Genomic DNA, 56,049 nt, shown 5'->3' on the forward strand with positions numbered 1-56,049 from the left:
ACGCATGCCCGCCTCGTCCTGCTGCAGCGGCTCGAGGGTCGCGAGCTGGGACGAGAGCAGCGTCGGCGGCATGAAGTGGTCGGTGCGCGCGCCCATCCGGTCGGCGATGAGCGTCGGAGCGCCGTCGAGCTCGGCGAAGAGCGCGCCAGGCGCCTCCGCCCGGATGAGGTCGCGGTAACGGCGCTTGAGCGCGGAGCAGGCGACGACGATCCCCTCGGGGCCCGACTGCGCGAGGGTGCGGCCGACCGAGGCCAGCCAGGGCGCGCGGTCCTCGTCGGTGAGCGGGATGCCGGAGGCCATCTTCGCGACGTTGGCGGCGGGGTGGAGGTCGTCGCCGTCCACGAACGGCGTGCCCAGCCGTTCGGCGAGCAGCCTCCCGACGGTGCTCTTGCCCGAACCGGACACCCCCATGACGACGATCAGCGGACGCTCCACCGGACCTCCCTCTTCCACCCGGTCAAGTATGCCGTGGACCGCATGGCGTCATCTTCGGCAGCGCTTCACACGGTGCCGCTAGGGTGAGAGGCACCCCGTCCAGCACGAAGGAGCAGCACGTGTCACAGGAAGCAACGGCCAACATCGGAGTCGTCGGTCTGGCGGTGATGGGGTCGAACCTGGCCCGCAACCTCGCCTCCCGGGAGGGCAATACGGTCGCCGTGTACAACCGCACGTATGCCCGCACCGAGGAGCTGGTGAACGCGCATCCGGAGGCCGGGTTCGTGGCGTCGGAGTCGATCGATGACTTCGTGGCGTCGCTGGCGACGCCGCGCACGGCGATCATCATGGTCCAGGCCGGGCGTGGTACGGATGCGGTGATCGATCAGCTGGTGGAGCGGTTCGAGCCGGGTGACATCATCGTCGACGGCGGCAACGCGAACTTCCACGACACCATCGCCCGGGAGAAGCGGGTCGCCGAGACCGGCATCCACTTCGTCGGCGCCGGCATCTCCGGCGGTGAGGAGGGCGCGCTCAAGGGCCCGTCGATCATGCCCGGCGGCAGTGCCGAGTCGTACGAGACGCTCGGCCCGATCCTCGCCTCGATCGCCGCCGTCGCCGAGGGCGAGCCGTGTGTGACCCACGTCGGCACCGACGGTGCCGGGCACTTCGTGAAGATGATCCACAACGGCATCGAGTACGCCGACATGCAGCTCATCGCCGAGGCGTACGACCTGCTCCGCACCGTCGGCGGCCTCGAACCCGCTGCGATCGCGGACGTGTTCGCGGAGTGGAACAACGGCTACCTGGAGTCGTACCTGATCGAGATCACCGCGGAGGTGCTCCGCCAGGTCGACGCCGAGACCGGGAACCCGTTCGTCGACATCGTCCTCGACCAGGCCGGGTCGAAGGGCACCGGCGTCTGGACCGTGCAGAACGCGCTCGACCTGGGCGTCCCGGTCGGCGGCATCGCGGAGGCCGTGTTCGCCCGCGCCGTATCCTCCAAGCCGAACCAGCGCGCCGCCGTGCAGGCGACCATCCAGTCGCGTCCCGACGTGCAGAAGGCGTCGGACGTGGCCGCTTTCGCCGACGACGTCTCGAAGGCGCTTTACGCGTCGAAGGTCGTCGCGTACGCGCAGGGCTTCGACGCCATCATCGCCGGCGCCGAGAAGTACGGCTGGGACATCCACAAGGACAAGATCGCGAAGATCTGGCGCGGCGGCTGCATCATCCGCGCCCAGTTCCTCAACCGCATCGCCGACGCCTACGACGAGAACCCGGACATCGCCACCCTGCTGGAGGCGCCGTACTTCGCCGACGCCGTCCGCGAGGGCGAGGCCGCCTGGCGGCGGATCGTCGCCACCGCCGCCCTCTCCGGTGTGCCGGTCCCGGGGTTCGGCGCAGCGCTGTCCTACTACGACTCGCTCGCGGTCAAGCGCCTCCCCGCCGCTCTCGTCCAGGGACAGCGCGACTTCTTCGGCGCCCACACCTACAAGCGCGTGGACAAGGACGGCGTCTTCCACACCCTCTGGAGCGGCGACCGCACCGAGATCGAGACGGAGCCCTCGACCCACTAGCCCCGGCCGCTAGCCGCCGAGCACAGGAAAAATGCCCTGGATCTGCTGGATCCGGGGCATTTTTCCTGTACTCGCGGGCTACGGCGTTGCAGACTCGGAGGGTGACGTTCGACGACCACCCCGAGCTGGCGGAGTACGAGCCGCTCGGTGAGCGGCCGCTGCGGGGGCGCTCCATGACCATCGCGACCCGTGTCTTCGTCGTCGTCGCGCTGGTGGCGCTCGTGCTGCCCGGGGTGCTGCTGACGATCAGCATCCAGACGAGCACCGCCGGGTACACCTGCGACGTCTACGCCCGCCACTACGAGCCCGACTCGGTCGGGTCGTCGGCCCGGTTCGAGCTGATGGGGCCGGTCGGACCCGGGTGGCAGTGCTACGCGCTCAACACCGAGGGCGACGCGACCTGGGTCGCTCCCCTCGGACTCATCCCCTCGACCCCGCACGCCCTGCGCTGAGCGCGGTCAGGCGGCGCCGTCGAACATGGAGGTGACCGAGCCGTCGGTGAAGACCTCGCGGATCGCGTCCGCGAGCAGCGGCGCGATCGGCAGCACGGTGAGGCGGTCCCAGCGCTTGTGCTCCGGAAGCGGGAGGGTGTCGGTCACGACCACGCGGTCGATCACGTCGCTCTGCAGCAGCTCGACCGCCGGGTCGCTGAACACCGCGTGCGTGGCGGCGACGACGACGCCGGTGGCGCCGGCCTCCTTGAGCGCCTCAGCGGCCTTCACGATCGTGCGGCCGGTGTCGATCAGGTCGTCGACCAGGAGGCAGACGCGGCCCTTCACGTCGCCGACGATCTCGTGCACCGAGACCTGATTCGGCACCAGCGGGTCGCGGCGCTTGTGGATGATCGCGAGCGGGGCTCCCAGCTTGTCGCTCCAGATGTCGGCGACGCGGACGCGGCCCATGTCGGGCGAGACGACCGTCAGGGTCGACGCATCGAGCTCGCGGCGCATGTGGTCGAGCAGCACGGGCATGGCGAACAGGTGGTCCACCGGGCCGTCGAAGAAGCCCTGGATCTGCGCCGCGTGCAGGTCGACCGACATGATGCGGTCGGCGCCGGCGGCCTTGAACAGGTCGGCGACGAGCCGGGCCGAGATCGGCTCGCGGCCGCGGCCCTTCTTGTCCTGGCGGGCGTACGGGTAGAAGGGCGCGACCACGGTGATCCGCTTGGCCGACGCACGCTTCAGCGCATCCACCATGATGAGCTGCTCCATGAGCCACTCGTTGATCGGCGACGTATGCGACTGGATGACGAACGCGTCAGAACCGCGCACGCTCTCGTCGAAGCGGGCGTAGATCTCGCCGTTGGCGAAGGTGCGGGCGTCGGTCGGAACCAGCTCGCTGCCGAGGGACTCGGCGATCTGGCGGGCCAGCTCGGGATGCGCGCGCCCCGAGATCAGAACGAGTCGTTTCTGGCCGGTCGCGGTGATCCCTGACACTTACTCTCCACTCTCGTCGCGGCCGGCGTCCGCTGCGCGGGCCGCCTGCGCGGCCTTGTCGGCGTCGGTGCCCGGCCGCTTCTCGGCGACCCAGCCTTCGATGTTCCGTTGCGGCGCGACGGTGATGGCGAGGGATCCGGCAGGCACGTCCTTCCGGACCACCGTTCCCGCCCCGGTGTACGCTCCGTCACCCATCCTAACCGGCGCGACGAAGACCGTGTTCGTGGCCGCTCGCACGTGGGAGCCGATGGTCGTCCGGTGCTTGTTCACGCCGTCGTAGTTGGCCGTGATGACGCCGGCGCCGAGGTTCGACTGCTCCCCCACCTCCGCGTCGCCGACGTAGTTGAAGTGAGCGAGCTTGGTGCCGGCGCCGATGGTCGCGTTCTTGGTCTCGGAGAACGTGCCGATCTTGCCGTTCTCGCCGAGCACCGTTCCCGGACGGAGGTACGAGAACGGTCCGACGGTCGCTCCGGCACCGATCACGGCGAGCGTGGCGTCCGTGCGCTTGACCGTCGCGCCCTCGCCGACCTCGCAGTCGAGGAGCGTGGTGTCCGGCCCGATGATCGCGCCGGTCTCGACCAGGGTCGCGCCGCGGATCTGGGTCCCGGGGAGGATCGTGACGTCGGGCGCGAGCTTCGCCTTCACGTCGATCCAGGTCGTCGCCGGGTCCTGGACGGTGACGCCGGCGAGCTGCCAGGTGCGGACGATCAGCGCGTTCAGCTTGGCGGCCGCGTCGCTCAGCTGGGCGCGGTCGTTGATGCCCTCGACCAGCCACGACTCGGACACGGGCAGGGCGTCGACGTCGAAGCCGGCCTCGCGGAGCAGCCCGATGACGTCGGTGAGGTACTTCTCGCCCTGGGCGTTGTCGGTGGTCACGGCGGCGAGCCGGTCGCGCAGCTGCGACAGGCCGAAGAGGTAGATGCCGGCGTTGATCTCGCCGATCGCGCGCTCCTCCTCGCTCGCGTCCTTGTGCTCGACGATGCGGTCGAGGCGGCCCTCCGGGGTCCGCACGATGCGCCCGTAACCGGTCGCGTCGGCGGGGAAGGTCGACAGGATGGTCGCTGCCGCGCTGCCGGAGCGGTGCGTCGCGATCAGCTCGCGCAGCGTGCCGGCGTCGAGCAGCGGCACGTCGCCGTTGACGACGAGGACGTCGCCCTCGAAGTCCGCGGGCAGCGCGGCGATCGCCTGCTCGACCGCACGGCCGGTGCCGGGGACCTCGTCCTGGTCGACGATCACGGCCTCCGGCATGTCGACGCCGATCACGTCGGCGAGCCGGTCGCGCTCGTGCCGCACCACGGCGATGACGTGCGCCGCGTCGAGCTCCTTCGCGGTCGCGAGCACGTGCGAGACGATGGGGATGCCGCCGAGCGGGTGCAGCAGCTTGGGGGTGGCGGACTTCATCCGCGTCCCCTGCCCTGCCGCGAGCACCACGATGGCGAGATTCTGGTCGGTCATGTCCCTCCCGGGGTCGGTGTGGCGGGCCTGCCGCTCCGCCTCCAGGACTCGAACCTGGACCTCACAGCTCCAAAGGCTGTCGTGCTGCCATTACACCAAGGCGGACCGCGCGGATCGCGCGTATGACAGTCTGCCAGACCGCCACTCGGCCCTCCCGCATCAGCGCTCGCTCCGGCAATAGCATGGGGGGATGCCGGATGCACAGGAGGTCGCGGGCGCCCGCGACGAGGTCGACCGCATCGTCGGCGCCTGGCGCAGGGAGCGGCCCGATCTCGACTTCTCGCCGCTGCAGGTGCTCTCGCGCGTCGACCGCCTCTCGCGCCACCTCGACCGCGCCCGCCGCGGCGCCTTCGAGCGCTCCGACCTCGACTCGTGGGAGTTCGACGTGCTCTCGGCGCTGCGCCGCGCCGGCACGCCCTACCAGCTCAGCCCGAAGGCGCTGCTGCAGCAGACGCTCGTCTCGAGCGGCACCATGACCAACCGCATCGACCGCCTGGTCGCGCGTGGCCTGGTCGAGCGTCGCACCGACCCGAACGACGGCCGCGGCATCCTGGTGCAGATGACCGCGCAGGGGCTCAGCCGGGTCGACGCGGCGATCACCCGGCTGGTGGATGCCGAGGCCGACCTCCTGGAGGCGCTGTCCGGGGCCGAGCAGGAGCGCATCGCGGCGCTGCTGCGCAAGCTGAGCCTGGGGTTCGACGTCGAGCACTGACGGGGACCGCACCACGGGCTCCCAGGAGACCGTTATCCCGCTCTCATAAAATCGGGGCGATATGAAGCTCTCCCGTCTCCAGCGCCTTCCCGCCCGGGCCAAACGCGCAGCCCGCTACGAGATCCACGCGCACTGGAGGCGGCAGCCGCTCGTCCTCGGCTCGGTGCTGTACGAGTCCTTCTCGGGCAACGGCATGCTGGACAACCCGGAGGCGCTGTTCCGCGAGCTGCTCGCGGCGGAGGACCTCCAGCACCTCACCCACATCTGGGCGCTCTCGGACCTCAAGCAGTACCGGGCGGCCGTCGAGGAGTTCGCCGGGCATCCGCGCGTCTCGTTCGTGCGCTACGGCTCGGCGGCGTACTACCGCGCGCTGGCGACGAGCCAGTACCTCGTCAACAACGCGACGTTCCCGCCGGACTTCTCCAAGCGTCCCGGCCAGGTGTACCTGAACACCTGGCACGGCACCCCGCTCAAGCGGATGGGCTACGACATCGAGGGCGGCGCGCTCGCGACCGCGAACATCATCCGCAACTTCGTGCAGGCCGACTACCTGCTCGCGGCCAACCCGTTCATGTCCGAGCAGATGTATCAGACGGCGTACAAGCTGACCGGCGTGTACCGCGGCACCCTCATCGAGGAGGGCTACCCGCGCATCGACCGCCAGCTGGTCGACGACCGAGGTCGCGCGGACGCGCGGCGCAGGCTGACCGAGGCCGGCATCCCTCTCGGCGACCGCAAGATCGTGCTCTACGCCCCCACGTGGAAGGGCGCCACCTTCGGCCGCCCCACCGACGACCTCGACGAGCTGCTCGACCACATCGCCCGCATCGAGGAGCGCATCGACACCAGCCGGTACGCGGTGCTGCTCAAGACGCATCAGACCGTCGCGAGGCTGGCGGTCGACCGGCCGGAGCTGCGACGCCTCCTCGTCCCGAACGAGATCCCGACCAACCTCGTGCTGGGCGCCTCCGACCTGCTGATCTCGGACTACTCGAGCATCTTCTTCGACTTCCTGCAGACCGGGCGGCCGATCCTCTTCTTCACGCCCGACCTCGCCGACTACGCCGGCACCCGCGGCCTGTACTTCGAGCCGGAGGAGTGGCCCGGGCCGACCTTCGCCTCCGCCCTCGAGCTCGGCGACGCCATCGCGGCGATCGCCGCCGACGACGACCGCGTGCCGGAGAGCCACCGCGACCGCTACCTCTCGATGCAGCGCCGGTTCACCCCGTACGAGGACGGCGCCGCCTCCGCACGCGTGGTCGACATCGTGTTCCGGGGTGTGCGCGACGGCTACCGGCTGCGCTCCGACCTCGCCGAGGACGGCCGCGAGAAGATCCTGCTCTACCTGGGCGGGATGCGGCCGAACGGGATCACGACCTCCGCCCTCAACCTGCTGAACAACCTCGACCACGACCGCTACGACGTGTCGGCGTTCTTCGCCCAGAGCCGCTCGCGCGCGAGCCTCGCCAAGCAGGAGCTGATCAACCCGGCCGTGCGGCAGTTCCCGCGCGTCGGCGGCATGAACGGCGCGAAGCTGCGGCACCTCGCCCGGCACCTCGACTTCCGGCGCGGCCGCATCGCGCAGCACGCCGACGTGCCGGCGCAGAACCGGCTCTGGGACGACGAGTGGTACCGCTGCTTCGGCGAGAGCCGGTTCGACTACGTGGTCGACTTCTCCGGGTACGGCCCGTTCTGGGCGACCCTGCTGCTCCACTCCCCCGCCGCCCAGCGCGCGATCTGGCTGCACAACGACCTCGCCTCCGACGCGCACCGCGAGGTCAACGGCCAGAAGCGGATGCTGCACAGCCTCACCCAGCTGTTCACGCTCTACGGGCAGTACGACCACCTGGTGTCCGTCTCCCCGACCCTCGCCGAGATCAACCGCACGTCGCTCGCCGAGTACGCCGCCCCCGAGAAGTTCGTGTCGGCGCTCAACACGGTCGACGCCGAGCACATCGTCGAGAACGCGGCGGGCGACCTCCACGAGCTGACCTTCGACGAGGAGACCGGCGCCGTGCCGGACTGGGCCGAGGCGCTCATGGCCGACGACGACATCGAGACCTTCGTCAATGTCGGCCGCCTGTCACCGGAGAAGAACCAGGCGCGCCTCATCCGCGCCTTCGCGTCGGTGCACGCCGAGAACCCCGCAACGCGTCTGGTGATCGTCGGCTCCGGTCCGCTCGCGGACGACCTGGAGGCGCTGGTCGCCGAGCTGGGCCTCCAGGGCTCCGTCTTCCTCACCGGCATGCAGCGCAACCCGCACGCGATCATGGCGCACGCCGACTGCTTCGTGCTCTCGAGCGACTACGAGGGCCAGCCGATGGTGCTGCTGGAGGCGCTGGTGCTCGGGCTGCCGATCGTCACGGTCGAGTTCGCCTCCGCCAAGAACGCCCTGCCCGCGGGCAGCGGCCTCGTTGTTCCGCAGACGGACGAGGGCGTGGCGGACGGCATGCGCGCGTACCTCCGCGGCGAGGTGCCGGAGAGCCGCTTCGACCCGGTCGCGTACAACCGCAAGGCGGTCGGCGAGTTCTACCGGGCGATCGGGGCGGTGCGGGAGCCGGTTCAGCAGTAGGCCGGCGGCGTCAAGCCCGGGCGATGAGGGCGGCGGTGTCGACGCCGGCCGGGAGCTCGCCGTAGAGCGCGCCGCGGTCGGGGCTGAGACGCCCGGCGACGAACGCGTCGGCGACCGCGGGAGGCGCGGTCCGGATCAGCAGGGAGGCCTGCAGCGCCACCGCGAGCGCGGCCACCAGCGAGCGAGCGTGGGCCTGGGCGAGTGCGCCGTCGACCTCCGCCGCCTCCCGCAGCCGGATGCGCAGCCGGTCGTGGTGGGCGTCGAAGGCCGCGTGGACGCCGCGTGCAGCCGCCAGCTCGCTGTCGAACGCCTCGCGGGGAGCCGCCTCGCGGCCGAGCGCGCGCAGCACGTCGAGCGCGATCACATTCCCTGAGCCCTCCCAGATCGCCATGACCGGCTGCTCCCGATACCGCCGGGCCAGCGGGAAGGCCTCGGTGTAGCCGTTGCCGCCCAGGCATTCGAGGGCTTCGGCCGCGTGCCCGGGGCCGCGCTTGCACACCCAGTACTTGCCGACGGCGGTGGCGAGCCGGCGGAAGGCGACCTCCTGCTCGGAGGCGTCGGCGTCGTGGGCGCGGGCGAGCCGGAGGGCGAGCGCTGTGGCGGCCTCCGACTCCAGCGCCAGGTCGGCGAGCACCGCGGTCATCGCCGGCTGGTCCACCAGGCGGGCGCCGAACGCCGACCGGTGGCGGACGTGCCAGGCCGCCTCCGCCACGCCCTGCCGCATCCCGGCAGCGCTGCCGAGCACGCAGTCGAGGCGCGTGCGGCTCACCATCTCGATGATCGTGCGGACGCCGCGGCCCTCTTCCCCCAGCAGGAAGCCGACGGTCCCGTCGAACTCCACCTCGCTCGACGCGTTGGAGCGGTTGCCGAGCTTGTCCTTGAGGCGCTGGACCAGGAACACGTTGCGGGTGCCGTCCTCCAGCACGCGCGGGACGAGGAAGCAACTCAGCCCTGCCGACGTCTGCGCAAGGACCAGGAACGCATCCGACATGGGCGCCGAGCAGAACCACTTGTGGCCCGTGAGCAGCCAGCGTCCCGCGCCGTCCGCGAGCGCGCGCGTGGTGTTCGCGCGCACGTCGGAGCCTCCCTGCTTCTCGGTCATCGCCATCCCGAACAGCGCGGACGCCTTGCCCGCGGCGAGCCGGCCGTCGTACTCGCGGCTGAGCAGCCGCGGCATCCACTCGGCGGCGAGGTCGGCGTCGGCGGCCAGCGCGGGCACGGCCGCATGCGTCATCGAAACCGGGCAGGCGTGCCCCGGCTCGACCTGCGCGAACAGCATGAACGTCGCTGCGCGCGCGACCGCGGCGCCCGGCCGCGGGTCGTCGAAGGCCGAGGTGTGCGCGCCGACGGCGACGGCGGAGGCGAGGATGCGGTGGTAGCTCTCGTCGTACTCCACTTCGTCGAGGCGGTTCCCCCAGCGGTCGAAGGCACGGAGCTGCGGTTCGCGCACATTCGCACGCTCGGCGTCGGCCTGGAACTCCGCAGACCCGACGTGCCGCCCGACGGCGCCGAGCTCGCCGAGCGCCCAGTCGGCGTCGTAGCGCGCGACCGCCTCGCGCAGCGGCACGTCGGCGGCGAACTCGTCCACGTCGACGCGCGGCGGAGGTTGGTTCACGACGTCGTGAGTGCTCATGGCGGTGGAGTCTAGTGGGAGAGACCGCCCGTCGCCCGGCTCACCCCTCCAGCCGCTCCGACAGCTCCAGCCAGGTCGTCTCGAGGTCGGCGATCTCGCCCTCGAGGCCGCGCAGCTGTTCGGTCAGGTCGCCGAGGCCGACGTAGTCGCTCTGGTCGTGGTCGGCGAGGGCCTGGTGGGTGGCGGCGACCTCGTCGGCGAGGCGGGAGAGGCGGCGGTCGATCGCGGCGAGCTCCTTCTCGGCGGCGCGCAGGGCGGCGCCGGTGAGGGCCGGCGCGGCACCGGGAGCGGAGGCGGCGACCGTCGACGCACCCGCGCCTCCGCGCACCGCCGACGCCGCCGACGCGGAGGGCGCCTGGCCCTTGCGCAGCCGCAGGTACTCGTCGATGCCGCCGGGGAGGTGCCGCAGCCGGCCGTCCATCACGGCGTACTGCTGGTCGGTGACGCGCTCGACGAGGTAGCGGTCGTGCGACACCACGAGCAGGGTGCCCGGCCAGGAGTCGAGGAGGTCCTCCATCGCGGCGAGCATGTCGGTGTCGAGGTCGTTGGTCGGCTCGTCGAGGATGAGCACGTTGGGCTCGTCGAGCAGGATGAGCAGGAGCTGGAGGCGGCGCTTCTGGCCGCCGGAGAGGTCCTTCACCGGCGTGGAGAGCTGCGCGTTGGTGAAGCCGAGACGCTCCAGCATCTGGCCGGGCGACACCTCCTTGCCGCCCGCGAGGTAGGTCGTGCGCTTCTCGGCGACGACCGCGCTGACCCGCATGTCGGCCAGCTCGTCGAGCTCGGCGAGCTGCTGGGTGAGGGTCGCGATCTTCACGGTCTTGCCGCGCTTGACCGTCCCGGCGCTCGGCTGGACCGTGCCGGCGACCAGGCCGAGGAGGGTCGACTTGCCGGCGCCGTTCACGCCGAGGATGCCGGTGCGCTCGCCCGGCGCGATGCGCCACTCCACGCCCTGCAGCACGGTCTTCGGCGGGTACTCGACGGCGACGTCGATCAGGTCGACCACGTCCTTGCCGAGGCGGGCGGTCGCCATGCGGGTCAGCTCGACGGCGTCGCGCGGGGCGGGCTCGTCGGCGATCAGCGTGGCCGCCGCGTCCATCCGGAACTTGGGCTTGGAGGTGCGGGCCGGGGCGCCGCGCCGCAGCCAGGCCAGCTCCTTGCGCATGAGGTTCTGCCGCTTCGTCTCGGCGACGGCCGCCATGCGGTCGCGCTCGACGCGCTGCAGCACATAGGCCGCGTAGCCGCCCTCGAACGGCTCGACGATGCCGTCGTGCACCTCCCACGTGCCGGTCGACACCTCGTCGAGGAACCAGCGGTCGTGCGTGACGACGACGAGCGCGCCCTGCCCGCTGGGCCAGCGGGTCTTGAGGTGCGCGGCGAGCCAGGCCACGCCCTCGATGTCGAGGTGGTTCGTCGGCTCGTCGAGGAACAGGACGTCGTGATCGTGCACCAGGAGGGCCGCGAGCGCCACGCGGCGGCGCTGGCCACCCGAGAGCTCGCCGATCGTCGCCTCCCAGCGGATGTCGGCCACGAGGCCCGCGAGCACATCGCGCACGCGCGGGTCGCCCGCCCACAGGTGCTCCTCGCGGTCGCCCACGATGGCACGGCCCACGGTCGTCGACGCGTCGAGGTCGTCCCGCTGGTCGAGCACGCCGACGGACACGTCGCGTCGCCGCGTCACCCGCCCTGCGTCGGGCTCCAGCCTCCCGGAGAGCAGGGAGAGCAGCGTGGACTTGCCGTCGCCGTTGCGCCCGACGATGCCGATGCGGTCGCCCTCGGCGAGCCCGAGCGTGACGGACTCGAAGACGACGCGGGTCGGGTATTCGAGGTGCAGGGATTCGGCGCCGAGGAGATGAGCCATGAGGATCTCCAGCCTACCGGGGCGGCGCCGGTGCGACGTGCGGTCACAGGGAGGCGTCCTGCCCGGTCTGAGCCTGTGGCGGCGGCGCCTGCCGCGACCATCATCGGCACCGACCAGCATCAGGAGGACCGGACGCGACCCCACGGCCGGCACGACGACGGCGGCCGGCCCGGAACCGGGCCGGCCGCCGTGCGTGCGCGCGACCGCCTACACCTGGATGGCCTTCAGCTCGGTGAACTCCTCCACCCCGGCGCGGCCGAGCTCGCGGCCGTTCCCGGACTGCTTGTACCCGCCGAACGGGGCGGCCGGATTGAAGTCGGCCCCGTTGAGGTAGACCTGGCCGACCTTCAGTTGCCGGGCGATGCGCATGGCGTGCGCGGGCTCGCCGAATACCGCCGCCGTGAGCCCGTAGACGGTGCCGTCGGCGATCGCCACCGCCTCCTCCTCGTCGGCGTAGGGGATGACCGAGAGGACCGGGCCGAAGATCTCCTCCTGCGCGATCGTGGAGTCGGGGTCGACGTCCGCGAAGATCGTCGGGCGGATGTACGCGCCGTGCTCGAGGCCGGGCACACGGCCGGGCCGCCGACGACCAGAGTGGCTCCGTCCGCGATCCCGCGCTCGATGTACGCGTTCACGCGCTGCCACTGCGCCTCCGACGCGAGGGGTCCGACGCGCACCGACTCGTCGCGCGGATCGCCGACGACGTAGGCCTCGGCTGCCGTCACGAGCTTCGCCACGACCTCCGCCTGCCGGTGCGCCGGGACCAGCAGCCGCGTCCACGCTCCGCAGGCCTGCCCGCTGTTGGTGAACACCGCGGCGAGGGTGTGCCCGACGGCGCTGTCCAGGTCCGCGTCGTCGAGCACGAGGTTCGCGGTCTTGCCACCCAGCTCCAGAGCGACCCGCTTGACGGTCTCGGCGGCGACCGCCGAGATCCGCTTGCCGGCGCGCGTCGACCCGGTGAACGAGATCATGTCTACGTCGGGGTGCGCGACGAGCGCTTCTCCGACGACAGGGCCGGTGCCGTAGACGACGTTGAAGACGCCGTCCGGGAACCCGGCGGCGGCCGTCGACTCGGCGAGGATGCGGATCGACAGCGGCGCGAGCTCCGACGGCTTGAGCACGATGGTGTTGCCGGCGAGCAGGGCGGGCGCCACCTTCGTCATCACCTGCTGCAGCGGGAAGTTCCAGGGGGTGATCGCGCCCACCACGCCCACGGGCTCGCGGACGATGGTCGAGTTGCCGACCTGCTCCGTCCACGCGACGGTGGGCTCGAGGTCCGCGGTCGCCGCCGTCACGAGCGCCGGGAAGCCGGCCTGGGCGGCGCGGGAGAGGGAGATGGGGGCGCCGATCTCGGCGGTGATCGCCCGCGCGATCTCCTCACGACGGTCGGTCAGCACGGCCGAGAGGCGGCGGAGGTTCTCGGCACGGTCGGCGGGCGCTGTCTCCGCCCAGCCGGGGAGAGCGGCGCGCGCAGCCTCGACCGCACGGTCGACATCGGAGGGCGTGCCTGCCGGCGCGGAGGCGACGATCGCACCGCTCGCGGGGTCGACGACGTCGAGCGCGCCACCGTCCGCGCGCACGACGGCACCGCCGATCCAGTGGCCGGCGATGCTGAGCTGATCTGTTGTGTTGGTCATGCCGCAACGATCTCTCCGCGCGACGGAGACAACCAGACCAGGAGCATCCGGGCATCGTCAACCAGGTACGGCGCATCCCCGGATCGTTCGACCATGGCGGGGGCCGCCCGCCACAGAGAGGATCGCATCGTGGACCGCACCCAGCTCGCCGACTTCCTGCGGACGCGCAGGAACGCCCTGCGCCCGGAGGACGTCGGACTCGCCTCCGGCACGAGACGACGCACCCCCGGCCTGCGCCGGGAGGAGGTCGCCGCACTCAGCGGGATCTCCGTCGACTACTACAACCGCATCGAGCAGCAGCGCGGGCCGGTGCCCTCGGAGCAGGTGCTCGCGGCGCTCGCGCGCGGGCTCCGGCTCACCCTGGAGGAGCGGGACCACCTGTTCCACCTCGCGGGGAGGCGCGTGGCCGGACGGGTGGCGCGCACCGACCATGTCAACGCCGGGCTGATGCGCGTGTTCGACCGGCTGCAGGACACTCCCGCCCAGGTCGTCAACACGCTCGGCGAGACGCTCATCCAAACACCGCCCGCGGTCGCCCTGCTCGGCGACGAGACGGCGTTCACGGGGCCGGCACGAAGCCGGGTCTTCCGCTGGTTCACGGATCCGGCGACGCGGCGCACGGCCCCGCCGGAGGATCATGCCCGCCACGGGCGCGCCCTGGTCGCCGGTCTCGCGGCGGCGGCCGCGGAGGGCGGTCCGCGCTCTCCTGCGGCGGCGCTGGTCGCGACGCTCCGCGCCGAGAGCGCGGAGTTCCGGGAGATCTGGGACGAGCATCCGGTCGCCGGACCGTACTGCGCACCGAAGCGCTTCCTCCATACCGACGTCGGCGAGCTGGAGCTCTACGGCCAGACCCTCCTCGACCCCGACCAGTCGCAGTCGCTGATGGTCTTCACCGCCGAGCCGGGCAGCGTCAGCGACGAGCGGCTCCGGCTGCTGTCTGTGCTGGGGCCGTTCGCACCGCGCACGGCCCCCTCCAACGGGTGATGCCGGTGCGCACCGCCTCCGTGCGATGATCCACTGAATCGGTCGCGCGACCCGAACCCGACTGCGGGGCCGTGAACGGGGGTAGTACGTGGTCGAGGGCGCCGCAGGGGCAGCGAGGCCGCTGTTCGGACGGGATCAGGCGCGGGAGACCATCCTTCTCGTCGCGCACCGCGCCGTCGACCGGGGCGGCGCCGTGCTGGTGACCGGGGAGGCCGGGCTCGGCAAGACCGCGCTCCTCGCCGACGTCGCCGAGCGGCTCGACGGTTGGACGCTGCTGCGCGTGCACGCCGACTCGTTCGAGTCCGACCTGGCGTACGCGACCGTCGAGACCCTCATCCGCGGCCTCAACGGCCTGCGCCGCGATCGCGCGCCGCGGCTGCCGCATCCCGAGCCCTCTGCGGACGCGCTCACGGTCGGACGGCTGCTGCTCGACGCCATCGACGCGATCGACGGGCCGGTGTGCCTGATCGTCGACGACGCGCAGTGGGTCGACGAGCCGTCGGCCCGCGCGCTGCGGTTCGTCGTGCGACGGCTGTCCGACCAGGGCTTCCTGTTCACCGCCGCCACGCGGCCGCAGCCGAACAGCGTCACAGCGCTCTTCGACGACGTCTCAGCGGCCACCGTGAACCACGCGCGCATCGACCTGGCGCCGCTCACGGTCGCCGACACCCAGGAGCTCGCCCAGCACCTCCTGGGACACGCCGTCTCGCGCAGGACCGCGACCAGGCTCACCGAGGCGACGCAGGGGTCGCCGCTGCTGCTCAGCGTGCTGCTGAAGCAGCTGCGCGAGACCTTCGCCCAGGCGCTGCACCCGGCCGGATGGGACCTCCCCGCCACCGCGATCACCCCGCTCGCGACCGCGATCGGCTCGGCGCTCGAGGGCGCGGAGCCGCCGGTGCGGGAGGCGGCGGAGACGGTCGCCGTGCTGCGGGACCCGCTCCCCCTCCCCGTGGTCGGCACGATCGCCGAGCGCCTCGGGACCACCGTCGACATCCCCGGCGCGGTCTCGCGCGGGCTCGTCCACGCCGGACAGCGCGACGGGGTCGTCTGGGTCGAGCCCGCGCACGCCCTGCTCGCGGACGCACTGACGGGCGGCATCCCGCTGGAACGCCGGGTCGCCCTCCACCGGATCGCCGCCGGGGTGCTCACCGGGCACCGCGCGCTGCGTCATCGGGTGGAGGCCGCCGACCGCACCGACCCCACGCTCGTCGACGAGCTGCTCGCTGCGGCGCTGACCTGCGCCGACCAGAACCAGCCGGAGCAGGCGTTCAGCTACGCCCGCTCCGCCGTGCACCTCGCCTCCGGCACCGAGCGCGAACGCGCGCTGATCGAGATCGGCCTGATCGCGATGCGGTTCCGGCTGCACGAGCGCATCTTCGAGCTGCGCGACGCGATCGAGGCGCTGCCGGCCTCCCCCTCCCGCGACGCCGTGCTGCTGGAGCTGCGGACGCTGACCGGCGACGTCCCGGGCGCCCTCGCGCTCGGTCTCGCGCTGGAGGCCGCCACCGACCGCGACCCCGACGCGCGGGTGATCCGCGTCCACGTCGCCGAGGCGCTCCCGAAGGTCTTCATGGCGATGGGCGACTTCGGCGGCGTGCTCGACCATCTGGAGCAGGCGCGGCGGCTGATCGCCGACTGCCCGGCTCCCGACGAGGTCGCCGACCCCGCGCTGCGCTGGATGGCGCACCCCGAGGAGCACCTCATGCGGCTGCTCGGCTGGGCGCTGAACTCGGCGGCGCATGCCAGACGGCCCGACCTGTTCCGCCCGCTCACCGCCGAGCTCGACAGCCTGCTGGACACGCACGAGTCGCCGGCGGCGGTCGACGCCCTGGTCTCCCGCTCGCGCGTCTTCATCCTCGACGGCCGCATCGAGCAGGCCCGCGCCGACCTCGCACGTGCGAACGCGCTCGTCCGGCGGTACCCCGGGAGCTGGACCGCCGGCTTCGCCCGCACGATCTACGCGCACATCCTCTTCCTCGTCGGAGAGTGGGAGGAGTCGGTCACCCTGGCCGACACCGCCGTCGCGCTCGCCCTCGACGAGACCGACCTGTCGTGCTGGCCGATCGCGCTGTGGACCTCCACCCTCGTCCGCGCCGGACGCGGCGAGGCGGAGGCCGTGGAGGAGCGGCTGCGAGCCGCCGCCCAGGCGCGCCCCGGCATCACCGGCTCGTACGACGGCGACCTCCCCTACCTCGCGCGCGCCGAGCTCGCCCGCGCCCTCGGCCGGCCCGGCGACCAGCTCGCCGCCGCCGAGGAGGCGGAGGCGGCGGCCAACCGCGGCTCCAACCTGGGCTGGCTCACCTACCGCGTCGACGCCCTCGCCGCCCTCGGGCGACCGGCGGAGGCGCGCGAGGCGTTCGACCGCTGCGCCGCGGCCGGCATGTGGCGCCCGTACTACGGCGGAGTGCGCTGGCTGGAGGGGCGCGTGCTGCAGGCGGAGGGCCGCCTCGACGAGGCGCGCGAGGCCTACCTGGCCGAGCTGGACGACCGGCCCGGGTGCGCCTTCCCGTTCCCCCGGGCAGTCGCCGCCCTCGACGCCGGGCTGCTGCTCGGCGGACTGGAGCCGGCCGAGGGCGCCTCGGCGTACGACCGCGCCCGCGCCGCCGAGCTGCTGGAGCAGGCGGCCGCGACCTTCCGCTCGCTCGGCGCCTCCGGCTACCTGATCCGCACCGCCCATGCCCTCGACCGGTTGCGCTCCGCGACGCCGGAGACCGCAGCGGAGACCGTCGCCGGAGCCACCGCCTCCGACCCGCTGGCGGCCCTGACCACCCGCGAGCGGCAGGTCGCGCACGCGCTCGCGGCCGGCATGACCAACAAGGAGATCGCCGAGCGGCTCTACGTGTCGGTCACGACGGTGAACTTCCACGTGCGCAACATCCTCGCCAAGCTCGGGCTGCGCTCGCGCCGCGACCTGCGGGGGCTCGGGCTGGGCCGGCGGGCGCCGAGGGGCGGACCCGTCAAGAGTTGACGGTTTTCCCCTGTGCGTTAGGGCGGCAGGCGTACCGCTCGCTAGCGTTGATGACACCTGGGATGCCCGGTCGCGCGGATGGAAACGCTTCCGAATCGACGAATCGTCTCAACCCGACATGCGCGCGATCCGGGCATCCGCGGGCAGCCCCCTGCACCTTCCTCCCGGCCCTGGGCGTCAATCGCCGAGGATGCGGGCGCCGTGCACCGGGCCGATCGCGCGCACCGCGGTGAGCCGGGCGGCGCTGAGCGCGATCTGCAGGTCGAGCGCCGAGTCGAGGTCGGCGGTCAGGAACGCGACCGTCGGTCCGGAGCCAGAGACCATGCCGGCGAGAGCGCCGTTCAGCTCCCCCAGCTCCAGCAGGTCGGCGATCTGCGGCGCGAGGTGGATGGCCGGGGCCTGGAGGTCGTTCGCCAGCGCGTCCGCGAGCATCTGCGGGTCGCCCGCCCGCAGCGCCTGCAGCACGGCGGAGTCGACGGTCGGCGACTGCTGCGCCGGCGCGATGTCGCGCGCGTGGCGCTCGCGGTGCCGGTCGAGCTCGCGGTACACCTCGGGCGTGCTGAGCTGCGTCTCGGGCAGCGCTAGCACCCAGTGGAACTGTCCCGTGGCGAGGGCGGGGCTGAGACGGTCGCCGCGGCCGGTTCCGACCGCGGTGCCGCCGACGAGGGCGAACGGCACGTCGGCGCCGAGCTGCGCGGCCAGCCCGTGCAGCTCCTCCCGCCCGATGTCGGTGCCCCAGAGCGCGTCGCAGGCAACCAGTGTGGCGGCGGCATCGGCCGAGCCTCCACCCATCCCGCCGGCGATCGGCACGTGCTTGTCGATCTCGAGCCGCACCCCGCCCGTATAGCCGGTGTGCTCGGCGAGGAGCCGCGCAGCCTTGATCGCGAGGTTGCTGTCGTCGGTCGGGAGCGCGCTCGTGTCGATCGTGCCGCCGAAGCTCACCGAGAAGTCGTCGGCCGGGTACGCGCGGACGTCCTCGTACAGCGAGACCGCCTGGTAGGCCGTCGCGACATCGTGGTAGCCGTCCTCCATGACGGCGCCGACACGCATGAAGACGTTGATCTTGCCCGGCGCGCGCACATGCACGACGTCCGCGTCCCACCCCGCATCGACCATGCTTCAAACCTACACAGTCGCGGCGGACCGGACGTGTCGCCGGGCGGTGGCCGTCACACGCGCGCGGCGGCGAGTCGCGCGAAGTCGTCGAGGGTCAGCTGCTCGCCGCGCAGCGACGGCTGCAGGCCGGCCGCCTCCAGCGCCTCCGCGGCCGCGGCCGGCTCGCCGTAAACGCGGGAGAGCGACTGCCGGAGGGTCTTGCGGCGCTGCTGGAACGCGGCGTCGACCAGTTCGAAGGTGCGGCGGCGCAGCTCCTCGTCTCCCGGAGGCTGATCGTGCCGCTCGAAGCCGACCAGCACCGAGTCGACGTTCGGCACCGGCCAGAAGATCTGCCGGCTGACGTTGCCCGCGGTGCGCCAGCGGCCGTACCAGGCGGCCTTGACGCTGGGCGCGCCGTAGACCTTGGAGCCGGGGTCAGCGGCGATCCGGTGGCCGACCTCCGCCTGCACCATCACGACGCCGGAGCGCAGCGACGGGAAGTGCTCCAGCAGGTGCAGCAGCACCGGCACGGAGACGTTGTACGGGAGGTTCGCCACGAGCCGGACGGGCTGCTCCGGCAGCTCGGTGACCGCAAGCGCGTCGCGGTGCACGACGGTGAGCCTCGACGCGGCGTCGGGAGCGAGCTGCGACACGGTCACCGGGAGCTGCTCCGCGAGGCGACCGTCGATCTCGACGGCGACGACACGAGCGCCCGCCTCCAGGAGGCCGAGGGTGAGCGAGCCGAGGCCGGGGCCGACCTCCACGACCACATCCCCCGCCTCCACCTCGGCCACGCGCACGATGCGGCGCACGGTGTTGGCGTCGATCACGAAGTTCTGGCCCAGCTTCTTCGTCGGCGTCACGCCGGTCAGCTCGGCCAGGTCGCGGATCTCGGCGGGGCCGAGCAGGCGCAGCTCGCTCACGCGATGATCCCGATCGGCTGCGTCGGCGGCGGACCGACCGGCTCGCTGTCCCAGCGGCCGTAGACCAGCTCGGTGTTGGAGTTGACCTGTGCGGCGAGCGTGGAGGGGTCCGTGCCGATGATCTCCGCCATCGCCCGGAGCGTGTGCGGGATCAGATACGGCGCGTTCGGCCGGCCGCGGTAGGGCGTCGGAGTGAGGAACGGCGCGTCGGTCTCGACCATGATCAGGTGGCGAGGAGCGGCCTCCAGCGCCTCCCGCAGGTTCGGCGCGTTCTTGAAGGTGATGTTGCCGGCGAACGACATGTACCAGCCGTTGTCGGCGCAGACCCGGGCGAGCTCGGCGTCGCCCGAGAAGCAGTGGAACACCGTCCGCTCCGGGGCCCCGACGCGCTGGAGGGTCGCGACGACCGCCGCGTGCGCGTCGCGGTCGTGGATCTGCAGCGCGAGGTCGTTCTGCTTGGCGATCTCGATGTGGGCCTCGAACGACCGGAACTGCGCGTCGCGTCGCGGCCCCGCCTCGGTGCGGAAGAAGTCGAGCCCGGTCTCGCCGATCGCCCGCACGCGCGGCCGGGTGGCGAGCTCGGCGATGATCGCAAGCGCGTCGTCCAGCTCCCCGCGCTCGGCGTAGTCGGGGGCGTCGTTCGGGTGGAGGGCCACGGCCGCGAGCATCCGCGGCTCGACGGCCGCCGTCTCGGCCGACCAGCGCGAGGTCTCGACGTCGGTGCCGACCTGCACGACCCCGCGCACGCCGACGCTGGAGGCGCGGTCGAGGTGCTCGCGGTAGTCCAGCGGCTGCTCGCCGTCGGCGATCTCGAGGTGGGTGTGGTTGTCGTAGACCGGGACGGTCAGCGCCTCCGGCAGCGGCGGGTACGCGAGGTCCCGGCCGTCGGTGACGTGCCGCTGCCGGATGAACGCCGGGTCGGTCATGCTCCCGGCACCGCGTCCGCGTCGATCCGGGGGAACAGCGCCTCCAGCGGGCTGACGGTCGTGCCCGGCGGCAGCTGCCCCCAGTCGCCCGCACTGCGCAGACGCTGTGCGTCGAGGGCGCCGAGCGTGCCGGAGACGCCCAGCGCCTCCCACAGCTTCGCCGTCGCCTGCGGGACGACCGGCGAGAGCAGCACGGCGAGCGCGCGGAGACCCTCCGCGGCGGTGTACAGCACCGAGCTGAGGCGCTCGCGGTTGGCCTCGTCCTTGGCGAGGGTCCACGGCTCCTGCGCGGTGATGTACCCGTTCAGCTCGTCGACGACCGTCCACACCGCGGTGAGGGCGTCGTGGATGGCGAGCCGGCTCATCGCGGCGTCGGCGTCGGCCGTGGCCTTCGCGACGACGCGCTGCACGGCGAGGTCGGCCTCCTCGTACTCCGCCGGCGTGGGGACCGCCCCGCCGAAGTACCGGGTCACCATCGCGACGACGCGCGAGGCGAGGTTGCCGAAGCCGTTGGCGAGCTCCGCCTGGTAGCGGGCCGAGAGGTCCTCCCAACTGAACGAGCCGTCCTGCCCGAAGGCGATGGCGCGCATGAAGTAGTAGCGGAACGCGTCGGAGCCGAAGGTGTCGGTGATCTGCGTCGGTGCGATGCCGGTGAGCTTCGATTTCGACATCTTCTCGCCGCCGACGAGCAGCCAGCCGTGGCCGTACACCCGGTGCGGCACCTCCAGCCCCGCGGCCATCAGCATCGCGGGCCAGATGACGGCGTGGAAGCGGAGGATGTCCTTGCCGACGATGTGCGTCGCCGGCCAGCGGCGCTCGAACGCGGCCTCGTCCTGGCCGTAGCCGATGGCGGTGATGTAGTTGAGCAGTGCGTCGAACCAGACGTAGACGACGTGCTCCGGATCCCACGGCACCTTGATGCCCCAGTCGAAGCTGGAGCGCGAGATGGAGAGGTCGCTGAGCCCCTGGCGCACGAAGCTGACCACCTCGTTGCGCGCCGACTCCGGCTGCACGAACTCCGGCCGCTCCTCGTACAGGGCGAGCAGGCGGTCGGCGAAGTCGCTCATGCGGAAGAAGTAGTTCTTCTCCTGCAGCAGCTCCAGCGGCTTCGAGTGGATGGCGCACACCTTCTGGCCCTCGTACTCGCCGACGCCGTCCACGATCTCACTCTGCGGCTTGAACTCCTCGCAGCCGACGCAGTAGAGCGCCTCGTACTCGCCCGCGTAGATGAAGCCGTCGTCGTACAGCTTCTGCAGGAACTTCTGCACGTTCTGCTCGTGCCGCTCGTCGGTCGTGCGGATGAAGTCGTCGTTGGCGATGTCGATCGTCTTCAGCAGCGGCAGCCACTCGTTCGTCACCAGCCGGTCGGCCCACTCCTTCGGGGTCGTGCCGTTGGCGGTGGCCGTGCGGAGGATCTTCTGCCCGTGCTCGTCGGTGCCCGTGAGCAGCCACGTGTCGTCACCCGCCTGGCGGTGCCAGCGCGCGAGCACGTCGGCCGCGACCTCCGTGTACGCGTGCCCGATGTGCGGGACGTCGTTCACGTAGAAGATCGGCGTTGTGATGTAGAACGAGGAGCCGTCGGACATGCTGACCATCCTACGGGCGGATGGAGGGCGGGCCGGGTGTGTTACCGGCAAGCGGCCCAGGGTGTCGGAGCTGAAGCTGGTATCATCAGAGCCGAATAGGAGGATTCGGCGCTATGAAGACAGAAGAAGAGCTGAAAGGACTTCCGCACGTCCCGATCAGCACCTTCAAAGCGAACCCGGCGCATTACCTGGAGACAGGCGCGCTCATCACGACCCACGGTCACGTGCGAGCGGCTTTCGTGCCGATGGACGAGCCGGACGAGCTGCCCGGACTCGACTCCGTGAAGGCGCAGCTCAAGCTCCTCAGCCGCATGCGTCAGCCCGACCATGTCGCGGAGGAGCTGCGCGACCTCCGGCGGACCCGGGACTCCGAGGACGTCGGAGAGCCTCGATGACCCGGGAGGCTCGCACGGCGTCGTCCCGGCCGGCCGGACCGGCGCTGCTCGACACCAGCGTCCTCATCTCCGGGCTCTCCGAAGAGATGATCGACCGCATCGAGCTGTACCGGTCGTCGATGATCTGCCGTGCCGAGCTGGCACAGGGGCTCGCCGCCTTCGAGAAGGACCCCTCGCGATTCGCGCAACTGGCCATCCGCCGGGAGCTGCTGCGGCTGCTCGACTCGATCCCGGGCTTCTGGTTGGAATTCGATCGTGCCGCCTCCGACGCCTATGGATCACTCACCGCCGAACCGAAGACGGCGCTCCCGCTGAAGGATGCCCTGATCGCTGCCCACGCTCTTGCCGCCGGGCTCCCGCTGTTGACCGAGGATGCGGGGTTCAGCCGCTTCCCCTCCGTCGACGTCCGACGACTCCGGTAGCCCCTACCCCTCCTTCCTGCGCTCCAGCGCCGCCTGGTAGAGGTCGCGACGGCCGAGGCCCGTCGCCTCGGCGACCTCGGCGGCGGCGTCCTTGAGGCGGGTGCCGGAGGCGACCAGCGCGAGCACCTGCTCCAGCGCCGAGTCGGGGTCGGCGGAGCGGCGGGGCGCGCCGGCGACGACGATCGCGATCTCGCCGCGCACGCCATCGGCCGCCCAGGCGGCGAGCTCGGCGGCGGTGCCGCGGCGGACCTCCTCGTACAGCTTCGTCAGTTCGCGGCACACCACGACGCGGCGGTCGGCGCCCAGTTCGGCGGCGAGGTCGGCGAGGGAGGCGGCGAGCCGGTTCGGCGACTCGAAGAACACCATGGTCCGGGGCTCGGCCGCCAGTGCGCGCAGAGCGGACCGCCGCTCCCCCGGCTTGCGCGGCAGGAAGCCCTCGAACGTGAAGCGGTCGGTGGGGAGGCCGGAGACGGCGAGCGCCGTCAGCACCGCGCTCGGGCCGGGCAGGGCCGTGACGCCGACGCCCGCGGCGGCCGCGGCCTCCACCAGGTGGAATCCGGGGTCGGAGACGGTGGGCATGCCGGCGTCGGAGAGCACGACGACGTCGCCGTCGCGGGCGAGGTCGACGAGCTCGCCCGCGCGGTCGCGCTCGTTGTGGTCGTGGAGGGCGATCAGCCGCGGGCGGTTGGCGACGCCGAGCCCGGCGAGGAGGCGCTGGGCGACCCTGGTGTCCTCGGCGGCGACGACGGCGGCCTCGCCGAGCACCTCGATCAGGCGGGCGGAGGCGTCGCCGAGGTTGCCGATGGGGGTGGCGGCGAGGATGATCATGCGATCCAGTGTGCCAGGCGGGGTCGGCCCGAGTTCTGCACAGCGAGGCGCGGGACCGCGGCTCTGCACAGATCGTGCGCCTCCAGCCGATCCCTGGGTGCCGCGCCCTAGCATGGCGTGGTGACCTCCCTTCCGCTCACCGATCCCGCCCCTGCGCCGGCGGCTCCGGCCGTGCCGCTCGGCAGCAGGCTCGACGACTGGTGGGCGCGCGTCCTGGGCACGCCGCTGCGGCTGCGGCTCTGGTACTGGGGGGCGCCGATCGGCGTGACGCTGCTGGCGGCGATCCTGCGGCTGTGGGGCCTGGGCACTCCGCACGCCCTCGTCTTCGACGAGACCTTCTACGTGAAGGACTCGTGGACGCTCCTGCACCTCGGCTACGAGGGCAGCTGGCCCGACAAGGCGGACCAGCGGTTCAACTCCGGGTCGGTCGACATCTTCGAGAGCAGTCCGTCGTTCGTGGCGCATCCGCCGCTCGGCAAGTGGATCATCGCGCTCGGCATGGCGGCGACGGGGGCGGGCAATGCGTTCGGCTGGAGGCTGTCGACGGCGATCGTCGGCATCCTCGCTGTCTTCGTGGTGTTCCTCATCGCGCGGGCGCTGTTCCGGTCGACCATGATCGCGACCATCGCCGGCTTCCTGCTCGCGATCGACGGGCACGCGATCGTGATGAGCCGGGTGGCCCTGCTCGACAACTCGGTCATGTTCCTCGCCTTGCTGGCGTTCGGCTGCCTCCTGCTCGACCGGAGGTGGCACGCCGAGCGACTGGCCGCGCGGATCGCCGCCGAGCGGTCGCAGGGACGCGACCCCGCCTGGGGGCCCGTGCTGTGGTGGCGGCCGTGGCTGATCGCGGCGGGGCTGCTGTGCGGGCTGTGCGCGGGGGTGAAGTGGAGCGGGTTCTACTTCCTCGCCTTCTTCGCCGTCTACACGGTCATCGTCGACGCGGTGGCGCGGCGGCGCGAGGGCATCGCCTTCTACGCCAGCGGTGCGCTGCTCAAGCAGGCGCCGGCGACGTTCGTGCTGATGGTCCCCATCGCCTTCGTCGCGTACGTGGCCACGTGGACCGGCTGGATCGTCACCGACGGCGGCTACTACCGGCACTGGGCGGAGTCGGTGCACTCGCAGTGGGGCGGGCTGCTGTCGTGGGTGCCGCTCTGGGTGCAGAACCTCTGGCACTACCAGACCGAGATGTACAACTACAGCATCAACCTCCACGTGCCGCACCCGTATCAGTCGAACCCGCTCACCTGGCTGCTGCAGATCCGGCCGACGAGCATGTATTACGTCGGCACCACGCAGGGGCAGGCCGGGTGCATGGACTCCAGCTGCTCGGCGGCGATCACGTCGCTCGGCAACCCGCTGATCTGGTGGGCGGCGACGGCGGCGGTGCTGTATGTGATCTACCGGCTCGTGCGCTACCGCGAGTGGAGGCTGGGGCTGATCCTCACGGGGCTCGCAGCCGGGTACGTGCCGTGGATCCTGTACATGGGCCGGACGATCTTCACGTTCTACTCGATCGCCTTCGAGCCCTACCTGATCCTCGCGCTGACGGCGGTGATCGCGCTGGTGCTGGGATCGCGGCGGGATCCGGAGCCGCGGCGGAGGGCGGGGATCGCCTGGGTGACGGTGTTCCTCGTCGCGGCGACGCTGGTGAGCGCCTTCTTCTGGCCGATCTGGACGGCGCAGCAGGTGCCGTTCTGGTTCTGGCAGATCCACATGTGGCTGCCCAGCTGGGTGTGACGGCCCTACCCCGCAAGACCTGTCGAGGTGTCGGGGGCCGGTGGTAGACCGAGGGGTATGACCGACGACGAGCGCAACCACCCCGCCCCCAGCGATGCCGAGCTCGACCGGCTCGACCTCGTCCCGCTGCCCGGCAGCGAGCGGCCCGCCCGGCCGGGCTTCCGGGCGCACGGCGCCCTCCCGCCCGAGGCCCCCGTCTCCGCGACGCTGGTGCTGCGGCGGCGGGCCCCGCTCACGGACGACGCCTTCTCGGCGCCCCTCAGCCGCGACGAGCTCGCCGAGCGGTACGGGGCCTCCCCCGACGACATCGCGGTCGTCACCTCCACGCTGGAGCCGCTCGGGGTCGCCGTCGAGGAGGTGAGCGCGGCCGAGCGGCGCATCCGCGTCTCCGGGCCGGCGCGGGTCATCGCGCGGGTGTTCGGGACGGACCTCGCCCAGTCGCTCCCCGAGGTCGAGGGAACGGCCGACGAGGAGGCGACCCCGCCCTCCCCCGCCTACCGCCAGCGCACCGGCGGGCTGAGCGTCCCCGCACCGCTGGCCGGGGTCGTCACGGCCGTGCTGGGGCTCGACGACCGGCCGCAGGCGCGGGCGCAGCTCCGGCTGGTCCGGCCCGCCGCGGTCTCCACCAGCTACACGCCTCCCCAGCTCGGCGCCGTCTACGCGTTCCCCGAGGGAACGGACGGCAGCGGGCAGAGAATCGCCATCATCGAGCTGGGCGGCGGCTACGTGCAGGAGGATCTCGACACCTACTTCGCCTCCCTCGGCATCCCGACGCCGACGGTGCGCGCGGTCGGGATCGACGGCGGGTCGAACAAGCCGGAGGGCGACCCGAACGGCGCCGACGGCGAGGTGATGCTCGACATCGAGGTCGCCGGCGCGCTCGCGCCCGGCGCTGAGATCGTCGTCTACTTCGCGCCCAACACCGACGCCGGGTTCCTCGACGCCGTGAGCACGGCCGCGCACGCCGAGCCGACGCCCGCCGCCATCAGCATCAGCTGGGGGCAGTCGGAGGACCAGTGGACCGCGCAGGCCCGCACCGCCTTCGACGAGGCCCTGCAGGACGCCGCAGCGCTCGGCGTCACCACCACCGCCGCGGCCGGCGACGACGGCAGCAGCGACCGCGTGGGCGACGGCCGGGCGCACGTCGACTTCCCCGCGTCCTCCCCGCACGCCCTCGCGTGCGGGGGCACCCGCCTCGAGGCCGACGCCGACACCGGGGCCGTGCGCTCCGAGACGGTGTGGAACAACGGCGCGGGAGGCGGCGCGACCGGTGGCGGCGTCAGCGCGGTCTTCCCCCTCCCGTCGTGGCAGAGCGGCGTCGGCGTGCCGTCGGGCGAGAACGGCGATGACCAGGGCGGCGCGGCCAACGGTCCCGGCGGACGCGGCGTCCCCGACGTGTCCGCCGTGGCGGACCCGCAGACCGGCTATCGCATCCGCGTCGACGGCCGGGACACCGTCATCGGCGGCACCAGCGCCGTGGCCCCGCTCTGGGCTGCCCTCGTCGCGCGCATCGTGCAGTCGACCGGGCGTCCGCTCGGCCTCGCCCAGCCCACGCTGTACGACTCGGTGCGCGCCGGGCAGGTGGCCGCCGGGTTCCGCGACATCACGGTCGGCGACAACGGCGCCTACCGGGCGGGCAACGGCTGGGACGCGTGCACGGGCCTGGGCGTGCCCGACGGAGCGGCGCTGCTCGGGGCGCTGTAAGGCGGCTCCTCGCGCCGCTCGGCAGCACTGCAACAGCACGGGTGCGACTCCGCCCGTCACCCCGCCGGCCCACGCACCCCGAACGGGGGTGAGGCGGGCGTGCGCGGCGCGCCGATACGCTCGCGGCGTGCATCCACACCCGAATCGGCGCCCCGTGCGCTCTGCGCCTTCCGCGCGCCCTGCGCGCCGTGCGCGCACCACGCGCTCCGTGCGCTCCGCCCTGCTCGGCGCCGCCACCGCGGTCGTCACGCTCGCCGCACTGGCGACCGCTCCCCTCCCCGCCTCCGCCGCCAACACCTACGGCGTCGGCGGAACCATCACGTACGCCGTGCCCTCCTCCGCGGCGAAGACCGTCGTCCGGCTCTACCCGGTCAGCGGCACCCCGGCCGCGGCGGGCGGCAAGTACGCCACCACGGCGAGTGGAGGCCACTGGGGCATCACCGGCGTCGCAGCCGGTCGGTACCGCGTGCTGTTCAGCGCCTCCACCGGGGACAACGCCGCCAACGCCGCCGTGTGGCTGGGCGGGACGCCGTACGAGGACAAGGCCAGAGTCATCGACGTCGGCCGGCAGGCCACCAACGACCTCGCCGTGACGCAGCCGGCCGCCGGCTCCATCAGCGGCACGCTCACGCTGCCCACCGGCCAGAACGACCGCCGGGGCGTGCAGGCGTGGCTGTTCAACCACGACACCGGCCTCTACGAGCGGGCGCAGGGCGTCACCACCGGCGCCGTCACGAGCACCGGCAACTACACGGTCCGCGGGCTCGCCGCCGGCGACTACATCGTGCGGTTCGCCGACCGCAACGGCATGAACCCGCGCTTCGCCACCCGGTACTACCCGGGCGGCGAGTACCAGTGGGACTCGGACCAGGTCACGGTCACGGCGGGCGCCGAGCGCACCGGGATCGACGGCTCGACCGGCCCGTGGGGCTGGTACAGCGGGCGACTGGCCGGCGCCGACCGGTTCGCGACGTCCGCCGCCATCTCGTCCGCGTACTGGGCCGCCGGCACGAGCGGCGACAGCCGGGTCGTGTTCGTCGCGAACGGCACCGCGTTCCCCGACGCGCTGAGCGCGAGCGCGGCCGCCTCCGTGCTGGGCGGCCCCCTGCTGCTCAGCCGGCAGGACTCGCTGCCCGACACCACCTGGAAGGAGCTGCAGCGCTACAAGCCGAGCGTGGTCGCCGTGATCGGCGGCACCGCCTCCATCGGCGACGCGGTCTGGAAGCAGCTCGGCCGGCTCGGCGCGGTGACGAAGAAGGAGGTGTCCCTCGTGCGCCTCGCGGGTGCCGACCGCTACGAGACCTCGCGCAAGGTCGTCGACACCGTCTTCGGCGGCGCGCCGGTCAACAGCGTCTTCATCGCCACCGGCACCAACTTCCCCGATGCGCTCGTGGCGGGCTCCGCCGCGGGCTACCGCTGGGGACCGCTGCTGCTGGTCAACGGGTCGGCCGGCAAGCTGGACGCCCCCACGAAGGCGCTCATCGCCTCCCTCAGCCCGTCCCGCATCTACATCGTGGGTGGGGTGAACTCGGTGTCGAACGGCATCCAGGCCGACCTCGCCACGCTGAACCGGCCCGAGGTCCTGCGGCTCGCCGGTGCCGACCGGTTCGGCACCGCGCAGGCGGTCAATCGCGAGGTGTTCCCGTTCGCCGACGAGGCCTTCGTCGCGAACGCGCTCACCTTCCCGGACGCACTGTCGATCTCAGCGGTCGCCGGCAGCCTCGGCGCCCCGCTGCTGCTCGCGCCTCCGACCTGCATCCCGTACGGGGAGGTCGTCGACGCGACCGCGCTCGGCGTCTCGACGTACTGGGCGGTCGGCGGCACCGCCTCCCTCAGCACGGCGGTCACCGACCTCACCATGTGCGACAAGGGCCAGTACGGGATGTCGTCGGCGCTGTCGGCGGAGGTCGGAGTCCCCGAGACCGGCGCGGTGCAGCCGGCGGACCCGTCGACGCAGATCGACCGGCGCACGGCCGCGGAGACGCGGTTCGGAGCCGGCGACGCCGCCAGACCGAGCGCCGACCGGCTGACCACCGGGGGCTGAACCGCAGCCGTCCGATGACGGAGGACTGCGGAGTGCTCGCCAGAATGGATCGGTGAGCACTCCGCAGAATCCGCCGCACGAGCGGATCCGTCCCCGCCCGTCCGTCCCGTGGCTGCCCGGCGTCGCCGTGGCCGCGGTCGCGGCGGCAGCGGCGTGGGGCGTGCACTGGCTGGTGCCGGCGGTCCCGCTGCTGACGGCCGCGGTGGTGCTCGGCATCGTGGTCGGACAGGTCCCGGCGGCCCGCCCCGCGCTGAACGGCGTGCTGGGGCCGGGGCTCTCGCTCAGCGCGAAGCGGCTGATGCGCATCGGCGTCGTGCTGCTCGGCCTCAAGCTGAGCCTCGGCGATATCGCCGGCCTCGGCTGGGTGACCATCGCGACCACCGTCGGCATCGTGCTGCTGTCGTTCGCCGGCACCTTCTGGATCGGGAGGCTGTTCCGCCTCCCCGGGCACCAGCCGCTGCTGCTCGCGACCGGCTTCTCGATCTGCGGCGCGTCGGCGATCGGGGCGATGAGCGGTGTCGTCAAGCCGAAGGACGAGGAAGCCGCCACACCGGTCGCGCTCGTGACCCTGTGCGGCACGCTCGCGATCTTCGTGCTCCCGCTGCTCTGGCATCCGCTCGGGCTGAGCGCCGTGCAGTTCGGGCACTGGGTCGGCGCGGGCGTGCACGACGTCGGCCAGGTCGTCGCGACGGCCCAGCTCGCCGGCCCCGCGGCGCTCGCGGTCGCGGTCGTCGTCAAGCTCACGCGGGTGCTGATGCTCGCACCCGTCGTCGCCGTCGCCGCGGTGGTCGAGCGCCGCCGGCACGTGGCAGGCGACCCGACCGTGAAGCGGCCGCCGATCGTCCCGCTCTTCGTCGCCGGGTTCATCGCGGCGGTGCTGGTGCGGTCGTTCGTGCCGCTGCCTCCCGTAGTCCTCGACGCGGCGGACACCCTGCAGACCGTGGTGCTGGCGATGGCGCTGTTCGGGCTGGGGACGGCCGTGCGCCTCCGCTCGCTGCTCGGCACCGGCTGGCGCGCCCTGGCGACCGGGCTGCTCTCGTGGGCGCTGATCGCCGCGCTCGCGCTCGGCGCCGTCTGGATCTCCTGACCTCCCTCCCTCGCCCTCCCCATCGGTTTGTCACGACATGCCGCGCGCGGCCGGAGCCGCACGGCGTGTTGCGCCAAATCGATGCAGGGGCTGTGGAGAAGCGGCTCTGCAGAAGAAAGACGGACGACTCAGTGGTCGACGAGCTTCAGGCCCACCACGCACGCGACCAGGCCCAGGATGAGCAGCACCCGCACGAGCGAGAAGCCCTCGCCGCCGAAGATCATCGCGTAGAGCACGGTCAGCGCGGCGCCGATGCCGACCCATACCGCGTAGGCGGTGCCGATCGGGATGCTGCGCATCGCGAACGCGAGGCCGGCCATCGAGCCGGCCAGCCCGACCACGAAGACGACCGACGGCCAGAGCTTCGTGAACCCCGCGGATAGACCGAGCGCGGTGGCCCAGACGGCCTCCAGGACGCCGGAGAGGACGAGGATGATCCAGGACATGCTGACTCCCATGGCCAGTCTTGTCGCTCACCGGGTACTGATCCGTCGTCCGGGACCGCCGTCGCGGGGGTCTGCGACCAGGCTAGCAAGGCACCCTGTGCAGGTCCCGGGCAGCCGGGTACCGCACCCGCCGGCGCCGCGCCTCCCCCGGTTGCGGCGTGTTACAGCGTGCGGGAGGCGCCCGGCGCGCTCTCGGGTAGCGTGACCGCATGGCAGATCGCGAATATGGCTTCCGCACGCGTGCGATCCACGCGGGCAACATCCCCGACCCGGTGACCGGCGCCCGCGCCCTGCCGATCTACCAGACCAGCGCCTTCGTGTTCGACGACTCCGCCGACGCGGCCGCGCGCTTCGCACTGCAGAAGTACGGCAACATCTATTCGCGCGTCGCGAACCCGACCGTCGCCTCCTTCGAGGAGCGCATCGCGAGCCTCGAGGGCGGCCTCGGCGCCGTCGCCACCGCCTCCGGTCTGAGCGCGCAGTACATCACCTTCGCGTCGCTCGCCGGCGCGGGCGACCACATCGTCGCCTCCGCCAACCTCTACGGCGGCTCGATCACGCAGCTCGACGTGACGCTGCGCCGCTTCGGCGTCGAGACCACGTTCGTGCAGAGCGCCGACCCGGCCGACTACGCCGCCGCGATCACCGACCGCACCAAGGTCGTCTTCGCCGAGACCGTCGCCAACCCCTCCGGCGAGATCGCCGACATCGAGGGGCTCGCGGAGGTCGCCCACGCTGCCGGCGTGCCGCTCGCGATCGACTCCACGATCGCCACCCCGTACCTCAACCGGCCCATCGAGTGGGGAGCCGACATCGTCATCCACTCGGCCACCAAGTTCCTCGGCGGGCACGGCACGACGCTCGGCGGCGTGGTCGTGGAGAGCGGGAGGTTCGACTGGGACAACGGGAAGTTCCCGCTCTTCCACGAACCCGTCCCGTCCTACGGCGGGCTGCAGTGGTCGGGGAACTTCGGCGAGTATGCCTTCCTCACCCGGCTGCGCGCGGAGCAGCTGCGAGACATCGGACCGGTGCTGGCGCCGCATTCGGCGTTCCTGCTCGCGACCGGTGTGGAGACCCTCCCGTACCGCATCCAGGCGCACATCGATAACGCGCGGAAGGTCGCCGAGTGGCTCGACGCCGACCCGCGCATCGAGAAGGTGTACTGGGCCGGGCTCCCGGAGCACCCGCACCACGACCGCGCGCAGAAGTACCTCGGCGGCAACCCGGGCAGCGTCTTCAGCTTCGTCGTGAAGGGCGGCCGCGCGGTCGGGCAGAAGCTGATCGAGTCGGTGAACCTCGCCAGCCACCTCGCCAACATCGGCGACGCCAAGACGCTCGTGATCCATCCCGCCTCCACCACCCACGCCCAGCTGACGGAGCAGCAGCTGCTCGACGCGGGCGTGCTGCCGGGCGTCGTGCGCATCAGCGTCGGCATCGAGGACGCGGACGACATCATCTACGATCTGGACCAGGCGCTCAGCATCGCCGTGGAGGAGAACGCATGACGATCACGGACACCACCGCCGCATCGGGCGAGACCGCGGACGTCCAGCTGGTCAACGGCCTGAGCTGCTCGGTCCCGGCGGACTCGCCGCTGGCGAAACTGCTGCGCACGCAGCGCACCTGGGTCGGGCCCGACGCGAAGGAGCGGCTCAAGATCCTCCGCTCGGCGAAGTCGGTCGCGATCGTCGGCGCCTCGCCCAACCCGGCGCGGTCGAGCTACTTCGTCGGCACCTACCTGCAGCAGTCGACGGACTTCCGGGTGTACTTCGTGAACCCGAACGCCGACACCATCCTCGGCGAGAAGGCGTACCCCGACCTGGCGTCGCTTCCGGAGGTGCCGGACATCGTCGACGTGTTCCGCAAGCCGAGCGACATCCCCGCCGTCATCGACGAGGTCGTCGCGATCGGCGCGCCGACCATCTGGGTGCAGCTCGGCATCTGGAACCAGGAGGCCGCCGAGTACGGCGAGTCGAAGGGCCTGACCGTCGTCATGGACCGCTGCATCAAGATCGAGCACGCCCGCTTCCACGGCGGCCTGCACCTGCTCGGCTTCGACACGGGCCAGATCACGGCGCGCAAGACCATCCGCTAGCTCCGCCGCGCTCGCGCAGCCGCGCAGCCGCCGGGTACGCGAGGGGGCGGGGAAGCGGGCGCGGGTCAGGCGCGGGCGATCACGTGGAAGACGTGCCAGTGCTTCGGGCCCTCGAAGGACATGCCGCGGCGGTCGTCCTCGACGAGCTGCAGCACCTCCATGCCGGCGAGCATGCCCTCGACGCCTGCCCGGTCGTGGAAGTTCATGCGCGGGCGGCCGAACCAGTCGTCGTGCGGGCCGAACAGCTCGCCCGCGACCAGTCCACCCGGCCGCAGCGCCTCCCGGATGTCCGCCCACAGGTACGGGAAGTGCCCCGGTTCGCAGAACGGCAGCGCGAAGCCCGCGTACACGAGGTCGGTCTCGGGCAGCGGCCCCAGCTCCTCGAACGAGGTGCGCCGCACGCGGACCCGAGCGGCCGCCTCCGCCGGGAGCCCGGCGAGCACGCGCTCCTCGACCCCGGCGTCGGAGTCCGTCGCGAGCACGGTCCAGCCCGACTCCGCCAGTGCGCGGGTCTCGACCCCGTCGCCGCAGCCGAGGTCGACGGCGTCGCCGGGCGGCGCGTCGCTCCGCAGCGCGAGCGCACGCTCGAAGGTCGGACGCACCCCGCGACCGCCCTGCTGCTCGTAGAAGCGGGACCAGTCGAACGCCATGCGGCCGAGCCTACGCGCTGCCGGCCCCGCGGTGCCGTCCGCGCTGGCTAAGATCACCGGGTGGAGTCCGCCCCTTCGTCGAGCGACGCCGTCCCGAGCGACGCCGTCCCGAGCGACGCCGTCCTCGGCATCGCCACGCCCCGGGTCGCCGTGCTGGGGCCGGTGCTGGTGGAGGACCGCGCCGGCAGGCTGGCCGAGCCCACCGGAACGCTCGGCAAGAGCCTCATCGTCGCGCTCGTGCTCGCCCGCGGCGCCGCATCGGTCGCGTCGCTCGTCGCCGACCTGTGGGACGACGCCCCGCCGCGGCAGGAGCGCGCCGCCCTCCAGACCCTCGTCTCGCGCCTGCGCACGACGGCCGCCGACGGCCTGCTGCGCTCGACGCCCGGCGGCTACGCGCTCGCCGTCACGGCCGACGCGACCGATCTCGGTCTCGCGCGCCTCCACCGCGACCGCTCCCGCGCAAGCCTCGGCGCCGGAGACGCACCCGAGGCGGCGCAGGAGGCGACGGAGGGGCTTGCCCTCTGGCGCGGCGAGCCGGGCGCCGAACTCGGCGGCTCCCCGCTGGCCGACGAGCTCGCCCGCACCGCCGCCGACCTGCGCGAGGAGCTGCTGCTGGTCCGCGCCCGCGCGCGCGTCGCCGCCGGCGACCCCGAGTCGGCGCTCGCCGACCTCCGCCCGCTCGTCGCTGCCCGGCCGCTCGACGAGCAGCTGCGCGCCGAGTGGATGCGCACCCTCGCCCGCGCGGGCCGCCGCAGCGAGGCCCTGCTCGCCTTCGCGGAGATCAAGGAGGCGCTGCTCGACCGGCTGGGAACGCGTCCGGGTCCGGAGCTGGTCGCGCTCAACGCGCGGCTGCTCAGCGAGGAGGAGCCGGGAGGAACCGTCCTCGGCGCCGACGGGCCCGCCGCGATCGCATCTGACGAAACCGGCTCGGTCGACTCCACCGCCGACGACGCCTCCGCGCACGACGCCTCCGCGCACGACGCCTCCGCGCACGACGCCTCCGCGCACGACGCCTCCGCGCACGACGCCTCCGCCGCCGGCACCGTCGCCACTCCCGCCGCTCCGTCCCGCCGCCTCCGCATCGGCCTGCGCTCGGCGCCGAACCCACTGCTCGGGCGCGACGGCGACCTGGCGGCCGTCGAGGAGCTGCTCACGACCTCCCGGTTGGTCACGGTCCTCGGCGCCGGCGGCCTCGGCAAGACGCGGCTGGCGCTGGAGGTGGGCCACCGGGCGAGCGCGCTGCCGGCCGTCGTGGTGGTCGAGCTGGCGGGCGTGCGCTCGGGCGACGACCTCGACCTCGCCTTCGCGACGACGCTGGGCATCCGGGAGCAGCGCAGCGGCCGGGCCGCCGAGCCGGGCGCCCAGCTGGACCTGCGCTCCCGCATCCTCGGACTGCTCTCCGAGCGGGAGACGCTGCTCGTCGTCGACAACTGCGAGCACATCGTCGATGCCGCAGCGGCGTACGTCGCCGACATCCTCGACTCCACCAGCACGGTGCGGGTGCTCGCGACGAGCCGCGCACCGCTCGCGATCGGCGCCGAGCAGGTGTACCCGCTGGCGCCGCTCGCGAGCGCCGACGACGGTCCGGCCGTGCAGCTCTTCATGCAGCGGGCGCGGGCGGCCCGGCCGGGTGTCGTGCTGCAGCCGGAGGTCGTGGCACGGCTCTGCGACCGGCTCGACGGCCTCCCCCTGGCCATCGAGCTCGCCGCCGCGCGCGCCCGCTCGCTCGCGGTGGAGGAGATCGAGCGCCGGCTCGGCGACCGGTTCGCGCTACTCACCGGCGGCGAGCGCACGGCTCCCGAACGTCACCGCACCCTGCTGGCGGTCATCGACTGGAGCTGGAACCTGCTCGACCGGTCGCAGCAGGCGCTGCTGCGGCGGCTGTCGATCTTCCCCGACGGCTTCAGCGCGGAGGCGGCGGAGGCGATGGAGGCGGCGGAGGCCGGGCAGGCCCACCCGGACATCCTCGACGACCTCGATGCGCTCGTCGCGCAGTCGCTCGTGACCGTCAGCGAGGATCCCGAGACGGGCATCCTGCGCTACCGCATGCTCGAGACCGTGCGCGAGTTCGGCGACCGGGAGCTGGAGCGCGCCGGCGAGACCGCGCTCGCCCGTGACGGCATGGACGCGTGGGCGCGCGCGTTCGCGACGGCGGCCATCGAGCGCATGCACGGGCGTGACCTCGTGCCCACCTTCGCCCGCGTCACCTCCGAGCAGGACAACCTGCTGGCGGTGCTGCGCTCCGCCCTCGAGAGCGGGCGGCCCGGCGTGGTGGCGCACGTGTACGCGGTGCTCTCGTACTACTGGTCGCTGCGCAGCGCGCACTCCGAGGTGCTCGCCTTCGGAGGTCCGGTCATGGACGCGCTGCGCGGCTGGGAGCCGGACGCCGCGGACCGCGACGCAGCGGCCGTCTGCTTCACCGTGATCGGCGGGACGTTCCTCTACGCCGATCTGCGCACCTCCGCCCGTGCGATCTCGCGGCTCAAGCGGCTGCAGCGGACGTCGGCGTTCGGAGACCCGCGGCTGGAGGCGATCGCCGCGCTGGTCGCGAGCGCGGGCAACGTCGACGCCGGCATGGCCGTGCTCGCCCGGCTCAGCGACTCCCCCCAGCCCGAGCTGGCCGTCATGGGGTGCCTGCTGTCGACGCAGCTGAAGGAGAACGCGGGCGAGCTCGACGAGGCGCTGGCGACCGCCGAGCGCGCCTACGGGCTGGGCCTGCGGTCGGAGGACGCCTGGGCGACCGCCTCCGCCGCACAGGCGCTGGCCCAGCTGTACAGCCAGCTGGCGCGCCCGGTGGAGGCGCTGGTCTGGGCCGAGCGCGCGCACGACGGACTGCGGCTGCTGGGCGCGGCGGGCGACCTCCGGCAGCTCGACTGGCTGATCGCCGTCAACGCGATCGGCACCGGCGACCTGGAGCGCGGGCGGGCACTGCTCGAGGGCTACCTCGACGCGGAGATCGACCGCACCGGCTTCGACTACGTCGATTTCTACGGCACCGCCTACAGCGGCCTCGCCGAGATCGCGCTCGCCGAGGGCGACCTCGCGGGCGGCATCCGGCTCTACGGCCAGGCCGTCGGCGTCTTCACCGACGAGGCGACCGCCGAGCGGGAGGCCCTCGCGGCGCCCTGGCTGACCATCCTCGGCGCCGCCCACCTCGCCGTGCTGATCCGCGCGCACCACGAGCTGCCCGACGCGGTCGACTGGACGCAGACCGACGACACCGCCCGCCGCCTCCGCACCCGCCTGCTCGTGAACTCGCGGCTGAACCCGGCGTACCTCGACAAGCCCGTGGTCGGCGCGGGGCTGCTGGGCTATGCGGTGTGGATGCTCGACCCGCGCACGGTCGCGGAGCATGCGAGCGCATCCGCGGGGCGTCGCGACTGGCTGTCCCTGGGCCTGGAGCTGTTCGCCCTCGCCGGCCAGGCCAACTCCCGGCAGGACCTCGCGAGCCTCGACCGCGCGACCCTCTCGGCACGCGTCCGCGAGGCGTGGGGGGCCGAGCGGCTGGAGGCCGCGATCGCGTCGGTCTCCGGGCTCGGCCGCGACGCGGCGGCAGTGCGTGGGCTGGAGCTGCTGGCGGCGGCGCGGGGGTAGACGCCATCGCTCCCGGACTTCTGCACGTCCGCGAGCGGCGTGTCGCGGGCAGAAGTCCAGGAGCGATGGTGTGGCGTCGTTACGCCTTACGCATGTAGGCGCGGACCGTCAGCGGCGCGAACACCGCGACGATCACGGCGGCGCCGAGGAGCGCCAGCCAGGCGTCGGCGCCGAACGTGCCGTGGTTGGCCAGCTCGCGCACCGCGGTGACCAGGTGCGACACCGGATTGATGGTCGCGAACCAGCGCAGCCAGCCGGGAAGGGTGTCGAGCGGCACGTAGGCGTTCGAGAGGAACGTCAGCGGGAACAGCACCAGGAACGAGATGCCCTGCACCGACCCGGCCGTGCGCGCGATGACGCCGAAGAAGGCGAAGATCCAGCTGATCGCCCACGAGCTGACGATCACGAGCAATCCGGCGGCGACGACCCCGAGGATGCCCCCACCCGGGCGGTAGCCCATCAGGAAACCGACGACGAAGGTGATCGTCGTGGCGATCGTGTAGCGCAGGGTATCGGCCAGCAGCGCGCCCGAGAGCGGCGCGATGCGGGCGATCGGCAGCGACTTGAAGCGGTCGAACACGCCCTTGTCCATGTCCTCGCGCAGCTGCACGCCGGTGACGACGGAGGTCGTGATGACGGTCTGCACGAGGATGCCGGGGATCAGCTGCGGCAGGTACGACTGGACGTTCCCGGCGATCGCGCCGCCGAAGATGTAGGCGAACATCAACGTGAAGATGATCGGCTGCAGCGTGACGTCGAACAGCTGCTCGGGCGTCCGCTTGATCTTCAGCAGGCCGCGGTAGGCCATGGTGACCGTGTTGGCGAGCGTCTGGCTGACGCTGACGTGGTTCTTGAGGTTCCGCTCGGCGGGCGGGGTGATGGTGGCGATGGCGCTCATGCGTCGACCTTCTCTGCGTTCTTCGCGGTGTCCTCGCCGGGCTCGCCGGCGCTCTGGTCCTCGGCTCCGTGACCGGTGAGGGTGAGGAAGACCTCGTCGAGCGTCGGCTTCTGGACCGACATCTCGCTCAGGTGGATCCCGGCCTCGCGCAAGGTGACGAACAGGTCCGTCACCGCGTCGGCGTCGCGCATCGGCGCGGTGATGCGCGACCCCTCCGGCGAGACCACGCCCTCCACGCCGAGCACGCTCAGGATGGCGCGCCGGGCGTCCTCGAGGTCGGCCGAGTCGGTGAGGCGCAGCTGCAGCGACGACTCGCCCACGGACGCCTTCAGCTCGTCGCCGGTGCCCTCGGCCACCACGCGACCGCGGTCGATCACCGCGATGCGGTCGGCGAGCTGGTCCGCCTCGTCGAGGTACTGCGTCGTGAGCAGCACCGTGGAGCCGGTGGAGACGAGCCTCCGGATGGTGTCCCACATCTGGGCACGGGTGCGCGGGTCGAGGCCCGTGGTCGGCTCGTCGAGGAAGATGAGCGGCGGCTGCGCGATCAGGCTGGCCGCGAGGTCGAGCCGTCTGCGCATGCCGCCGGAGAACTTCTTCAGCGGACGCTTGGCGGCCTCCGACAGCCCGAACTCCTCGAGGAGCTCCGCGGACTTGCGCTTGGCCTCCGCCCGGCCGAGGCCGAGCAGGCGCGAGAAGATGACGAGGTTCTCGGTCGCCGACAGCGTCTCGTCGACCGACGCGAACTGCGCGGTGACGCCGATCAGCTGGCGGACGACCTGCTGCTCGCGCCGGATGTCGTGGCCGAAGACGAAGGCCTCGCCCGCGTCGGGGCGCAGCAGGGTGGCGAGCATGGAGATGGTGGTGGTCTTGCCGGCGCCGTTCGGGCCGAGCACGCCGTAGACGGTTCCGGCGCGGACGCTGAGGTCCACGCCGTCGACCGCGCGGTTGTCGCCGAAGACCTTGACGAGCCCGTGGGCTTCGACCGCCCACTCGGAGCTGCGAGTCATGGTGTCCTTCCTTCAGGATGGGGTCCCGTTTCATCGGGTGATGAACCGATGCTGACGCGGGCCGCTTGCACGGCGCTCACGCGGCGCTTGCACGGCGCTTGCACGGCGCTTGCACGGCGCTCGCACGGCCTCCAGAACCGCCGAACGGTCAGGCCGCCCGCGCCGCCTCGGCGAGCGCCGAGCGGTCGATGCCCGCGAGCTCCAGGGCGCGCGGCACGGTGCCGAGCTCCAGACCCGCGAGGGCGGCGAGGACGTCGGAGGGCGTGGTGGCGGCGGCGCGGCCGCGGAGCAGGCTGATCCGGTGGGCTCTGACCAGCACCTCCCGGGCCGAGGTCCCCCAGCGCGGGCGGCCGACGCGCGGGGAGGCGGCGAGGCGCTCCTCCGGCACCGGCTCCACGCCGGCCGCGCGCAGACCGGCGGCGCGCTCGGCACGCAGAGCCGCCTCCACCCGTTCCCGGTCCAGGCCGGCGTGCCGGAGCACGGGTCCCACCGGAGAACCGGGGTCGGCCGTGAGGGCCAGGAGCAGGTGCTCGGCCTCCACGAGGGAGGCGTTGCGCCCGCGGGCCTCGTCGATGGCGGCGACGACGAGCGCACGGAAGGCGCGGGACAGACGCTGCCCGCGGACGGGTGCGGGGAGGTCGCCCTGGTGGGAGCCGGGCTGCGAGGACTCCGGCTCGGGCTCGGGTGCGGTTGCGTCAGACATTGCGTCTCCTCAATTCGACGCCGGCGGCGGCCACCCGGCGCAGGTGCTTCTTATGCACCGCCTGCCGGGTGACACCGAGGGCGTCGGCGATCTGGCTCCAGCTCCAGCCGTCGCGGAGGGCGCGCTCGACCTCGGCGTCCTCCAGGCGGTCGGCGAGCTCGCGCAGCGCGACGACGGCCGCGAGACCGTCTGCGACACCGCCGAGCGGAGCAGGAGCGGGGGTGATGGGGGTCATGAGAGCAACTTTAGTTGCTTATAGCTATTTGTCAACTCTAGTTGCTTTGGCGACGGTTGTAGGCTGCCCGCATGGAGCTCGGCGTCGGCGTCACGGTCTGGTACGACCGGCGGCCGGGCGTCGTCGTCGAGGGGCCCGATGACGGCGGGCAGTTCCTGATCGAGTTCACCGCGGCTGACGGCGACCTCGACACGGTCTGGTGCGCGCCGGGCGACGCCGGCGTGCAGTTCCGCCACTCCTGACGGCGTGCGGCGCAGCAATCCCGCGCGTGTGCTCCTCTGCGCGCAACGGGCTCATCGCCTCCGACGTACACTGGCTGCGTGACAGCGTACGTCTCGGCCTTCGACCTCTTCTCGATCGGCATCGGCCCCTCGAGCTCGCACACGGTCGGGCCGATGCGGGCGGGGCGCGCGTTCGCCGAGCGGCTGCGCGACCAGGGTCTGCTCGACCGCGTCGACCAGGTGACCTGCACGCTGTACGGCTCGCTGGGCTCCACCGGCATCGGTCACGGCACGCCCGACGCCGTCGTCGCCGGACTCTCCGGGCTGGCTCCCGAGACCTGCTGGCCCGAGCAGGTGCGCGGCGCGTGGGCCGACATCGACCCCGCCGCCGGGCGCAGCCTCCCTCTCGCCGGGGAGCGCCCGCTGCCGTTCGCGAAGGACGACATCGCCTTCGAACCGCGCACGCGTCTCCCCGGTCACCCGAACGCCCTCACCCTGCGGGCCTGGGGCCGCTCGCCCGACGGGGTGCGGGAGGCGCTCCCGCTGGCCGAAGAGACCTTCTACTCGATCGGCGGCGGCTTCATCCGGCGCGAGGGCGAGGAGGCCGACCTCGCGGCCCGCGCACCGCATCCGCTCCCCTACGACTCGGCGGCCGAGCTGCTGGCGATCTGCGAGCGGCTCGGCATCCCGATCTGCGAGGTCGCCCGCCGCAACGAGGAGGCGCTGCACGGAGCGGACGCCACCCGCGACCGACTCGACCTCATCTGGGAGGCGATGGCCGAGTGCGTCGCCCGCGGGCTCGCCGGCGACGGCACCCTCCCCGGCGGGCTCGGTGTGAAGCGGCGGGCCGCGATGATGCGCGAGCACCTCGAGAGCGTGCAGGACGAGCCCGGCCGCGCCACCGCGCTGGAGTGGCTGCACGCCTTCGCGCTCGCCGTCAACGAGGAGAACGCGTCCGGCGGGCGCGTCGTCACCGCGCCGACCAACGGCGCGGCCGGGATCGTCCCGGCCGTCGCCCACTACTACCTGCGCTTCGTGCCCGGCGCCTCCGCCGAGGGCATCCGGCAGTATCTGCTGACCGCCACCGCGATCGGCTCGCTGTTCAAGGCCAACGCCTCCATCTCGGGCGCGGAGGGAGGCTGTCAGGCCGAGGTCGGGTCCGCCTGTGCGATGGCGGCGGGCGCCCTGTGCGCGGTCCTGGGCGGTACTCCCCGGCAGGTGGAGAACGCGGCGGAGATCGCGATGGAGCACCACCTCGGCCTGACCTGCGACCCGGTCGGCGGCCTCGTGCAGATCCCGTGCATCGAGCGGAACGCGATCGCCTCCTCCACCGCCGTGTCCGCCGCCCGGCTGGCCCTGCACGGCGACGGCTCGCACCTCGTCTCGCTCGACACCGTGATCGAGACGATGCGCCAGACGGGCCTCGACATGTCGACGAAGTACAAGGAGACGAGCGAGGGCGGCCTCGCCGTCAACGTCATCGAGTGCTGAGGGCTCGCCTCGAGTCGTGACTCGTTGCGGGTTGCGGCCGAGAAGCGACCTGATGTCACGACTCGCGGGGGTTGCGGCGGCGGCTCACGACTCGACGGGCGGGCGCCGGCGAATTACGCTCGCAGCATGACCCTGATGGACATCCCGTTCCACACCATCGACGGCGCCGAGACCTCGCTGGCCCAGTACGCCGGCACGGTGGTCCTCGTCGTGAACGTCGCGAGCCGCTGCGGGCTCGCGCCGCAGTACGAGAAGCTCGAGCAGCTGCAGGAGACCTACGGCTCGCGCGGTTTCACCGTGATCGGCTTCCCGAGCAACCAGTTCCTGCAGGAGCTTAAGACGACCGACGCCATCAAGGAGTACTGCTCCACGACGTGGGGCGTGACCTTCCCGATGATGGAGAAGGTGCGGCTCAACGGTCGCAATGCCCATCCGCTGTACGCCGAGCTCACCACGCACCCGGACGTGGAGGGCAAGGCCGGGCGGGTCACCTGGAACTTCGAGAAGTTCCTGCTCACGCCGGACGGCGCGGTGCACCGGTTCCGGCCCACGACCGAGCCGGACGACCCTCGGATCGTCGGCCTGATCGAGGAGTCGCTGCCCGCGGCGGCGTAGCGGGCCACGCGGGTCCGCGTGGTCGCACCCTCGACCCGCGCCCGCCCCTCACGCCCTCCGGAACCAGCGGCCGCCGACGCGCTCGGTGAGCCTCCACGCGTCGACGTCGGCGAGCGCGCGGAGGGCGGCGACCGTGTGCTCGGCCACGTGCAGCGCGCCCGGCACGTCGTCCGCCATGAACCGGACGGTGAGCCGCGCCTCCCCGCGCACCACGTCGATGCTCGACGCCTCGACCACGGTGAGTTCGGCCGCGGCGTCGGCGGCGGCGGGCTGGACGGCGGTGGGTGGAACACCCGGGCGGAGGAGGCCGACGGTGGCGATCACGCGGAAGGAGGGCACGCGACGAGCCTACGGCGACCTCCGCGGACGACCTGCGAACGGCTCTCGCGGCCGCGACGCGCGGAGGCGGATTGAGCAGGCTCCCAGGTGACCCGGGCGTACCCTCGACAGGCAGACGGAAGGGGGTGCGCATGCACACCGACGGAATCGACACGGGGGCGATCAGGGCCGGCGAGGTCGCCGGCGCACTGATCGAGAGGGATGCGCTCGACGCCGAGCTGTCACCCGGCGGGCTGACCGAGCGCGAGCTCGCCGAGTTCGCTGAACTGATCGAACAGCGCCGCCATGACGACATCGCCGAGGCGGAACGGCTGGCGGAGTCGCTGGGCGTGCTGCTCGCGTCGCGGTCGGAGTCGACCGCCGACGACGAGCACGACCCGGAGGGCCCGACGTTGTCGTCGGAGTGGAGCCGCCTCCAGGCGCTCCGCGTCGACGCCACCCAGGATCTGACGGCCGTCGACGCGGCACGCCAGCGCCTCGAACACGGCACCTACGGGGTGTGCACCCGCTGCGCCCGCCCGATCGGCGTCGACCGGCTGCGCGCCCGCCCGACCGCGGAGCTGTGCATCAGCTGCGCGATCGCCGTCGAGCGGTGACGCCGACCGTGCGCTGACGCGCGCGCAACCTCAGCGCGACCTCACCGCGACGCGCGCGCCGCCCGGTACACGGCCTCCGTGCGGGTCGAGGCGCCGACCTTGCGGAGGATGCTCGAGACGTGCACGCTGGCCGTCTTGGCGCTGATGAAGAGGCGTTCGCCGATCTGCTTGTTGCTGAGGCCCTGCTCGATGAGGGCGAGCACCTGCTCCTCGCGCTCCGTCAGCGGGGCACCGGCGGCCCCGGCCGCTCCGGCGACCGCGCGAGTGCCGCGGTGGGCCACCAGTCCGGCCGCGGCGGACGCGATCAGTCCGAAGCCGAAGCGGTCGGCCTCCTCGCGAGAGGCCGCCGCGAGACGCTCGGCCGCGGGTCTGTCGCCGGCGGCAAGAGCGGCGCGGGCGGCGCGCAGCAGCACGTACGGGTGGAGGTGGGCGGGAGCGAGCGGAGACCGTGACGCGTCGACCGCTGACGACCATGCCTCGACGGCCAGGGCCAGCCGGCGCTCGTGGTCGGTGTCGGAGGCCGCGGCCACGGCGCGGGCGGACGCCAGCTCGGCTTCGACCAGCGGGGCCCAGATCGGGAACGTCGGCCAGTCGCCGAGGGCGGCGAGCACCGTCTCCAGCCGCAGCGCCTCCGCGCTCACGTCGAGTGCGTCGGCGGCATCGAGGTCTCCGGCCGCGCCGGCAGCCCGCCGCGCGACCGCACGCTCGGCCAGCGACCGCGCGGCCACGGCGAGCACCGGGAGGTCGTAGCCCGGGATCGTCGCGAACGGCTCCGACCCGATGCCGCCGGCCTCGCGCCACGCCTGCTCGGCGTCGCCGCGGGCGAGGGCGATCTCTCCCGTGATGCGGGCGATGCTCAGCCGCGCCTGCATCTCGAGCTCGCCGAGGATGCGCAGCGACCCGCGCCAGCGACGCAGCAGCTCCTCCGCCCGGTCGACGTCGCCGCGCCAGAGCGTCAGCCAGAGCTTGTTGCGCTGCAACTGCGCGCGGAAACTGGGCGGGGCGTCGAGCGCGAGCGCGGCGTCGAGCAGCTCCGCGGAGCGGTCGAGCCGGCCGAGGGCGAGCAGCGGCTCCGCCGTGTTGGAGGAGAGCATGACGCCAGACGTGCGCTCGACGCCGCGACGCCGCGCCTCGCGGGCGCCGGCCTCGGCGATGCGGACCGCGTCCTCGTAGCGGCCGACGCTGTTGAGTGCGTCCGAGGCGTTGACCGCGTGCCGCAGCAGGGCGCTGGCGTCGCCGTCGGCGAGCCGGCCGGCGATGTCGAGCTCGGCGAGTCCCTCCTCCACCCGCCCCGCCGCGGTCAGCGAGCTGCCGAGGATGTTGTGCGCGACGCTCTGCAGCGACGCCGGAGCGTGGTCGGCCTCCGCGATCGCCTGCCCGGCCATCGCGATCGCCTCGTCATACCGCGCCGCGATCATGAAGCGCGCAGCGAGCTCGGTGAGCAGGTGCGGACGCAGCGGATCGCCGTCGGCGACCGCCTCGGGCGGCACCACCGCGAGAGCCTCCTCGAGGAGCTCGGCCGAGCCGGGACGGCTGAGGTTGGAGAGGTACTGGGCCTTGTCGCGCAGCAGCCGCGCGTGCCGTGCCGGCGAGATGCCGCGCAGGTCGGCCAGTGCGACGTCGACCAGGGCGAGCGCCCGCTCGTTGTCGCCCGCGTTGCGCAGCGCGGAGGCCGTGCGCGCGATCACCGCGATGCGGTCACGGCCGGCCAGCTGCTCGGCGTCGGGGACGCCGTCCCACATCTCGAGCACGCGGTCGCCCATCGCGGCGGAGGTGGCGTACGCGTACGACAGGCGGGCCTCGTCCATGGCCTCCACCGAGGCGAGGAAGGCCCGACGGAGGTCGTGCGCGGCCAGCCAGTGCGAGGAGAGCTGGATGGCGGAGCGCTGCGGGCTCGCCTCGAGCGCCTCCGCATACCGGGTGTGGAAGCGCGCCCGCTCCCCCGGCAGCAGGTCGGCGTGGATGGCCTCGCGCACGAGCGCGTGCCGGAACGAGTACTCGGTCCCCTCGGCCGTCAGCACATTGGCGACCACGGCCTCCCGCGCCGCCGCGTCGAGCTCGTCGGGCGATCCGTCGTACACCGCGACGAGGAGGTCGTGCTCGACGCACACGCCGCCGGCCGACAGAACCCGCAGCAGCCGCTGGGCACCGTCACCGAGACGCTCGTAGCGCGCGAGCAGCAGCTCGCGCAGCGTCTCGGGCAGCTCCTCGCCGGTGTCGAGCCCGTCGATGCCGACCAGCTCCTCGACGAAGAACGGCACGCCCTCGCTCAGCGCGTAGACGCGGTCGACCGTCGCGAGGTCGGGCTCGCCGCCCTGCAGGTGCTCGATGAGCGCGGCGACCTGGTCGCGCTGCAACCGTGCCAGCTCCCAGCGGGTGACCCGGCGGGTGCGCTCCAGCTCGGCCAGGTACGAGCGCAGCGGGTGGCCGCGCGAGACCTCGTCGCTGCGGTAGGTGAGCAGCACGAGCACGCGGCCGCGCTCGGTCATGCGCACGATGAACCGCAGCAGTTCGAGCGTGGAGCCGTCTGCCCAGTGCACGTCTTCGACCGCGAGGATGAGCGGCCGCTCGGCCGACAGCGTCTCGAAGAGGACCGTCACGACCTCGTACAGCCGCTCGGCGCCGGTGCGGGCGGGGACCGCGGAGTCGTCGGCCAGCTCCGGAAGCAGAACCGACAGCACGCCGGCTCCCGGGCCCGCCGCGCGCAGCACGGTGTCGAGCCCGACCTGCTGGATCAGCCGCCGCAGCACGGCTGCGAACGGCGCGTACGGAGCGCCGTCGCTGCCGAGATCGACGCAGCGCCCGAGCAGGACGGTGGCCGACCCCTCCGACTCGGCCAGGAACTCACCGAGGAGGCGCGACTTGCCGATGCCCGCCTCCCCGCCGATCACCACGGCGCGGGGCCGGCCGGCGTCGACCGAGCCGGCCGACGCCTCCCCCAGCTCGGCACGCAGGGCCTCGAGATCGGACTCCCGCCCGATCATCGCGGTGCTCGACGCCGGTGATCGCATGGCCTCATCGTGCCACGGGCCACCGACATCGGGACCGGCTCTGATGCAGGCCGCTGCGACCCCGCGAGAACCGGCAGCGGGACCGTCCCGTGAAGGAGGCTCACCGACGAGTGCCGGCCAGCTCGCGCCCGGCCGCCGCCCCCTCCCGAGCCCCCTGATCCCCCTGCTCCACCGCCGCCGGCACCGCAACGCCCTCAGGAACCGCCGCAGCCGCACCCCCGGCCCGCCGCCCCCGCGCGCGCCCGTCGCCGATCCGCTGCCACCAGTGCCGCGCCGGCACCGCCGCGAAGCGCTCGTGCACCACCCGGATCAGCTCCACGTCCTGCACCAGTGCCGCCGCCTGACGGGCGGTCACCATGCTCTGCACGTAGTCCTCCGAGAACATCATCCGTTCATCCCTCTCGTCGTGTGCCGGACCCCTCTCCGACCCTCCTCAGACTGCTCGCTGAGGCGGTGGCCGAGCATCGGGCAGATGCCCTATTTCCGTCGGCGGAGGCGCGCTCAGGACGACTGAGGAGGGGGTTCACACGCACCGTGGCGGGGAGCAAGCTGGCGGCATGGCAACGATCAACGAGCTCCAGCCGCCGTACAAGGTCGGCTACTTCGTCGGCAGCATGTCGGCCGCGTCCATCAACCGGACCCTGTCGAAGGCGCTGCTCCGGCTCGCCCCGCAGGATCTCGTGTTCACCGAGATCCGCATCGGCGACCTCCCGCTCTACAACCGCGACTACGACGGCAACTACCCGAAGGTGGCGCGCGACTACAAGGCGTCGATCGCGGCGCAGGACGCCCTGCTCTTCGTCACCCCCGAGTACAACCGCTCCCTCCCCGGCGCGCTGAAGAACGCGATCGACTGGGCGAGCCGCCCCTACGGCGAGAACGTGATCGCCCGCAAGGCGTGCGCGGTGATCGGCGCCTCCCCCGGCGCCATCGGCACGGCCGTCGCGCAGCAGCAGCTGCGCAGCGTGCTGAGCTTCCTGCAGGCGCCGCAGATGAACGCCCCGGAGGCCTACATCCAGGCGCGGCCGGGGCTGTTCGAACCGGACGGGACCGTCACCGACGAGGGGACGGAGGCCTTCCTGCGCGGCTTCATGGGCTCGTTCTTCGAGTTCATCGAGCGCGTGCTCACGGTCGTGCCGGCGCCCCGGTGATCCTGCGCGACGCGGAGGGCGGCCGCACCGTCGAGCTGCGGCCGACCGGCTACGACGCCGACGACCGGGTGCTGGTCGAGGCGACGGTGGAGGATGCCGGCCACCGCTGGGAGCTGGCCGAGCCGTGCCTGCGCGCCGATGAGGCCGACGAGCTGGCCGGCTGGCTCGACGGCCTCGCGACCGGAGCCCCGGCGGCCGCGCAGGGCGGGGTGGAGATCGCGGCGGACGAGTACACCGCCGCAGCGGCGCCCGCTCGGGAGACGGACGGCGGCGCACCAGGCGACACCACCGACGACGGCGGCTGGTCCTCCCTCGCCTTCAGCGGCGGCGTGCTGTCCCTGAGCGGCCGGCGCACGGGCGACGACCGGGTGGAGCTGCGCATCGCCATCCTCGGGATGCGCACCTCCGCCACCGGCACCACCGACGTCGTGGTCGGGCTGGACCTCGCCGCGGACGAGGCGCGCGCCGCCGCCCGCGACCTGGCGCTGGAGCTGGCGGCGCTGCCGCGCGGCTGAGCGGCTGAGCGGCTAGCGCCGCCAGCCGCCGAGCCGCCGAGCGGCCTACGCCGCCGCGCCTCCTACCTCCCGCCCTCGCGCTTGCGGTGCCGCTGCGCGACCGCCTGCTCGCCGTACGGGTACACCTCGGCGCGGGGGGTGCTGACGTCGTCGAGGCGCGTGCGCAGGTCGTCTGGCAGGTCGAGGTCTGCGGCGGCGAGGTTGTCCTCCAGCTGCTCGACCGTGCGGGCGCCGAGGATCACGGAGGTGACAGCGGGACGGTCCGCCAGCCAGGCCAGCGCGACCCGCGACGGCGTGCTCCCGAGCTCGTCGGCGACCTCGCGCACCGCGTCGACCACGCGCCAGGTGTGCTCGTCGGCGTTGCGCGCCTCCCACGCCTCCATGCCGCGGGTGGGGTTCTCGCCGAGCCGGGTCGCGCCGGTGGGAGACTCGTCGCGGCTGTACTTGCCGCTCAGCCAGCCGCCCGCGAGCGGCGACCACGGCAGCAGTCCCACGCCCGCATCGAGCGCGGCCGGCACGACCTCGTGCTCGATGCCGCGCACCAGGAGGCTGTACTGCGGCTGCAGCGTGACCGGCGGCGCCCAGTTGTGCGCGGCGGCGACGCCGACGGCCTTGGTCAGCTGCCAGCCGAGATAGTTCGAGAAGCCGTAGTACGAGATCTTCCCGGCGGCGACGGCGTCGTCGAGGAAGCGGAGGGTCTCCTCCAGCGGGGTCAGCGCGTCCCAGGCGTGCAGCTGGTACAGGTCGATGTGGTCGACGCCGAGCCGGCGGAGGGAGGCGTCGAGCGCCGCACGAAGATGCGTGCGCGAGAGGCCCAGATCGTTCGGCCCCGCCCCCATCGGGAACCGGCCCTTCGTAGCGATCACGATGCCGTCGCGGCGGCCGTGGTTGCGCGCCAGCCACCGGCCGATGATGGTCTCCGAGACGCCGGCCGAGTAGACGTCGGCCGTGTCGACCAGGTTCCCGCCGGCGTCGAGGTAGCGCTCGAGGATGGCGTGCGAGGTCTGCTCGTCGGCCTCCGCGCCGAAGGTCATGGTCCCGAGGGCGTACTCCGAGACGATCGTTCCGCTGCTTCCGAGGGTGCGTAGCTCCATGCCGCCGACGCTAGCCCCGCGCGGCCGGTTCGCCTACTGTGCGCTGCGTGGACGACGCTCTGAGCCTTCTCATGATCTCCGACACCCATGTGCCGAAACGCGCCAGGGAGCTGCCCGCGCAGGTGCTCGCGGCGATCGACGTTGCCGACGTGGTCATCCACGCGGGCGACTGGGTCGACGTCGCGACGCTCGACCTGCTGGAGGCCCGCGCCCGGCGGCTCATCGGCGTCTGGGGCAACAACGACGGCCCTGAGCTGCGCCGCCGGCTGCCGGAGGTGGCGCACGCCGAGCTGGGCGGCCTCCGCTTCGCCGTCGTGCACGAGACCGGCCAGGCGGCGGGGAGGGAGGCGCGGGCCGAGCGCGACCACCCCGACGCCGACGTGCTGGTGTTCGGACACTCGCACATCCCCTGGGACACCGTCTCGCCGCGCGGACTGCGCCTGCTGAACCCCGGCTCCCCCACCGACCGCCGGCGGCAGCCGGAGTGCACCTACTTGACGGCGGTGGTGCGGGAGGGGCGCCTTGACGACGTCACCCTGGTCCCGGTGCCGCGAACCCCCTGATCGAGTTGCGGAGACGTCAGCGCGTCGGCAGCAGCAGCATCCCGTCCCCGACGAGCCCGCGCACCGCCGGGAGGAGGTCGTCGCTCAGCGCGCCCTCGTCCACGTCGAGCAGCTGCGCCAGCGCCCCGACGATCGCGGCGATGCTCAGCTCGCCGTCGCATGCCCCCACGAGCGCGGCGAGGCCGGTGTCGGCGGCGACCGCGCGGCCGAAGCCGCCGCCCTGCCGCAGCAGGATCGCCGTCGGAGCGTCGGCGCCCGGCCACAGGTGCCGCTCCTCGGTCACATCGGGCGCGACCGTCAGCCTCAGCATCCCGAGCGCCGCGTCGTCGAGGGCGGCCTGCGCATCGTGGGCGGTGAGGCACGCGTCGAGGTGCACGCCGAGCCCCGCCTCGTTGGCGCCGAGGGAGCCGTGGAGGCGCTCGAACCTCCGCAACGTCGGCTCCCCCTCCGCGCGCCGCAGCAGCAGGTAGCCGAAGCCGACCGCGCTCACGTCGCGGGCCTCGAAGTCGTCCAGCCAGGCGCCGAGCAGCCGGTCGAACGCGGGCGTGCCCGGCCGAGTGCCTCCGTCGCGGATCCACGTCTCGGCGTACCGGACCGCGTCCTCCGTGTCGCGCTCGATCACCCACGCGTCGAGCGCGGTCGGCGACGCGTCGACCCAGCCGCGCACGCGCATGAGGCCGTCCTCGGTCGGGCGGTACTCCCAGTTGCCGAGCAGCTGCGCGACGCCTCCCGGTGTGAGGTGCTCGCCGCAGTCGCGCACGAACGCGGCGACCACCGCGTCGCCGACCATCCCGCCGTCGCGGTACTCGTAGGCGGGCACGCCCTCCACGCGCGGGGTGATCACGAACGGCGGGTTGGAGACGATGTGGTCGAACCGCTCCCCCGCCACCGGCTCGAACATGCTGCCGAGCCGGAACTCGATGCCGTCGATGCCGTTGAGCTCGGCGTTCAGTGCGGCCAGTTCCAGCGCCCGCGGGGAGATGTCGGTCGCGACGACGCGGTCGGCGTGCCGGCGGGCGTGCATCGCCTGGATGCCGCAGCCGGTGCCGAGGTCGAGGGCGGTCTCCACCCGCCGCTGCAGCATGAGCCCGCTGAGGGTGAGCGAGGCTCCGCCGACGCCGAGCACGTGATCCTCCGGGAGCGCGTGGCCGAGCGCCAGCTCGCCCAGGTCGGAGACGATCCACCACTCCGCCTCGCCGCGCGCGTCCTCGAACGCGTAGGGGCGGAGGTCGACGGCGGGGGCGACCACACCCTCCGCCTCCCGCACGAGCCCGAGCGCCGCCGCGCCGGCCACGCCCAGCGACGGGAGGGCGGCCTCCACCTCGCCTACCGGGACCGGCACCCCGAGCACGAACAGCCGGGCGAGGGTCGGGAGGGCCGACGCACCGCCCGTGGCGACATCACTGGCGACGTGCCGGGCGACCGCCCGCTCGGCGGGGACCCGCTGCCCGCGGTGCAGCGCCTCCGCCGCCTCCGCACCCCACAGCGCGTCCAGCGCGCCCACCGAGAACCGGGCGGCGGTGAGGTCGGCGCGCAGAGCGGCGATCAGGGCGGAGCGGTCTGCTGACGGGTTCACCCGACCATTCAACCAGGGCACAATGGGCCGCGTGATCCGCAGGAGAGCCATCGTGACCGGAGTGGTGCAGGGCGTCGGGTTCCGCTGGAGCGCGCGCGAGAAGGCGCAGGAGCTGGGCGTCACCGGCTGGGCCAGGAACCGCCTCGACGGCACGGTCGAGACCGAGGTCGAGGGCGAGCCCCCGGCGGTGGAGCAGATGCTCGACTGGCTGCGCGCCGGCCCTCCCGGCTCGGCGGTCGAGCGGGTGGACGTGGCGGAGGCGACTCCGGACGGCGACGACGCGTTCCGCATCCGGGAGACGGCGTAGCCGACGCGCCACGCGACGCCGGCGACACGGAGGGCCACAATAGGGCACATGACCCGTGCGACCCTCCTCACCATCACCGCGCCCACCGGAACCCCCGCCGAGGGCGACGCCGGCTTCGCGCTCGCCGACTTCGACGCTCCGCAGGTGCGCATCACCGACCTGTCGGTCACCCGCGGCGACGGCGTCTTCGAGACCATCGCGGTGATCGACGGGCACCCGCAGGCGCTCGAGCCGCATCTGGCGCGGTTGGCGCACTCGGCTCAGCTGCTCGACCTCCCCGAGCCCGCCGCCGCGGTGTGGCGGGAGGCCGTGGCCGCCGGCGTGCGCGACTACCGCGAGCGCAACGGCGAGGCGGGCAGCGGCGAGCTGTTCGCCAAGCTGATCTACACGCGCGGGGTGGAGGGGTCCGGGCGGCCCAGCGGGTGGATCTTCGTGGACGAGGGCGAGGACTTCTCTGCGCAGCGACGCGGCATCCGCGTCGTCACGCTCGACCGCGGCCTGCGCCACGACGTGGCCGAGAGCGCGCCGTGGCTGCTCGCGGGCGCGAAGACGCTCTCGTACGCGGTGAACCGGGCGGCCCAGCGGGAGGCGGTGCGCCGCGGTGCGGACGACGTGATCTTCCTGAGCTCCGACGGGTACGCGCTGGAGGGGCCGACCTCCAACGTCATCCTGCTCGCCGACGGGGTCGTGCGGACCCCGCAGACCGACCAGGGCATCCTCGCCGGGACGACGCAGGCCGCGGTCTTCGCCTTCTTCGAGGAGCGCGGCCTCGCCACCGAGTACCGGGAGATCACCGCCGACGAGCTCCGCGACGCCGACGCCCTCTGGCTGGTGTCGAGCGTGCGGATGGCCGCGCCCGTCACGGACCTCGACGGCCGCGAGTACCCGGTCGACGCGGAGCTGACGGCCGAGCTGAACCGGTACCTCCTGTCGCGGACGGAGTGACGGGCCCTGAGCGGCGCAGCCGCATCGCGCAGGCCCGGCGCCACGCGGGTAACCCGGCGATTCGCGGTCGTCCCGACCTCCGCTTAGGCTGTACGCACTGCACCGGCGACGAGGCCGGTGCCGCTCGCGGCGAGGGGAGGGTCACGTGAACGAGCAGGTGCCGCGCAGCATCGAGGTGCTGCGTCAGCAGGCGCGCGACGAGCTCGGCGCCATCATCGAGCACCGCTGCCGCGCGGGCGAGGACCCGTGGCAGTTCATCCCCGACCTCCCGAGCGTCGACGAGCAGGTCGTGATCGCGCTGCGCGCGGGCGCCATCGAGGACTTCGACCTCGCCGAGGAGCAGTCCCGCGCCCACCATCCCGCCGCGGGCCGCGACTCGTTCGCCCGCTTCGAGTACACCGTGCTGCGGCGCATCGCGCTGGAACACCCGGAGCTCAGCGAAGCGGTGTGGGGCATGCTCGACCGGGTCGAGCGCGCCTGAGCGACCGGCACCCCTGACCCTGGCGGACCCGCCCGCCCGCCGCTAGCGTGTCCGCATGGGTATCGTCACCGCCGACATCGCCATCTCGCTCGACGGCTTCGCCGCAGGCCCCGACCAGACGCTCGACGAGCCGCTCGGCCACGGCGTCGAGAACCGGCTGCACAGCTGGATGTTCGAGGAGGCCGAGCAGCACGCCGAGGAGATCGCCGCGATCACCACGGCCGGCGCCTACGTGATGGGCCGCAACATGTTCGGCCCCGTCCGGGGCGACTGGCCCGCAGACGGCGAGCGCTTCTCCGACTGGCGCGGCTGGTGGGAGGAGGACCCGCCGTACCACGCGCCGGTGTTCGTGCTCACCCACTACGAGCGCGAGCCGATCCCGATGGAGGGCGGCACGACCTTCTACTTCGTCACCGACGGAATCCACGCCGCGATGGACCTCGCGCGCCAGGCCGCCGGCGACCGCGACATCTCGATCGCGGGCGGTGCGGAGACGCTCAACCAGGCGCTGTGGGCCGGCGTCGTGGACGAGCTGCGCCTCCACGTCGTCCCGCACACCCTCGGCGCCGGCGAGCGCGTGTTCGACCGCGTCCCGTCGCTGCAGCTGGAGCTGCTGCGGTCGCGGGTGACGCCGTCCGTGGCGCACCTCACGTACCGGGTGCTGCCTCCAGCGCGTCCGGAGTCGTGACCGGCAGCCGGCACACGAAGTCGCGGCAGAGGTAGGCGGTCGGGAGGCCGTCCCGAGTTCTCCGGTCGGCGTACAGCTCGAAGCCGTCGGCGGCGAAGGCGCCCGCGGCGTCCTCGGCGGCGAACGCGACGAGCGGCGCGGGATGCCGTCGCGCGGCCCGCACGAGTCCCTCTGGGTCGGTGGAGGCCGCGCTCGCGTTCGTGGCAGACCCCGCGCTCGGCGTCACCACGACGAGCTGCTCCGCTCCCCCGTCCAGCCGCGCCATCAGCGCAAGCGCCGCCCCGAAGGCGCTCGGCGTCTGCACCGCGGGCAGCGCGACCAGCCGCATCGCCTCCCGTGCGGCCCGCTCGTAGCGGCGCTCGCCGGTGAGCAGGAACAGCGTGTGCGCGGCCGACGCCATCGCCGACAGCCCCGACGGGTACGCGCCCTCGGACGGGTCGACCTGCACGGCGAGCCCGGTCGCGGCCAGCACCGGATCGCCGCCTCCCGGCGCCTCGAAGGGGCACGATCGCTCGGGCGTCCCGGCGGCCGCGTCGAGGCACAGGTCGACCAGGTCCCGGGCGGCGCTCGCCGCGGCCGGGTCGCCCGCGGCGAGCGCGAGCTCGAGCAGGCTTCCCGCGAAGGCGCCGTAGTCCTCGAGTGTGGCCCCCGCCTCCGACACCCGGTCATCGAGCGAGACGCGCAGCAGCGTGCCGTCCGCGCGGCGATGCCGGTCGAGGAGGGTGTCGGCGGCCTCCTGGGCCGCAACGATCCAGGCGGGCCGGTCGAGGATGCGCCCCGCGCGCGCAAGGGCGGAGATCGCCAGCCCGTTCCAGCCGGTGAGCACCTTGGCGTCGACCGGCGGCGGGTCCAGCCGGGCGCGCTCGGCCGTCGGCCGGCGGTAGTACTCCCCCTCGACGCGTGCGCCGTCGATCGTGCTCTCGGAGTCCTGAGCGGACGCGAACCCGCCGCCGGGCCGGCGCAGCACCCCGAGCAGGAAGGCGGCGACACCGTCGGCCGTCTGCTCCGCCCACGCCTGTCCGGTCTGCTGCCAGGCCGTCGCGTACGCGTCGAGCAGCAGCGCGTTGTCGTAGAGCATCCGCTCGTAGTGAGGGTCACCCCAGTCGCGCCGGGTCGCGTAGCGGAAGAACCCGCCGTCGACCGGGTCGCGCAGCGGGGAGTCCGCCATGCGCCGCAGCGTCCTGGCCGCCAGCTCGTGGCCGGCCGGGCGCGACTGCAGGAAGCCGAGCACGGGCGCCACCGGGAACTTGGGCGCAGTGCCGAAGCCGCCGAACTGCGGGTCCTCCGCCGTCGCCAGCTGCGCGATCGCCGCGTCCAGGGCCCGTCCGTCCGGGAGGTCGGAGGCCGCCGTCGACGCCTCCGACGCAGCAGCGAGGGCGGCGGCGACCCTCCCCGCGTCCGATTCGACCTGGTCGCGACGCTGCAGCCAGGCGTCCTCGACAGCATCGAGCACCTGCCGGAAGGAGGCGCGCCCGCCCACCGGCAGCGGCGGGAAGTACGTGCCGGCGAAGAACGCGCGACCGCTCGGCGTCGCGAACACGGTCAGCGGCCAGCCCAGATTGTCGGTGAAGGCGCTCGCCGCGGTCAGGTAGGCGGCGTCGACCTCGGGGTGCTCCTCCCTGTCGACCTTGATCGCGACGAACCGCGGGTTCAGCTCGGCGGCGAGCGCCGGGTCCGAGAAGCTCTCGCGCGCCATCACGTGGCACCAGTGGCAGGTGGCGTAGCCGATGGAGATGAGGACGGGCACGTCGCGCCTCCTCGCCTCCGCGAACGCCTCCGGCCCCCAGGGGAACCAGTCGACCGGGTTGTCCGCGTGAGCACGCAGGTAGGGGCTGATCGCGTCCGCGAGCCGATTCGCCATGCGCACACCCTACGACCTGAGCCGGTGGGGGCAACCGGTCGACCGCCCCCGCTGCGCTGGTAGCGTGGAGCACATGGTTGCAAACGCAAATATCCCCACCCTGACTCTGAACAACGGCACCACGATCCCGCAGCTGGGCTTCGGCGTCTTCAAGGTCGACCCGGCCGAGACCACGCGCATCGTCACCGACGCGCTCGAGGTCGGCTACCGCCACATCGACACCGCGGCCATCTACGGCAACGAGGAGGGCGTCGGCCAGGCCATCGCCTCCTCCGGCATCGCCCGCGAGGAGCTGTTCGTGACCACCAAGCTGTGGAACGACCGGCAGACCGACGCCGAGGCGGCGTTCGACGAGTCCCTCGCCAAGCTCGGCCTCGACGACGTCGACCTGTACCTGATCCACTGGCCGACGCCGCAGAAGGACACCTACGTGCAGGCCTGGAAGTCGCTGGAGAAGATCTACGCCTCCGGTCGCGCGAAGGCGATCGGCGTCTCAAACTTCCTCGTCCCGCACCTGGAGAAGCTGATCGCCAACAGCGACATCGTGCCCGCCGTCAACCAGATCGAGCTGCACCCGGCGCACCAGCAGCCCGAGGTGACCGCGTTCGCGCGCGAGCACGGCATCGAGATCGAGGCCTGGGGCCCGCTCGGCCAGGGCAAGTACCCGCTGTTCGAGGCCCCGGAGGTCGCCGGCCCGGCGGAGGCGCACGGCAAGACGCCCGCTCAGGTCGTCATCCGCTGGCACCTGCAGAACGGCAACATCGTGTTCCCGAAGTCGAACCGCCGCGAGCGGATGGCGGAGAACTTCGACGTCTTCGACTTCGAGCTCACCGCCGACGAGGTCGCCGCGATCACGGCGATGGAGCGCGAGGGCCGCGTCTCCGCCCACCCGGACGAGGTCAACTGAGCCCCGCCGCTGCCGGTCCCGCCCGCCGGTCCCGCTAGGCTCGCGT

The 56,049-nt window shown here is 72.9% G+C and carries 50 protein-coding genes, 1 tRNA gene, 1 pseudogene and 1 riboswitch (1 of these 53 running past the window's edge); of the genes and pseudogenes, 27 read left to right on the forward strand and 25 right to left on the reverse strand.

Annotation, left to right across the window (positions count from 1 at the left end):
* On the reverse strand, positions 1–453 hold the 5' portion of the coding sequence (locus P5G50_RS15495) for a gluconokinase (protein ID WP_301212124.1). The gene continues 63 nt to the left of window position 1, outside the view; only the first 453 of its 516 coding nucleotides appear in the window; it begins with the start codon at positions 451–453; the stop codon falls past the left edge of the window.
* A gap of 101 nt (positions 454–554) precedes the next feature.
* On the opposite strand from P5G50_RS15495, the gene gndA reads away from it, so the two are divergent.
* Together gndA and P5G50_RS15505 are read left to right on the forward strand one after the other, a co-directional pair.
* Positions 555–2,012, forward strand: coding sequence for an NADP-dependent phosphogluconate dehydrogenase (gene gndA, locus P5G50_RS15500; protein ID WP_301212123.1), 1,458 nt, complete (start codon positions 555–557; stop codon positions 2,010–2,012).
* A 101-nt stretch (positions 2,013–2,113) separates the two neighbouring features.
* Complete coding sequence (locus P5G50_RS15505; protein ID WP_301212122.1) at positions 2,114–2,464, forward strand: hypothetical protein; 351 nt, start codon at positions 2,114–2,116, stop codon at positions 2,462–2,464.
* 6 nt (positions 2,465–2,470) lie between these two features.
* On the opposite strand, the gene P5G50_RS15510 is transcribed toward P5G50_RS15505, so the two are convergent.
* The 3 genes from P5G50_RS15510 to P5G50_RS15520 all read right to left on the reverse strand — a co-directional run bounded on the left by P5G50_RS15510 (position 2,471) and on the right by P5G50_RS15520 (position 5,008).
* Positions 2,471–3,448: a ribose-phosphate diphosphokinase gene (locus P5G50_RS15510; protein WP_301212121.1), complete on the reverse strand. Its 978-nt coding sequence runs from the start codon at positions 3,446–3,448 to the stop codon at positions 2,471–2,473.
* Entirely contained in the window at positions 3,449–4,903 is a 1,455-nt protein-coding gene (gene glmU / locus P5G50_RS15515; RefSeq protein ID WP_301212120.1) for a bifunctional UDP-N-acetylglucosamine diphosphorylase/glucosamine-1-phosphate N-acetyltransferase GlmU, read from the reverse strand.
* A gap of 33 nt (positions 4,904–4,936) precedes the next feature.
* A tRNA-Gln gene (locus P5G50_RS15520) sits at positions 4,937–5,008 on the reverse strand.
* An 85-nt stretch (positions 5,009–5,093) separates the two neighbouring features.
* Between P5G50_RS15520 and P5G50_RS15525 the strand changes: the two genes are divergently transcribed.
* On the forward strand, positions 5,094–5,615 hold the full coding sequence (locus tag P5G50_RS15525) for a MarR family winged helix-turn-helix transcriptional regulator (RefSeq protein ID WP_301212119.1): 522 nt from the start codon (positions 5,094–5,096) through the stop codon (positions 5,613–5,615).
* 61 nt (positions 5,616–5,676) lie between these two features.
* On the forward strand, positions 5,677–8,187 hold the full coding sequence (locus tag P5G50_RS15530) for a glycosyltransferase (RefSeq protein ID WP_301212118.1): 2,511 nt from the start codon (positions 5,677–5,679) through the stop codon (positions 8,185–8,187).
* Between the two features lie 10 nt (positions 8,188–8,197).
* Here P5G50_RS15530 and P5G50_RS15535 read toward each other — a convergent pair whose 3' ends face one another.
* The 4 genes and pseudogenes from P5G50_RS15535 to P5G50_RS15550 all read right to left on the reverse strand — a co-directional run.
* On the reverse strand, positions 8,198–9,820 hold the full coding sequence (locus P5G50_RS15535; protein WP_301212117.1) for an acyl-CoA dehydrogenase family protein: 1,623 nt from the start codon (positions 9,818–9,820) through the stop codon (positions 8,198–8,200).
* 40 nt (positions 9,821–9,860) lie between these two features.
* On the reverse strand, positions 9,861–11,678 hold the full coding sequence (locus P5G50_RS15540) for an ABC-F family ATP-binding cassette domain-containing protein (RefSeq protein ID WP_301212116.1): 1,818 nt from the start codon (positions 11,676–11,678) through the stop codon (positions 9,861–9,863).
* 207 nt (positions 11,679–11,885) lie between these two features.
* On the reverse strand, positions 11,886–12,323 hold the full coding sequence (locus P5G50_RS15545) for an aldehyde dehydrogenase family protein (RefSeq protein WP_301212115.1): 438 nt from the start codon (positions 12,321–12,323) through the stop codon (positions 11,886–11,888).
* Positions 12,314–13,315, reverse strand: a pseudogene (locus P5G50_RS15550) (aldehyde dehydrogenase family protein); the annotation flags it as partial. The gene P5G50_RS15545 and the pseudogene P5G50_RS15550, both read right to left, overlap by 10 nt.
* A gap of 129 nt (positions 13,316–13,444) precedes the next feature.
* Here P5G50_RS15550 and P5G50_RS15555 point away from each other — a divergent pair.
* Together P5G50_RS15555 and P5G50_RS15560 are read left to right on the forward strand one after the other, a co-directional pair.
* Positions 13,445–14,299, forward strand: a complete 855-nt coding sequence (locus P5G50_RS15555) for a helix-turn-helix transcriptional regulator (protein ID WP_301212114.1) — start codon at positions 13,445–13,447, stop codon at positions 14,297–14,299.
* Between the two features lie 88 nt (positions 14,300–14,387).
* Positions 14,388–17,267, forward strand: a complete 2,880-nt coding sequence (locus tag P5G50_RS15560) for a helix-turn-helix transcriptional regulator (protein ID WP_301212113.1) — start codon at positions 14,388–14,390, stop codon at positions 17,265–17,267.
* Between the two features lie 177 nt (positions 17,268–17,444).
* Here P5G50_RS15560 and P5G50_RS15565 read toward each other — a convergent pair whose 3' ends face one another.
* The 4 genes from P5G50_RS15565 to metG are packed head-to-tail and all read right to left on the reverse strand — an operon-like array spanning position 17,445 to position 21,797.
* A complete protein-coding gene (locus P5G50_RS15565) occupies positions 17,445–18,383 on the reverse strand; it encodes a 4-(cytidine 5'-diphospho)-2-C-methyl-D-erythritol kinase (RefSeq protein ID WP_301212112.1) in 939 nt (312 codons plus the stop codon).
* Between the two features lie 53 nt (positions 18,384–18,436).
* Positions 18,437–19,285, reverse strand: coding sequence for a 16S rRNA (adenine(1518)-N(6)/adenine(1519)-N(6))-dimethyltransferase RsmA (gene rsmA, locus P5G50_RS15570; RefSeq protein ID WP_301212110.1), 849 nt, complete (start codon positions 19,283–19,285; stop codon positions 18,437–18,439).
* Entirely contained in the window at positions 19,282–20,211 is a 930-nt protein-coding gene (locus P5G50_RS15575; RefSeq protein ID WP_301212109.1) for a TatD family hydrolase, read from the reverse strand. Before P5G50_RS15575 ends, rsmA begins: the two co-directional genes overlap by 4 nt.
* Positions 20,208–21,797, reverse strand: a complete 1,590-nt coding sequence (gene metG / locus P5G50_RS15580) for a methionine--tRNA ligase (protein ID WP_301212108.1) — start codon at positions 21,795–21,797, stop codon at positions 20,208–20,210. Before metG ends, P5G50_RS15575 begins: the two co-directional genes overlap by 4 nt.
* Before the next feature lie 113 nt (positions 21,798–21,910).
* Between metG and P5G50_RS15585 the strand changes: the two genes are divergently transcribed.
* Complete coding sequence (locus P5G50_RS15585) at positions 21,911–22,192, forward strand: type II toxin-antitoxin system Phd/YefM family antitoxin (protein WP_301212106.1); 282 nt, start codon at positions 21,911–21,913, stop codon at positions 22,190–22,192.
* Entirely contained in the window at positions 22,189–22,614 is a 426-nt protein-coding gene (locus tag P5G50_RS15590) for a PIN domain-containing protein (protein WP_301212105.1), read from the forward strand. The genes P5G50_RS15585 and P5G50_RS15590 overlap by 4 nt, the downstream gene beginning before the upstream one ends.
* A 3-nt stretch (positions 22,615–22,617) precedes the next feature.
* Here the strand turns inward: P5G50_RS15590 and rsmI are convergent, their stop codons facing one another.
* Positions 22,618–23,442, reverse strand: a complete 825-nt coding sequence (gene rsmI, locus P5G50_RS15595; RefSeq protein ID WP_301212103.1) for a 16S rRNA (cytidine(1402)-2'-O)-methyltransferase — start codon at positions 23,440–23,442, stop codon at positions 22,618–22,620.
* Between the two features lie 120 nt (positions 23,443–23,562).
* Between rsmI and P5G50_RS15600 the strand changes: the two genes are divergently transcribed.
* The 4 genes from P5G50_RS15600 to P5G50_RS15615 all read left to right on the forward strand — a co-directional run bounded on the left by P5G50_RS15600 (position 23,563) and on the right by P5G50_RS15615 (position 30,014).
* Positions 23,563–25,179 (forward strand): dolichyl-phosphate-mannose--protein mannosyltransferase, encoded by a 1,617-nt coding sequence (locus tag P5G50_RS15600; protein ID WP_301212102.1) that lies wholly within the window; start codon positions 23,563–23,565, stop codon positions 25,177–25,179.
* Positions 25,180–25,236: 57 nt separating this feature from the next.
* A complete protein-coding gene (locus P5G50_RS15605) occupies positions 25,237–26,883 on the forward strand; it encodes a S53 family peptidase (RefSeq protein ID WP_301212101.1) in 1,647 nt (548 codons plus the stop codon).
* 208 nt (positions 26,884–27,091) lie between these two features.
* Complete coding sequence (locus P5G50_RS15610; protein WP_301212099.1) at positions 27,092–28,927, forward strand: cell wall-binding repeat-containing protein; 1,836 nt, start codon at positions 27,092–27,094, stop codon at positions 28,925–28,927.
* Between the two features lie 85 nt (positions 28,928–29,012).
* Entirely contained in the window at positions 29,013–30,014 is a 1,002-nt protein-coding gene (locus P5G50_RS15615) for a YeiH family protein (RefSeq protein ID WP_301212153.1), read from the forward strand.
* A 128-nt stretch (positions 30,015–30,142) separates the two neighbouring features.
* Here the strand turns inward: P5G50_RS15615 and P5G50_RS15620 are convergent, their stop codons facing one another.
* Positions 30,143–30,460 (reverse strand): DMT family transporter, encoded by a 318-nt coding sequence (locus P5G50_RS15620; RefSeq protein WP_301212098.1) that lies wholly within the window; start codon positions 30,458–30,460, stop codon positions 30,143–30,145.
* Between the two features lie 9 nt (positions 30,461–30,469).
* Positions 30,470–30,535, reverse strand: a riboswitch (guanidine-III (ykkC-III) riboswitch).
* Between the two features lie 134 nt (positions 30,536–30,669).
* On the opposite strand from P5G50_RS15620, the gene P5G50_RS15625 reads away from it, so the two are divergent.
* Positions 30,670–31,965, forward strand: coding sequence for an O-acetylhomoserine aminocarboxypropyltransferase/cysteine synthase family protein (locus tag P5G50_RS15625; protein WP_301212097.1), 1,296 nt, complete (start codon positions 30,670–30,672; stop codon positions 31,963–31,965).
* Positions 31,962–32,555: a CoA-binding protein gene (locus P5G50_RS15630; protein ID WP_301212096.1), complete on the forward strand. Its 594-nt coding sequence runs from the start codon at positions 31,962–31,964 to the stop codon at positions 32,553–32,555. The genes P5G50_RS15625 and P5G50_RS15630 overlap by 4 nt, the downstream gene beginning before the upstream one ends.
* A 65-nt stretch (positions 32,556–32,620) precedes the next feature.
* On the opposite strand, the gene P5G50_RS15635 is transcribed toward P5G50_RS15630, so the two are convergent.
* The gene (locus P5G50_RS15635; RefSeq protein ID WP_301212094.1) at positions 32,621–33,205 is read right to left on the reverse strand and encodes a class I SAM-dependent methyltransferase; all 585 of its coding nucleotides are present in this window, start codon (positions 33,203–33,205) and stop codon (positions 32,621–32,623) included.
* A gap of 60 nt (positions 33,206–33,265) precedes the next feature.
* Here P5G50_RS15635 and P5G50_RS15640 point away from each other — a divergent pair, with 60 nt between their 5' ends.
* On the forward strand, positions 33,266–36,799 hold the full coding sequence (locus tag P5G50_RS15640) for an AfsR/SARP family transcriptional regulator (protein ID WP_301212093.1): 3,534 nt from the start codon (positions 33,266–33,268) through the stop codon (positions 36,797–36,799).
* A 79-nt stretch (positions 36,800–36,878) separates the two neighbouring features.
* Here the strand turns inward: P5G50_RS15640 and P5G50_RS15645 are convergent, their stop codons facing one another.
* The 4 genes from P5G50_RS15645 to P5G50_RS15660 form a co-directional block, all read right to left on the reverse strand.
* Entirely contained in the window at positions 36,879–37,697 is an 819-nt protein-coding gene (locus P5G50_RS15645; RefSeq protein WP_301212092.1) for an ABC transporter permease, read from the reverse strand.
* A complete protein-coding gene (locus tag P5G50_RS15650) occupies positions 37,694–38,704 on the reverse strand; it encodes an ATP-binding cassette domain-containing protein (RefSeq protein ID WP_301212091.1) in 1,011 nt (336 codons plus the stop codon). Before P5G50_RS15650 ends, P5G50_RS15645 begins: the two co-directional genes overlap by 4 nt.
* Positions 38,705–38,852: 148 nt before the next feature.
* Positions 38,853–39,407: a Clp protease N-terminal domain-containing protein gene (locus tag P5G50_RS15655; RefSeq protein WP_301212090.1), complete on the reverse strand. Its 555-nt coding sequence runs from the start codon at positions 39,405–39,407 to the stop codon at positions 38,853–38,855.
* Positions 39,400–39,642 carry a helix-turn-helix domain-containing protein gene (locus tag P5G50_RS15660; protein ID WP_301212089.1) on the reverse strand — a complete coding sequence of 81 codons (243 nt, stop codon included), beginning with the start codon at positions 39,640–39,642 and terminating at the stop codon, positions 39,400–39,402. Before P5G50_RS15660 ends, P5G50_RS15655 begins: the two co-directional genes overlap by 8 nt.
* A 71-nt stretch (positions 39,643–39,713) precedes the next feature.
* On the opposite strand from P5G50_RS15660, the gene P5G50_RS15665 reads away from it, so the two are divergent.
* The 3 genes from P5G50_RS15665 (at position 39,714) to P5G50_RS15675 (ending at position 41,969) form a co-directional block, all read left to right on the forward strand.
* The gene (locus P5G50_RS15665) at positions 39,714–39,884 is read left to right on the forward strand and encodes a hypothetical protein (protein WP_301212088.1); all 171 of its coding nucleotides are present in this window, start codon (positions 39,714–39,716) and stop codon (positions 39,882–39,884) included.
* A 78-nt stretch (positions 39,885–39,962) separates the two neighbouring features.
* Positions 39,963–41,354 carry an L-serine ammonia-lyase gene (locus P5G50_RS15670; protein ID WP_301212086.1) on the forward strand — a complete coding sequence of 464 codons (1,392 nt, stop codon included), beginning with the start codon at positions 39,963–39,965 and terminating at the stop codon, positions 41,352–41,354.
* Positions 41,355–41,480: 126 nt separating this feature from the next.
* The gene (locus P5G50_RS15675) at positions 41,481–41,969 is read left to right on the forward strand and encodes a glutathione peroxidase (protein WP_301212085.1); all 489 of its coding nucleotides are present in this window, start codon (positions 41,481–41,483) and stop codon (positions 41,967–41,969) included.
* Between the two features lie 48 nt (positions 41,970–42,017).
* On the opposite strand, the gene P5G50_RS15680 is transcribed toward P5G50_RS15675, so the two are convergent.
* Entirely contained in the window at positions 42,018–42,308 is a 291-nt protein-coding gene (locus tag P5G50_RS15680; RefSeq protein ID WP_301212084.1) for a hypothetical protein, read from the reverse strand.
* A 131-nt stretch (positions 42,309–42,439) separates the two neighbouring features.
* On the opposite strand from P5G50_RS15680, the gene P5G50_RS15685 reads away from it, so the two are divergent.
* On the forward strand, positions 42,440–42,904 hold the full coding sequence (locus P5G50_RS15685; protein ID WP_301212083.1) for a TraR/DksA family transcriptional regulator: 465 nt from the start codon (positions 42,440–42,442) through the stop codon (positions 42,902–42,904).
* Positions 42,905–42,945: 41 nt separating this feature from the next.
* Here P5G50_RS15685 and P5G50_RS15690 read toward each other — a convergent pair whose 3' ends face one another.
* Positions 42,946–45,915: a helix-turn-helix transcriptional regulator gene (locus P5G50_RS15690; protein WP_301212081.1), complete on the reverse strand. Its 2,970-nt coding sequence runs from the start codon at positions 45,913–45,915 to the stop codon at positions 42,946–42,948.
* 100 nt (positions 45,916–46,015) lie between these two features.
* Positions 46,016–46,303: a hypothetical protein gene (locus P5G50_RS15695; protein ID WP_301212080.1), complete on the reverse strand. Its 288-nt coding sequence runs from the start codon at positions 46,301–46,303 to the stop codon at positions 46,016–46,018.
* Positions 46,304–46,472: 169 nt separating this feature from the next.
* On the opposite strand from P5G50_RS15695, the gene P5G50_RS15700 reads away from it, so the two are divergent.
* The gene (locus tag P5G50_RS15700) at positions 46,473–47,066 is read left to right on the forward strand and encodes an NADPH-dependent FMN reductase (RefSeq protein ID WP_301212079.1); all 594 of its coding nucleotides are present in this window, start codon (positions 46,473–46,475) and stop codon (positions 47,064–47,066) included.
* A complete protein-coding gene (locus P5G50_RS15705) occupies positions 47,063–47,581 on the forward strand; it encodes a WapI family immunity protein (RefSeq protein ID WP_301212077.1) in 519 nt (172 codons plus the stop codon). The genes P5G50_RS15700 and P5G50_RS15705 overlap by 4 nt, the downstream gene beginning before the upstream one ends.
* Before the next feature lie 62 nt (positions 47,582–47,643).
* On the opposite strand, the gene P5G50_RS15710 is transcribed toward P5G50_RS15705, so the two are convergent.
* A complete protein-coding gene (locus P5G50_RS15710; RefSeq protein ID WP_301212076.1) occupies positions 47,644–48,675 on the reverse strand; it encodes an aldo/keto reductase in 1,032 nt (343 codons plus the stop codon).
* 71 nt (positions 48,676–48,746) lie between these two features.
* Between P5G50_RS15710 and P5G50_RS15715 the strand changes: the two genes are divergently transcribed.
* Positions 48,747–49,238, forward strand: coding sequence for a metallophosphoesterase family protein (locus P5G50_RS15715; RefSeq protein ID WP_301212152.1), 492 nt, complete (start codon positions 48,747–48,749; stop codon positions 49,236–49,238).
* 16 nt (positions 49,239–49,254) lie between these two features.
* Here P5G50_RS15715 and P5G50_RS15720 read toward each other — a convergent pair whose 3' ends face one another.
* On the reverse strand, positions 49,255–50,865 hold the full coding sequence (locus P5G50_RS15720; protein ID WP_301212075.1) for a DUF7059 domain-containing protein: 1,611 nt from the start codon (positions 50,863–50,865) through the stop codon (positions 49,255–49,257).
* Between P5G50_RS15720 and P5G50_RS15725 the strand changes: the two genes are divergently transcribed.
* The 4 genes from P5G50_RS15725 (at position 50,837) to P5G50_RS15740 (ending at position 53,235) form a co-directional block, all read left to right on the forward strand.
* Positions 50,837–51,121, forward strand: coding sequence for an acylphosphatase (locus tag P5G50_RS15725; protein ID WP_301212074.1), 285 nt, complete (start codon positions 50,837–50,839; stop codon positions 51,119–51,121). The genes P5G50_RS15720 and P5G50_RS15725 overlap by 29 nt on opposite strands.
* 48 nt (positions 51,122–51,169) lie before the next feature.
* On the forward strand, positions 51,170–52,066 hold the full coding sequence (locus P5G50_RS15730; RefSeq protein WP_301212073.1) for an aminodeoxychorismate lyase: 897 nt from the start codon (positions 51,170–51,172) through the stop codon (positions 52,064–52,066).
* A gap of 145 nt (positions 52,067–52,211) precedes the next feature.
* Entirely contained in the window at positions 52,212–52,547 is a 336-nt protein-coding gene (locus P5G50_RS15735; protein ID WP_301212072.1) for a hypothetical protein, read from the forward strand.
* Positions 52,548–52,602: 55 nt separating this feature from the next.
* The gene (locus P5G50_RS15740) at positions 52,603–53,235 is read left to right on the forward strand and encodes a dihydrofolate reductase family protein (protein ID WP_301212071.1); all 633 of its coding nucleotides are present in this window, start codon (positions 52,603–52,605) and stop codon (positions 53,233–53,235) included.
* Here the strand turns inward: P5G50_RS15740 and P5G50_RS15745 are convergent.
* Positions 53,195–55,096 (reverse strand): thioredoxin domain-containing protein, encoded by a 1,902-nt coding sequence (locus P5G50_RS15745; RefSeq protein WP_301212069.1) that lies wholly within the window; start codon positions 55,094–55,096, stop codon positions 53,195–53,197. The two genes, P5G50_RS15740 and P5G50_RS15745, sit on opposite strands and share 41 nt — an antisense overlap.
* A 73-nt stretch (positions 55,097–55,169) precedes the next feature.
* Between P5G50_RS15745 and P5G50_RS15750 the strand changes: the two genes are divergently transcribed.
* Positions 55,170–56,003, forward strand: a complete 834-nt coding sequence (locus P5G50_RS15750) for an aldo/keto reductase (RefSeq protein WP_301212068.1) — start codon at positions 55,170–55,172, stop codon at positions 56,001–56,003.
* The last annotated feature ends 46 nt before the right edge of the window (positions 56,004–56,049 follow it).

Source organism: Leifsonia williamsii (assembly GCF_030433685.1).
GTDB classification, from domain to species: Bacteria; Actinomycetota; Actinomycetes; order Actinomycetales; family Microbacteriaceae; genus Leifsonia; species Leifsonia williamsii.

Excerpts from the sequence above, each read along its gene's own strand:
- glmU (WP_301212120.1), bottom strand. The coding sequence starts at position 4,903 with ATGACCGACCAGAATCTCGCCATCGTGGTGCTCGCGGCAGGGCAGGGG.
- P5G50_RS15620 (WP_301212098.1), bottom strand. The coding sequence starts at position 30,460 with ATGTCCTGGATCATCCTCGTCCTCTCCGGCGTCCTGGAGGCCGTCTGG.
- P5G50_RS15730 (WP_301212073.1), top strand. The coding sequence starts at position 51,170 with ATGACCCGTGCGACCCTCCTCACCATCACCGCGCCCACCGGAACCCCC.
- P5G50_RS15625 (WP_301212097.1), top strand. The coding sequence starts at position 30,670 with ATGGCAGATCGCGAATATGGCTTCCGCACGCGTGCGATCCACGCGGGC.
- P5G50_RS15635 (WP_301212094.1), bottom strand. The coding sequence starts at position 33,205 with ATGGCGTTCGACTGGTCCCGCTTCTACGAGCAGCAGGGCGGTCGCGGG.
- P5G50_RS15700 (WP_301212079.1), top strand. The coding sequence starts at position 46,473 with ATGGCAACGATCAACGAGCTCCAGCCGCCGTACAAGGTCGGCTACTTC.
- P5G50_RS15725 (WP_301212074.1), top strand. The coding sequence starts at position 50,837 with ATGGGCCGCGTGATCCGCAGGAGAGCCATCGTGACCGGAGTGGTGCAG.
- P5G50_RS15575 (WP_301212109.1), bottom strand. The coding sequence starts at position 20,211 with ATGACCGACCCGGCGTTCATCCGGCAGCGGCACGTCACCGACGGCCGG.
- P5G50_RS15695 (WP_301212080.1), bottom strand. The coding sequence starts at position 46,303 with ATGATGTTCTCGGAGGACTACGTGCAGAGCATGGTGACCGCCCGTCAG.
- P5G50_RS15715 (WP_301212152.1), top strand. The coding sequence starts at position 48,747 with ATGATCTCCGACACCCATGTGCCGAAACGCGCCAGGGAGCTGCCCGCG.
- rsmI (WP_301212103.1), bottom strand. The coding sequence starts at position 23,442 with ATGATCATCCTCGCCGCCACCCCCATCGGCAACCTCGGCGACGCCTCC.
- P5G50_RS15630 (WP_301212096.1), top strand. The coding sequence starts at position 31,962 with ATGACGATCACGGACACCACCGCCGCATCGGGCGAGACCGCGGACGTC.
- P5G50_RS15745 (WP_301212069.1), bottom strand. The coding sequence starts at position 55,096 with ATGGCGAATCGGCTCGCGGACGCGATCAGCCCCTACCTGCGTGCTCAC.
- P5G50_RS15540 (WP_301212116.1), bottom strand. The coding sequence starts at position 11,678 with ATGGCTCATCTCCTCGGCGCCGAATCCCTGCACCTCGAATACCCGACC.
- P5G50_RS15590 (WP_301212105.1), top strand. The coding sequence starts at position 22,189 with ATGACCCGGGAGGCTCGCACGGCGTCGTCCCGGCCGGCCGGACCGGCG.
- P5G50_RS15530 (WP_301212118.1), top strand. The coding sequence starts at position 5,677 with ATGAAGCTCTCCCGTCTCCAGCGCCTTCCCGCCCGGGCCAAACGCGCA.
- P5G50_RS15650 (WP_301212091.1), bottom strand. The coding sequence starts at position 38,704 with ATGACTCGCAGCTCCGAGTGGGCGGTCGAAGCCCACGGGCTCGTCAAG.
- P5G50_RS15645 (WP_301212092.1), bottom strand. The coding sequence starts at position 37,697 with ATGAGCGCCATCGCCACCATCACCCCGCCCGCCGAGCGGAACCTCAAG.
- P5G50_RS15720 (WP_301212075.1), bottom strand. The coding sequence starts at position 50,865 with ATGGCTCTCCTGCGGATCACGCGGCCCATTGTGCCCTGGTTGAATGGT.
- P5G50_RS15605 (WP_301212101.1), top strand. The coding sequence starts at position 25,237 with ATGACCGACGACGAGCGCAACCACCCCGCCCCCAGCGATGCCGAGCTC.
- P5G50_RS15655 (WP_301212090.1), bottom strand. The coding sequence starts at position 39,407 with ATGTCTGACGCAACCGCACCCGAGCCCGAGCCGGAGTCCTCGCAGCCC.
- P5G50_RS15750 (WP_301212068.1), top strand. The coding sequence starts at position 55,170 with ATGGTTGCAAACGCAAATATCCCCACCCTGACTCTGAACAACGGCACC.
- P5G50_RS15740 (WP_301212071.1), top strand. The coding sequence starts at position 52,603 with ATGGGTATCGTCACCGCCGACATCGCCATCTCGCTCGACGGCTTCGCC.
- P5G50_RS15525 (WP_301212119.1), top strand. The coding sequence starts at position 5,094 with ATGCCGGATGCACAGGAGGTCGCGGGCGCCCGCGACGAGGTCGACCGC.
- P5G50_RS15675 (WP_301212085.1), top strand. The coding sequence starts at position 41,481 with ATGACCCTGATGGACATCCCGTTCCACACCATCGACGGCGCCGAGACC.
- metG (WP_301212108.1), bottom strand. The coding sequence starts at position 21,797 with ATGTCCGACGGCTCCTCGTTCTACATCACAACGCCGATCTTCTACGTG.
- P5G50_RS15710 (WP_301212076.1), bottom strand. The coding sequence starts at position 48,675 with ATGGAGCTACGCACCCTCGGAAGCAGCGGAACGATCGTCTCGGAGTAC.
- P5G50_RS15665 (WP_301212088.1), top strand. The coding sequence starts at position 39,714 with ATGGAGCTCGGCGTCGGCGTCACGGTCTGGTACGACCGGCGGCCGGGC.
- P5G50_RS15585 (WP_301212106.1), top strand. The coding sequence starts at position 21,911 with ATGAAGACAGAAGAAGAGCTGAAAGGACTTCCGCACGTCCCGATCAGC.
- P5G50_RS15690 (WP_301212081.1), bottom strand. The coding sequence starts at position 45,915 with ATGCGATCACCGGCGTCGAGCACCGCGATGATCGGGCGGGAGTCCGAT.
- P5G50_RS15660 (WP_301212089.1), bottom strand. The coding sequence starts at position 39,642 with ATGACCCCCATCACCCCCGCTCCTGCTCCGCTCGGCGGTGTCGCAGAC.
- P5G50_RS15535 (WP_301212117.1), bottom strand. The coding sequence starts at position 9,820 with ATGAGCACTCACGACGTCGTGAACCAACCTCCGCCGCGCGTCGACGTG.
- P5G50_RS15685 (WP_301212083.1), top strand. The coding sequence starts at position 42,440 with ATGCACACCGACGGAATCGACACGGGGGCGATCAGGGCCGGCGAGGTC.
- P5G50_RS15565 (WP_301212112.1), bottom strand. The coding sequence starts at position 18,383 with ATGGTCGATGCGGGGTGGGACGCGGACGTCGTGCATGTGCGCGCGCCG.